The following is a 55,446-nucleotide window of genomic DNA, read 5'->3' as shown; positions in this document are numbered from 1 at the left end:
TGCGGCGGGGGGCCAGCGGGCCGTCGCCCTCCAGCACCGGGAGCGCGGTGCCGCCCCGGCCGTCGGCGCAAGCCTCGATCCGGGCGCGGGCGCTGACGCCGGCCGCGGTCACGCCGTCCACGCGGCGAGCCGCCCGCGCACCCAGCCCGCCACCTCGCCGACCCCGTTCTCGACGCGCAAGGTCTGGAACACCACGGGGAGTTCGGCCCGCTGCGCCTTGGCGTCGGCGGCCATCCGGGCGAGGTCGGAGCCGACGTAGGGGGCGAGATCGGTCTTGTTGACCACGAGCAGGTCGGCGGTGGTGACGCCGGGGCCGCCCTTGCGCGGGATGTCGTCGCCGCCGGCCACGTCGATCACGAAGATCTGGGCGTCCACCAGCCCCTTGGAGAAGGTCGCGGTGAGGTTGTCGCCGCCGGACTCCACCAGGATCAGGTCGAGCGGGCCGACGGCGTCCTCCAGGTCCTCCACCGCCTCGAGGTTGGCGGAGATGTCGTCGCGGATCGCGGTGTGCGGGCAGGCACCGGTCTCCACCGCCGTGATCCGCTCGGGCGGCAGCACGGCCTCGCGCAGCAGGAACTCGGCGTCCTCGCGGGTGTAGATGTCGTTGGTGACGACGGCGAGGGAGAGTTCGTCGCGCAGCGCCCGGCACAGCGCGGCGACGGTCGCGGTCTTCCCCGAGCCGACCGGGCCGCCGAGCCCGATGCGCAGGGCGCGCCGCTTGCCGTCGGGGCGGTGCGCGTCGGCGCTGACGGTTTCCGGGCCGGTGTGGGTGTGGTCGAGATGCATGTGCGGCTCCAAGTGCGTTTCGTCGGGGCCTCTAGGGTCTTTCGTTTGGATCAGGCCAGACCCCGCGAGCCCGGCAAGATCCAAACGAGAGGCCCTAGGAGGCGAAGAGGCGGACCGGCCAGGCGGCGTGCGCCTGTGCGCCGATCTCCAGCAGGGGCGCGGACGCGGCGGGCAGCGCGTCCACTCCCTCGGTCAGTGCGCGCCGGGCGCCCTCCACGGCACGGTCCGCCACCCGGTCCAGCTCGGGTGCCAGCCGGGCGAGGACGCCGGTGGCGTCGAACGGGTCGAGGCCGAGCAGCCGTACGGTGGCGGTCGCGGGGCCGCTCACGCTCTCGTACAGCGCGCAGTACGCGGCGTCCAGGGGCTCCAGGCCGGCCGCGCGGGCGGTGAGGCCCAGAACCACGGGCTGATGGGCACCCTTGGGGAACTCCTGTGCCAGCGCGTCCAGTTCGGGTGACGGCCAGGTGGCGCGGGCCGCCCGTACCAGCTGACGGCCCAGCCGCCGGGCGGTGGCTCGCAGGGCGGGTGACGGGGTGCGGGCGTCGGCGGCGGCGTCCAACTCCCGCACGGGGAAGTCGAGTACGGCCGCCGCCGCGAGGGCGGCGGCGACCAGGCCGGTGGTGTGCAGGCGTCCCCGGCAGAAGCGCTCCAGGGTCGCGGCGTCGGTGATGCGCCCCGCCTTGACGGCGGCCTCCGCCCCGCCGGAGTGGGCGTGCCCTCCGGCGGGGAAGCGGCCGTCGGCCAGGATGAGCAGCGCGGCTCTTGACATCAGCGGCATCAGAAGAGGAAGTAGCGCTGGGCCATGGGCAGTTCGGCCGCCGGTACCGCCTCGACCAGCTCTCCGTCGATGTGCACGGCGAAGCTGTCCGGGTCGATCCGTACGTCCGGCATGGCGTCGTTCTCACGCAGGTCGGCCTTGGTGACCGCGCGGGTGGAGCGGATCGCCACGAACTCCTTGCCCAGCCCCAGCCGTTCGGGCAGGCCGTCCTCGATCGCCAGCTGCGAGACGAAGTTGACGGAGTTGGCGGCCGGGGCCCGGCCGATCGCGCCGAACATCGGGCGGGGCAGGATCGGCTGGGGGGTGGGGATGGAGGCGTTGGCATCGCCCATCTGCGCGTAGGCGATCTGGCCGCCCTTCAGCACGAGCAGTGGCTTCACCCCGAAGAACGCGGGCTCCCACAGCACCAGGTCGGCCAGCTTGCCGGTCTCCACCGACCCGATCTCGGCGGCGAGGCCCTGCGCGAGCGCCGGGTTGATCGTGTACTTGGCGACATAGCGCCGCACGCGGTGGTTGTCGGCGCGGCCGTCGCCGGGCAGGGCGCCCCGGCGGCCCTTCATCACGTGGGCGGTCTGCCAGGTGCGCAGGATGACCTCGCCGACGCGGCCCATGGCCTGGGAGTCGGAGGAGATGATCGAGATCGCGCCGAGGTCGTGGAGGATGTCCTCCGCGCCGATGGTGGACGGCCGGATGCGGGACTCGGCGAAGGCGAGGTCCTCTGGGACGGCCGCGTTGAGGTGGTGGCAGACCATCAGCATGTCGAGGTGTTCCTCGGCGGTGTTGACGGTGAACGGCCGGGTCGGATTGGTCGAGCTGGGCAGCACGTTGGGCTGGGAGACGACCGTCATGATGTCCGGCGCGTGCCCGCCCCCGGCACCCTCGGTGTGGTACGAGTGGATGCCCCGTCCGGCGATGGCGGCGAGGGTGTCGCCCACGAAACCGGCCTCGTTGAGGGTGTCGGTGTGGATGGCGACCTGGATGCCGGTGCGGTCGGCGACGGTGAGGGCCGCGTCGATGACGGCCGGGGTCGAGCCCCAGTCCTCGTGCAGCTTCAGCCCGACGGCGCCGCCCCGGATCTGGGACAGCATCGCCTCCTGCGAGACGGTGTTGCCCTTGCCCAGGAAGCCGACGTTGACCGGGTACGCCTCCATCGCCTCCAGCATCCGGGCGAGGTGCCAGGGGCCCGGTGTGACGGTGGTGGCCTTGGAGCCCTCGGCCGGGCCGGTGCCGCCGCCGACCAGGGTGGTGACCCCGGAGGAGAGCGCCTCGTCGGCGATCTGCGGGCAGATGAAGTGCACATGGGCGTCGATCGCGCCCGCGGTGAGGATGCGCCCGTTGCCCGCGATGACCTCGGTCTCGGGGCCGATGACGAGGTCGGGGTGGACGCCGTCCATGGTGTCGGGATTGCCGGCCTTGCCGATGCCGGTGATCCGGCCGTCCCGGATGCCGATGTCGGCCTTGATCACGCCCCAGTGGTCCACGACGACCGCACCGGTGATCACGGTGTCGGGGGTGCCCTCGGCGCGGGTGGCGCGGGACTGGCCCATGGACTCGCGGATGACCTTGCCGCCGCCGAACACCGCCTCGTCGCCGGAGGCGCCGGGGCCGCCGGATCGGTCCTCCTCGATCTCGATGAGCAGGTCGGTGTCGGCGAGCCGGATGCGGTCGCCGGTGGTGGGGCCGAACAGGTCGGCGTAGGCGGCGCGGGAGATCTCAGGCATCGAGGGCACCCCCGGTCTCGCCACGCAGTCCGGGCACGATCCGGGCGCCGCCGAGGGGGACGAGTTCGACCTCGACGGGGATGCCGGGCTCGAAGCGGACGGCCGTGCCCGCGGCGATGTTCAGCCGCCTGCCGTGCGCGGCGGACCGGTCGAAGTCCAGGCCGGGGTTGGCCTCGGCGAAGTGGTAGTGCGAGCCGACCTGGACGGGCCGGTCGGCGGAGTTGAGGACGGTGAGCCGGGTGGACTCGCGCCCCTCGTTGCAGACGACCGGGCCGTCCGCGAAGAGCACCTCTCCGGGAATCATCGCGGGCCCCTTCAGACGATCGGGTCGTGGACGGTGACCAGCTTGGTGCCGTCCGGGAAGGTGGCCTCCACCTGGACGTCGTGGATCATCTCGGGGATGCCCTCCATCACGTCGTCCCGGGTGAGGACCTTGCGGCCGGAGGACATCAGCTCGGCGACGGTCCGGCCGTCGCGGGCGCCCTCCAGGACGTGCGCCGTGATGAGCGCGACCGCCTCCGGGTGGTTGAGCTTCACACCGCGGGCCCGGCGCCGCTCGGCCACGTCGGCCGCCACATGGATCAGCAGTCGCTCTTGCTCGTGCGGGGTCAGTTGCACGTCCCACCTCACAGTCCTCGCTCCGGACCGTGCGGGGCCCGGTTGCCGCAGCCACGGCTCGGGGCCGGCTCGTGAAGAAACCCCTGGTGGCGTGGGAGCGAAGGCTAGTTCGCCGGCGTTTCGGCGACGTTAACCGGCGAGCTCTCGGCGCGCCTTGGCCGTCAGGTGGTGCCGGGGCGGCGGTGCTCGGCCGCGATGCCGAAGCGCTGCCGCTCCTGCGGCGGGGAGGCGGAGACCTCACGGATGCCGGAGACGGAGCTGATCACCTGCTCGTCCGGCTCCGCCGCCTGCGCGTCGAGCGCGTCGAGCGCTTCGAGACGCTCCAGGTCGGCGGCGGAGACGAGGGCGACGAGCGGTTTGCCGTGCCGGGTCACCACGACCCGCTCGCTGCCGTAGACCACCCGGTTGATCAGGTCGGCGAGCTCAGCCCTGGCTTGCGTCACCGGAATCTCGTAGGCCATGACCCCATTCTAACGTCACGTACGTCCTGTACATTTTTTACAGAAGCGGGATCGCCAGTGGTCCCGCCGCTCAGGAGGGGTGTGCCATGAGCCGACCGAACGCCCGACATGTCCTGCCCGAGTTCACCGAGCGCGACGGAGGGGTCCGCCGCACGCTCGATCCCTACGCCAAGCTGTTCGAGCACCGGATCGTGCTGCTGGGCACGCCGCTGGACGACACGGCGGCCACGGATGTGATCGCCCAGCTCATGCAGCTCGAACACGCCGCCCCGGACCGGGACATCGCGCTGTACCTGAACTGCCCCGGCGGCGACTTCCCCGCCATGACCGCGGTGTACGACACGATGCGTTACATCGGCTGCGACGTGGAGACGTACTGCCTGGGCCAGGCCGTCTCGGTGGCGGCCGGTGCTGCTCGCGGCCGGGGCGCCCGGCAAGCGGTTCGCACTGCCCGGCTCGCGGGTGGTGCTGCGCCAGCCGGAGCTGGCCGCGCCGGTGCAGGGGCAGCCCAGCGATCTGGAGATCAAGGCGGCGGAACTGGTCCGGGCGCGGGAGCTGATGGAGAAGCTGCTCGTCCGGCACACCGGCCGGGACGCCGCCGCCGTCCACGCCGGGCTGGAGCGCGAGCGGGTGCTGGACGCCGCCGGCGCCCTGGAGCACGGCCTGGTCGACGGGGTCGTGGGCGCCCGTGAGAACGTGCCCGGCGGCCGGTGAGCCGCCCGTGCCGCCGAAGGAGCCGCCGCCGCTGCCCGCGCTGACCCGGGCCGAGGGCGAGCTGATCGACCGTTACCTGGAGGCCGCGGACCTGCTGGGCCGGATCAACCCGGCCCGGCACGGGGACACGTACCGGGCGCTGAGGGCGGCGCAGGCGCTGGTGCGCACGGCGGCCGCGCTCCGCGACGCGCTCGCGCTGATGCACCGTCGGGGCGAACGGGAGCTCTGCGGGGGCACGCTGGCACAGGCGCTGCGGGTGCTGGACGGCGAACGCCGGACCGCGCGCGTCGCGCTCCCGCCGGATGCCGCCGGCTGACCCGGACACCGCGGTCGGCCGTACGGGGCCCGGCGTGTCGTCCGCCGAGCCGAAACGGGCCGAACGTGCTACCGCCGACCGGTGTATCTCCGGGCCCGTTTCCGGGCCCGCCGAGTTGCGCGCCACGCGCCCGGCGGGCCACCGCACGGCGGTCGAAGCCCAGGTCCGAGGCTGTGGAGGGGAGTTGACGGCGACTCGGACACACCCCTGTCCACCCGAACGGGTGAGTGGTGAGTAACACCACAAACCCCCGGTTCCATTGGGATTTTCGGACAGGAGTGGGCCAAGATCCCTGACTGACGACAAGACCCCGCCACAACGGCGGGGCGCATCCGGGCGGACGCCGAGTCCTGCCGCCACCCGGATGACCGGTCGACAGAAGTGCATCGGCAGGAGTGGAGGACCCGAGCAAGCCGGGTCGCCGGGACGGATGTCCGCGAGCAGCGGACGATCGTGCCGAGCAACCCTTGGGGTGAAGCCGTGGTGACACGGCCGGGCAACTTCGCCAGCCCGAATCCGACAGGTCATCCTTCACAGGCGGCTGACGAAGGGTTGCGCATGACTGCGCTCAATCGTGTCCCGTCGCTGATGGCTCGGGCCGGCACCGCCTCGGCCCTCACCCTGGCCGCCGTGGGCGGCTCCATCATGGTGCCGGGGCTGGCCACCGACGCCTCCGCCGCGACCACCGCGTCGAAGGCACTGAAGGTCGCGGCGTCCAAGAAGGGCGCCCCCTACCGCTACGGAGCCACCGGGCCGGGCCGGTTCGACTGCTCGGGTCTGACGCTGTACTCGTTCAAGAAGGCCGGCAAGAAGCTGCCGCGCACGGCCGCGCAGCAGTACAACAAGACGCACCACATCTCCTCGGGCCACCGCAAGGCCGGTGACCTGGTCTTCTTCCACTCGGGGTCGAGCGTCTACCACGTCGGCATCTACGCCGGTAAGGGCAAGATCTGGCACGCGCCGAAGACCGGGGACGTGGTGCGGCTCCAGAAGATCTGGACCAAGAGCGTCTGGTACGGCCGGGTCAACTAGCGAGGACGGCCGGGAGCGGTCTCCGCGGGCGCGTCCACGCCCCCGAGGCCGTTCCCGGGGTCAGCGGGCCGGAGAGGGCTCCGGACGGGCCGTGGCGGGCCGTGGCTGGCTCGGCACGCACCAGGGCAGCTCGACGAAGACCGTCTTGCCGCCCTCGCGGGTGGGGCGGACGCGCAGCTTTCCGCCGCACTCGACGGTGAGACACCGGATGATGGCCATGCCGCGCCCGTTGTCCTGGGCGACGGCGGCCGGGAGTCTCTTCGGCAGCCTCGGATGGCTGTCCGTCACGCCGATGAGCAGCAGCTCGTCGCGGGCCAGTACGACGTCCACGGTGAAGGTGGGCGACTGGCCCAGGGTGTGCTGGACGGCGTTGGTGGCCAGCTCGGAGACGATGAGGCGCACGGTGTCGGTGACCTCGTCGTCCGCGGGGAGCCCCCAGCTCGCCAGGGTCCCCACCACGTAGGACCTGGCCGCGCGGACCGAGGCGGGATCGCTCGGCAGAGTGACGGATGCTTCCAGATGGTCTGCCATGGCGAAGTAGTCCCTTTCCCACGGGCGGCCCGCCGACCTCCCCCGCGCCGCGCGGCGACGCGGGGGCGGAGAGTTCGGGCCCGGTCCCGCTCTGGTGCCTGCACGCCAGCCTGCCATTACGGAAGCGGTCCGGTGGACCAACCCCCCAGATACGCGGACATCTGTCGCTCAACGGGGTGAACTCTGCGACGCGAGACCGTATTTGACGGGGTTTTTCCCGCCCTCACCAGGGCCGAACGGCGGTGATGACCCTTACGGCCCGTTCGATGTCGGCCTCCGACAGGTCCGCGCGGGCGGTCAGCCGCAGCCGGGAGACGCCGTCCGGGACGGACGGCGGGCGGAAGCAGCCGACCGACAGGCCCTCGGTGCGGCAGTCGGCGGCCCAGCGCACGGCGGCGTCGGGGGACGGCGCCCGTACGGAGACCACGGCCGCGTCCGGGCGTACCGCCGCGAGGCCCTCGGCGGTGAGCCGGGCGTGCAGTTCGGCGGCGACCGCGCGGACGCGCGCCGGGCGCTCCGGTTCGCGCCGGAGCAGGCGCAGCGCGGCGAGCGCGGCTCCGGCGGCCGCGGGGGCGAGGCCGGTGTCGAAGATGAACGTCCGCGCGGTGTTGACCAGATGGCCGATCACCCGCGCCGGCCCCAGCACCACCCCGCCCTGGCTGCCCAGCGACTTGGACAGCGTGGCCGTGGCCACCACGTCGGCCGCACCCGCGAGCCCGGCCGCGTGGGCCGAGCCCCGGCCGCCCTCCCCCAAGACGCCGAGGCCGTGGGCGTCGTCCAGGACCAGTCCGGCGCCGTGTTCCCGGCAGACGTCGGCCAGCGGGCCGAGGGGGGCGGCGTCCCCGTCGACGGAGAACACGGTGTCGCAGAGGGCGATCGCCTCCCCCTGATGGGTCGCCAGGGCCTTGGCCACGGCCTCCGGGTCGGAGTGCGCGACGACCTGGGTGGTGGCGCGCGCGAGGCGGCAGCCGTCGATGAGGGAGGCGTGGTTGCCCGCGTCGGAGACGATCAGTGAGCCGTGCGGGCCGAGCGCGGTCACGGCGGCCAGGTTCGCCGCGTAGCCGGAGGACAGCACGAGGGCCGCCTCGAAGCCGCAGAACTCGGCGAGTTCGGTCTCCAGGCGGGCGTGCAGCTCGGTGGTGCCGGTGACCAGCCGGGAGCCGGTGGCCCCGCCGCCCCAGGTCCGGGCCGCCGCGGCGGCGCCCTCGACGACCTCGCCGTGGCGGGCCAGGCCCAGGTAGTCGTTGCTCGCCAGGTCCAGCAGCGGCGAGTCGGCGGGGCGGGGGCGCAGGGTCCGCAGGAGTCCGGCGCGGCGGCGCGCCTCGGCCTGCTCGTCGATCCAGCCGAACGCCATGGCTCCTCCGGGGGCTTGCTCTGGTGGGCGCTTTTGTAGACAACAGACAGACACTAGCGGCGCGGAGAGCCGCCCATGATGTGGCAATACCCACACGGTGAACCTCGGTCGTTGTGCGAAGTCTCCTTGGCCCCGAGCGGTCGGGTAGGACAGGATCAGGCCTCATGGACCTGCTGAACACGCTGGTGGACAAGGGACTGCGGCGCGAGACGCCGACGCGCGAGGAAGCGCTCGCCGTGCTCGCCACCTCCGACGACGACCTGCTCGATGTGGTGACCGCGGCCGGCAAGGTGCGGCGGCACTGGTTCGGCCGCAGGGTGAAACTCAACTATCTGGTCAACCTCAAGTCGGGCCTGTGCCCGGAGGACTGCTCCTACTGCTCGCAGCGGCTGGGCTCCACGGCGGGCATCCTCAAGTACACCTGGCTCAAGCCCGACCAGGCGTCCGAGGCGGCGGCCGCCGGGCTCGTCGGGGGCGCCAAGCGGGTGTGCCTGGTGGCCTCCGGGCGCGGGCCCACCGACCGGGACGTGGACCGGGTCTCCGACACCATCAAGGCCATCAAGGAGCGACACGAGGGCGTCGAGGTGTGCGCCTGCCTCGGCCTGCTCTCCGACGGCCAGGCGGAGCGGCTGCGCGCGGCGGGCGCCGACGCCTACAACCACAACCTCAACACCTCCGAGGCGACCTACGGCGACATCACCACCACCCACACCTACGCCGACCGGGTGGACACGGTGCACAAGGCGCACGCGGCCGGGCTGTCCGCCTGCTCGGGTCTGATCGCGGGCATGGGCGAGCGCGACGAGGACCTGGTGGACGTGGTGTTCTCGCTGCGCGAGCTGGACCCGGACTCCGTTCCGGTGAACTTCCTGATCCCGTTCGAGGGCACCCCGCTGGCCAAGGAGTGGAACCTCACCCCGCAGCGCTGTCTGCGCATCCTGGCGATGGTCCGCTTCGTCTGCCCGGACGTGGAGGTGCGGATCGCGGGCGGCCGTGAGGTGCACCTGCGCTCGCTCCAGCCGCTCGCGCTGCACCTGGCCAACTCGATCTTCCTCGGGGACTACCTGACCAGCGAGGGCCAGGCGGGCAAGGCCGACCTGGAGATGATCGCGGACGCCGGGTTCGAGGTGGAGGGCGCGGACGAGGTGACCCTGCCGGAGCACCGGGCGGCGGCCGGAGGCGGCTGCGGGCCGGGCGCGGAGCAGACCGGGTGCGGGTCGCACGCCGGGGGCGGCGTCTGCGGTACGGCCCCGGTCGCGGCGGACGCGTCCGCCCCGGCCGGGCCGCGTACCGATCTGGTCGCCGTGCGCCGCCGGGGCGCCGGGACGGACCTCGCGCCCAATGCCTGACCGGGGTACGGCCGGACTGCTGGAGCTGGACCGGCGGCATGTGTGGCATCCGTACGGTCCGATGCCGGGCCGGGGCGAACCGCTCGTCGTGGAGTCGGCGAGCGGGGTCCGGCTGCGGCTGGCCGACGGTGCGGAGCTGGTGGACGGGATGTCGTCCTGGTGGTCGGCGATCCACGGGTACCGGCATCCGGTACTGGACGAGGCGGCGCGCGAGCAGCTGGGGCGGATGAGCCATGTGATGTTCGGCGGGCTCACCCACGAGCCCGCCGTACGGCTGGCGAAGCTCCTCGTCGACATCTCGCCCGAGGGACTCGAGCACGTCTTCCTCGCGGACTCCGGGTCGGTGTCCGTCGAGGTGGCCGTCAAGATGTGCCTCCAGTACTGGCGTTCGCTCGGCCGTCCCGGCAAGCGGCGCCTGCTGACCTGGCGCGGCGGCTACCACGGCGACACCTGGCACCCCATGTCGGTGTGCGACCCGGAGGGCGGCATGCACGGGCTGTGGTCCGGCGCGCTGCCCCGGCAGGTCTTCGCGGACGCGCCGCCCGCCGGGTACGAGGAGTCGTACGCGGAGCGTCTGCGGTCCGTGATCGAGCGGCACGCGGACGAACTGGCCGCGGTGATCGTGGAGCCGGTGGTGCAGGGCGCCGGCGGGATGCGGTTCCACTCCCCCGCGTATCTGCGGGTGCTGCGCGAGGCGTGCGACGCGCACGACGTGCTGCTGGTGTTCGACGAGATCGCCACCGGCTTCGGGCGTACGGGCGCGCTGTTCGCGGCGGAGCACGCGGCGGTCGCACCCGATGTGATGTGCGTGGGCAAGGCCCTGACCGGTGGTTATCTCACACTGGCCGCGACCTTGTGCACCGCGCGGGTGGCCGACGGCATCTCGCGCGGCGAGGTGCCGGTGCTCGCGCACGGGCCGACCTTCATGGGCAACCCGCTGGCCGCCAACGTGGCCCGCGCGTCGGTCGAGCTGCTGCTCGGGCAGGACTGGCGGGGCGAGGTCAAGCGGATCGAGGCCGGTCTGCGGGAGGGGCTCGCCGGGGCCGCGGAGCTGCCCGGTGTCCGGGACGTGCGCGTGCTGGGCGCCATCGGTGTGGTCCAGCTCGATCACGAGGTGGACATGGCGGCCGCGACGCGGGCCGCCGTGCGGGAGGGCGTGTGGCTGCGCCCCTTCCGCGACCTGGTCTACACGATGCCGCCGTACGTCACGGACGACGCGGACGTGGCACGGATCGCGCGCGCGGTGTGCGCCGCGGCGCGGGAGGGATGACATGCCGGTACTGATGATCACGGGCACGGGCACGGAGATCGGCAAGACGATGGTGACGGCCGCCGTGGCGGCCGCCGCCCTCGCGGCCGGCCGCTCGGTGGCCGTCCTGAAGCCCGCGCAGACGGGCGTGCGGCCGGACGAGCGAGGTGACGCCGACGAGGCGGCCCGTCTCGCGGGGCCGGTCACGTCCCGTGAACTGGCCCGCTATCCGGACCCGTTGGCCCCCGCCACGGCCGCCCGCCGCTCCGGCCTCCCCCCGGTCCGCCCCCAGGACGTGGCGGAGGCCGCCGCCAAGCTCGCCACCGACCACGACCTGGTCCTGGTGGAGGGCGCCGGCGGCCTGCTGGTCCGCTTCGACCCCTCGGGCGGCACCCTGGCCGACGCCGCGTCCCTCTTGAACGCCCCGGTCCTCCTGGTGGCCCCGGCCGGCCTGGGCACGCTGAACACGACGGAACTGACGGCCCGCGAACTGAAGCGCCGCGAACTGGAGTTGACCGGCGTGGTGATCGGCTCCTGGCCCAGTGACCCGGACCTCGCCACCCGCTGCAACGTCACCGACCTCCCCGAGGTCGCCGGAGCCCCTCTCCTCGGCGCCCTTCCCCCGGGCGCGGGCAGCCTGCCCCCGGCGGACTTCCGCCACCGGGCGCCGGCCTGGCTGTCCCCCCGCCTGTGGGGGACGTGGGACGCGGACGGGTTCCGGGAACGGGAGGGGACGGCGTAGGAACGTACGGATTCCTCCCCTCCTGCATCCGCCGCTCCACCGATTGCCGAACACCGTTTCAGGTGTGGTTCGGATCACACTAGGCTCGGGCCCTGGCCGTTGAGTCGGGATGTCGAGGCGATGGGGAGTGCATCTTGTTCACATCTGCTGCTCAGGACGCGCCGGGCGCGGTGCCGGGCCGGGAGACGGTGGCGCGGGCGCGGGGGCTGACCAAGGCGTACGGCACCGGGGAGACGGCCGTGGTCGCCCTGGACTCGGTGGACGTGGACATCGCGCGCGGGCGGTTCACCGCCGTGATGGGGCCCTCCGGTTCGGGGAAGTCGACGCTGATGCACTGCCTGGCCGGGCTGGACACGGTCTCGGCCGGGCAGGTGTGGCTCGGGGAGACCGAGATCACGGGGCTGAAGGACGGCGAACTGACCAGGCTGCGCCGGGACCGGATCGGGTTCGTCTTCCAGTCGTTCAACCTGATCCCCACCCTGACGGCGGCGGAGAACATCACCCTGCCGATGGACATCGCGGGTCGCAGGCCCGAGCCCGGCTGGGTGGACCAGGTGATCGACAGCCTGGGGCTGCGGGACCGCCTCGGGCACCGCCCGGCCCAGTTGTCCGGCGGTCAGCAGCAGCGCGTCGCGTGTGCGCGGGCGCTGGCCTCGCGGCCGGAGCTGATCTTCGCGGACGAGCCCACCGGCAACCTGGACTCCCGCTCGGGTCTGGAGGTGCTGGGCTTCCTGCGCGGCGCGGTGGACGACCTCGGGCAGAGCGTGGTCATGGTGACCCACGACCCGGGCGCCGCCGCCCACTCCGACCTGGTGCTCTTCCTGGGCGACGGCCGGATCGTGGACCGTATGGAGCGGCCCACGGCGGACACCGTGCTGGAGCGGATGAAGGCGTTCGACGTGGTCCGGGGCCGGCTCGGCGACGACGCCGTGGCACGGGAGGACTGAACCGCCGTGCTCAAGGCGACCCTGCGGAGTTTTCTCGCGCACAAGGGGCGGCTGGCGCTCTCCGCGCTGGCCGTCGTGCTGTCCGTGGCCTTCGTGTCGGGAAGCCTGATCTTCTCCGACACGGTGACCCGCACCTTCGACCGGCTGTTCGCCTCCACGGCGGCGGACGTGACGGTCGGCCCGAAGCAGGACCTCCGCTCCCCGGTGCCGGGCGGCGCGACGCAGACGGTGCCCGCCGGTCTCGCCGGCCGGGTGGCGAAGGTCCCCGGTGTCGCCTCGGCGCACGCCGACGTGTCGGTGCAGAACGTCACGGTGATCGACAGCCGCGACCGGTCCGTCGGCCCGACCACCGGCGCCCCGACGATCGCCACCTCCTGGCACCTGACCGACCGCAGCCCGGTGGAGCTGACCTCGGGTCACGCCCCGCGCGGCGCGGACCAGGCGCTGCTGGACGCGGACACCGCGGACAAGAAGCACGTCGGCATCGGCGACACGCTGACCGTGCAGGCCCAGCCGGGCACGTTCCGGGTACGGGTCGTGGGCATCGCCACCTTCCGCACCACCAACCCCGGCGCCGCGCTGGTCTTCCTGGACCAGGCCACGGCCGGGAAGCAGCTGCTGGGCTCGGCGGCCAAGGCCACCTCCATCTCGGTGGAGGCGGCACCGGGCGTCACCGACCCGGAGCTGAAGAACCGGGTCGCCGCCGTGATCGGCGGCGGTGGCTACGAGCTGCGGACCGCCGCCGAACAGGCCAAGTCGGCGGCGGCGAACCTCGGCGGGTTCCTCGACGTGATCAAGTACGTGATGCTGGGCTTCGCCGGTATCGCGGTGCTCGTCGGCATCTTCCTGATCGTCAACACCTTCTCCATGCTGATCGCCCAGCGCACCCGTGAACTCGGCCTGTTGCGGGCGCTGGGCGCGGACCGGCGTCAGGTGCGGCGCTCGGTGCTGCTGGAGGCGCTGCTGCTCGGCGTGGTGGGCTCCACGCTGGGCCTCGCGGCCGGGATCGGCATGGCGTACGGGCTGATCCGGCTGATGAGCCTGTTCGGGATGAACCTGAAGGCCACCGAGATGGCGATCGGCTGGGGCACGCCGGTGGCGGCGTACGTGGTCGGGGTGGGCGTCACCTTCGTCGCCGCGTACCTCCCCGCACGGCGGGCGGCGACGGTGTCGCCGATGGCGGCGCTGTCGGACGCGGAGATCGCCGGGGTGGACAAGCCGCTGACCGGCCGGGCCGTGGCGGGTCTGGTCATGGGCGTGGCCGGGGCGGCGGCGCTGGCCGGGTGCGTGGCGGCGACGAAGGCGGCTCCGGCGGCCGCACTGCTCGGGCTGGGCGTCGTGCTGACGCTGATCGCCATGGTGATCGCCGGGCCGCTGCTGGTGCGGCCGGTGATCCGGGTGCTGGGCGGCGCCTTCCCCGCGCTGTTCGGTTCGGTGGGCCGGATGAGCCAGCGCAACGCGCTGCGCAACCCGCGCCGTACGGGTGCCACGGCGGCGGCGCTCATGGTGGGCCTCGCGCTGGTCGGCGGGATGTCGGTGGCGAGCGCCTCGATGTCGGCCTCGTTCGACTGGCAGATCGACCGCACTTTGGGCGCGGACTTCATCGTGCAGAGCGCCAACTTCACCCCGTTCAACGCCGACGTGCGGCGCACGGTGCAAGGGACGGAGGGCGTCGGGCTGGTCGTACCGCAGCGGATCACGCCGCTCGCGGTGCGGATGCCGGACGGCAGACGGGTGCGGACGACCGCCTCCGCCTACGGTCCGCGCCTCGACGACGTCGTGCACCTCACCTACGCGAGCGGCGGCACCGGGGCCGCCCTGGCGGACGGACGGCTCGCGATGGACGCCAAGTTCGCCCAGGGTCACGGGGCGCGGCTGGGTAGCACGCTGCCCGTGGAGTTCCCCGGCGGCAAGGTGGCCCGGCTGACGGTCGGCGCGCTCACCAACCTGGAGTCGCCGGAGGGCTTCGGCACGCAGGGCGGCATCTTCATGGGCCTCGCCACGGTGGACAAGTACGTCCCCGGCGGCCAGGACTCGGTGCTCTACGTCAACGCCGCGCCCGGCACGGACGCGGCCGGCCTGCGGGCGGCCCTGACATCGGCGCTGAAGCCGTATCCGCAGCTCCAGGTCCGTGACCAGGCCGACTACAAGAAGCTGGTGCACGACCAGATCTCGGTGCTGCTGTACCTGGTGTACGCGCTGCTCGGGCTGGCGATCGTCATCGCGGTGCTCGGTGTGGTCAACACCCTGGCCCTGTCGGTGGTGGAGCGCACCCGCGAGATCGGGCTGCTGCGGGCGATCGGGCTGAGCCGGCGGCAGTTGCGCCGGATGATCCGGCTGGAGTCGGTGGTGATCGCGGTGTTCGGCGCGGTCCTCGGGCTCGCGCTGGGGCTCGTGTGGGGCGTGTGCGGTCAGCAGGTGCTGGCGCTGCGCGGCATGAAGGAGCTCCAGGTGCCCTGGGGCACCCTCGTCGCCGTGATGATCGCTTCGGCGGTGGTGGGCGTGGTGGCGGCCCTGTTCCCGGCGCTGCGGGCGTCGCGGATGAACGTACTGGCCGCCATCGCCCACGAGTGAGGGCGGCGGTCAGGTGGCGGGTTTCTCCCCGGCACGGCACGGTATAGATGGTCCGTACCGCGTGAACTGCAAGGGGGCGCGTCCCGGCGCGGACTTCGGGCTCGCTCGCGGGCCCGCGCGTCTTCGAGGCCCGGCCGGCCACCCAGATACCGCGTCCCCCAGCCGGAAAAGGGATGCGCCATGACGACCAACACCAGCGACGGGCAGGTCGGCTTCGCCGATCTCGCCCTGGCCCCCGAGATCCAGCGGGCGCTGACCGCGCTCGGCTACGAGGAGCCCACCCCGATCCAGCAGGAGGCCATCCCGCCCCTGCTGGAGGGCAACGACCTGCTGGGGCAGGCGGCCACCGGCACCGGCAAGACCGCCGCGTTCGCGCTGCCGGTGATCCAGCGCATCGCCACCGAGGGCAAGGGCAAGGGGCCCCGCGCCCTGGTGCTGGTGCCGACCCGCGAGCTGGCCATCCAAGTGTCGGAGGCCGTGCACCGCTACGGCACCGACCTCGGCGTCCGTGTGCTGCCGGTCTACGGCGGCCAGCCCATCGGCCGCCAGCTCCGCGAACTCCAGCGCGGGGTGGACGTGGTGGTGGCGACGCCGGGCCGCGCGCTGGACCACATCGCGCGCGGCACGCTGCCCCTCGGCGGCCTGCGCACGGTCGTGCTGGACGAGGCCGACGAGATGCTGGACATGGGGTTCGCGGAGGACATCGACTCGATCCTGGAGAACGTCCCGCAGGAGCGGCAGACGGTGCTGTTCTCGGCGACGATGCCCGCGCGGATCGACTCCATGGCGCGCAAGCACCTCAACGACCCGGTGCGGGTGCGCATCGAGCGGGAGGCCCCGGCGCCGGGTGAGGCGCCGCGCGTCCGGGAGTCGGCGTACATCGTGGGGCGGGCGCAGAAGGCGGCCGCGCTGGGGCGGCTGCTGGACGTGGAGTCCCCGGAGGCGGCGATCGTGTTCTGCCGCACCCGTGACCAGGTCGACCAGCTCTCCGAGACCCTCAACGGCCGCGGCTACCGCGCCGAGGCGCTGCACGGCGGGCTGAGCCAGGAGCAGCGGGACCGGGTGATGGGCAGGCTGCGCGGCGGCACGGCGGACCTGCTGGTCGCCACCGACGTCGCGGCGCGCGGCATCGACGTCGAGCACCTCACACATGTGATCAATTACGACGTGCCCTCGGCGCCGGAGTCGTACGTGCACCGCATCGGCCGGGTCGGGCGCGCGGGCCGCGAGGGCGTGGCGATCACGCTCGCGGAGCCCCGCGAGTCCCGGATGCTGAAGGCGATCGAGCGGGCGACCGGCCGCAAGGTCCCGCTGGAGAAGGTGCCCTCGGTGGCGGACCTGCGGGCCAGGCGGCTGGAGCTGACGCGGGCCGCGCTGCACGAGAGCCTGCTGGAGGACGAGGACCTGGACCGGTTCCGGGTGGTGGTGGAGACGCTCGGGGACGAGTTCGACGTGATGGACGTGGCGCTGGCGGCGGTGAAGCTGGCCCACGAGTCGGGCGGCGCGGCCTTCGACGAGGAGGAGATCCCGGAACTGGCGCCCAGGGACCGCGACCGCGGCGACCGGGGCCGGGGCGGCGACCGCGACCGGGGCCAGCGCGGACGGCCGCGCGGCCGGACCTCGCCGGGCATGACCCGCCTGTTCGTCGGCGCCGGACGCAGCGCGGGCGTACGGCCGCAGGACCTCGTCGGCGCCATCGCCGGCGAGACCCGCCTGAGCGGCCGGGACATCGGCGCCATCGAGATCGCGGACCGCTTCTCCCTGGTGGAGGTCCCCGAGGAGGCGGCGGACGACGTGGTACGCGCCATGCGCGGCGCCAACGTCAAGGGCCGCAAGGCCCAGGTGCGCCGGGAGCGGGAACAGTCCCGCTGAGGGGGAGTCCGGCCGCCGGGTCTCGCATGCCGGAAACTCCCTGGCCCGGCGGTCGGACGCTCTGCTTGGCTCGGATCATGAGCGATCCGAGCATCCGTCACGCCCTGCCCGCCGACATCGACGCCGTCCTGGCGTTCTGGAGCGTGGCCGCCGAGGGGACGAGCGTCAGCGACGACCACGCCGGCGTGGCCCGGCTGATCGACCGGGACCCGGAGGCCCTGCTCCTGGCGGAGCTGGACGGAGTGCTGGCCGGCACGGTCATCGCGGGCTTCGACGGCTGGCGGTGCTCGGTCTACCGCCTCGCCGTGCACCCCGGCCACCGCCGCCAGGGCATCTCGCGGGCGCTGCTCGCCGCGGCCGAGGAACGGTTCGCCGCGCTCGGCGGGCGCCGGGTGGACGCGATGGTGCTGGTGCGCAACGAGAGGGCGCACCATGCCTGGAGCGCGGCGGGGTACAGGCCGCAGGAGAACTGGCGTCGCTGGGTCAAGCCGCTGACCGGGTGAACCCGTCGAGGCCGCTTTGCCGATCCTTTACCATTGAGGCAGTACCTCGGCACTCGATGAAAGGTTGTGAGCGTCCACCCATGGGCGACCCTTCCGGTCCGCGTCACCGACATCGCGCGGTCCTCCCCGTCCTGACCGATCCTGGGACGGAGGTGACCCGATGACCGAAGTGCTCCTCCTGCTGGTGGCGATCCTGTTGTCACTCGCCTGCGGCGTCTTCGTGGCCGCCGAGTTCTCGCTGACCACGGTCGAGCGGGGCGAGCTGGAGCGGGCCGCGGCGAACGGTGAGACAGGCGCCCAGGGCGCGCTGAAGGCCGCGCGTCAGCTCACCTTCCAGCTCTCCGGCGCACAGCTCGGCATCACCGTGACCAACCTGGTCGTCGGCATGCTGGCCGAGCCGTCCATCGCGGCGCTGCTCTCCGGGCCGTTCCGGGCGATGGGCCTCTCCGAGGCGTCGGCCCGCACGGCCGCGCTGGTACTGGGCACCGCCCTGTCGACGGTGTTCCTGATGGTCGTCGGCGAGCTGGTGCCGAAGAACTGGGCGATCTCCTCGCCGCTGGCCGTGGCCAAGCGGGTGGGCACCCCGCAGCGCTGGTTCAGCCTGGCCTTCCGCCCCTTCATCACCCACCTCAACAACACCGCCAACCGGGTCGTACGCCGCTTCGGCCTGGAGCCCGCCGAGGAACTGGCCTCCGCGCGCGGCCCGCAGGAACTGGTGGCGCTCGCCCGGCACTCCGCCAAGGCGGGCGCGCTGGAGCCGGACACCGCCGAACTGTTCGTGCGCACCCTGAACCTGGCGGACCTGTCGGCGGAGAACGTGATGACCCCCAGGGTCCAGGTCGTCGCCCTCGACACCCTGGCCACCTGCGAGGACGTGGCGAACGCGACGCGGGCCACCGGCCTGTCCCGCTTCCCGGTCTACCAGGGCAACCTGGACTCGGTCGTCGGCGTCGCCCACATCAAGGACGTGGTGGCGCTGCCCGCGGAGGACCGGCCGATCCGCTCGGTCACCCAGATCATGCGCGAACCCCTGCTGGTCCCGGAGTCCCTGACCGTGGACCGGCTGCTGGACCGGCTCTCCGGCAAGCGCACCATGGCCGTCGTCATAGACGAGTACGGGGGCACGGCGGGCGTGGCCACGCTGGAGGACATCGTGGAGGAGGTCGTCGGCGAGGTCCGCGACGAGCACGACCCGCACGAGACCCCCGACCTGGCCCCGGCCGGCACCGACGACCAGGGCCGCGCCCTGTACTCGGCGGACGGCGCGGCCCGCACCGACCAACTGGCGCGGGTGGGCCTGAGGGTGCCCGACGGCCCGTACGAGACGCTCGCCGGGCTGATCGCCACCGAGCTGGGCCGTATCCCGGAGGCCGGCGACAGCGTGCACGTCGACGGCTGGCGCCTCGACGTCGTGGACGCCTCCGGGCACCGGGCCGCGCGGGTGCTGCTGCACGCGCCGGTGAAGGAATCGGACGGCACGCACGCCGACAAGTCGACGGGGAGGGCGCGATGACCGCCGTACAGATCCTGATCGGTCTGGCGACCCTGGTCGTCAACGCCTTCTTCGTGGGCGCCGAGTTCGCGCTGATCTCGGTGCGCCGCTCACAGGTGGAGCCGCTGGCCGTGGAGGGCGACAAGCGGGCCCGGCGGGTGCTGTGGGGGCTGGAGCACGTGTCGGCGCTGCTGGCGGCCGCGCAGCTCGGCATCACCCTGTGCACGCTGGTCCTCGGTGTCGTCGCGGAGCCGGCCATCGCGCATCTGCTGGAGCCGGTGTTCGACGCGGTCGGGGTGGCGCCGGGGGCCGGGCACGCGGTGTCGTTCGTGATCGCGCTGACCCTGGCCACCTATCTGCACATGCTGCTGGGCGAGATGGTGCCGAAGAACGTCGCGCTGGCCGAGCCGGTGCGCACCGCGCTGCTGCTCGGTCCGCCGCTGGTGGCGCTGGCCCGTGCGCTGCGGCCGGTGATCTTCGCCATCAACGCCTTCGCCAACGGCCTGCTGAAGCTGCTGCGGGTGGAGGCCAAGGACGAGGTGTCCGCGACCTTCACCGACACCCAGCTGGCCGAGATCGTCAAGGACGCCACCGAGGCGGGCCTGATCGACGACCGGGCGCAGGAGCGGCTGCGCGACGCGCTGGAGCTCGGCAGCCGCCCGGTCCGGGACGTGGTGGTGCCGCTGGAGCGGGTGGTCTACACGAGCGTCGGGGTCACCCCGGAGCAGTTGGAGCGGCTGTCGGCGGAGTCGGGGTTCTCCCGGTTCCCGGTGGTCGACGTGGGGCGCCGGATCGTGGGCTACCTGCATGTGAAGGACGCGCTGGACGCCTCGCCGCGCGACGTGCCGTTCCGGCTGCGCGACATGCGGCCGATCGCGCGGGTGCGGGAGTCGTCCCCACTGGACGACGTGCTCACCGCGATGCGCGGCAGCCGTACGCATGTGGCGGCGGTGACCGGCGCGGACGGCAAGCTGGCCGGGCTGGTGACCATGGAGGACGTGCTGCGCGAGCTGTTCGGGCAGCCCGCCTGAGCGGTGCCGGGGGCGGGGACGGGGGGACCGACCGACGGGTATGGCGCCGGGATACCATCTCTTTCGCCATGCAGACGAATCCCACACCTCCCGCGTACACCAGCCTCGTCGCCGTCGGCGACTCCTTCACCGAGGGCATGTCGGACCTGCTGCCCGACGGCTCCTACCGGGGCTGGGCGGACCTCCTGGCGGCCCGGATGGCCGCCCGCACGCCCGGCTTCCGGTACGCCAACCTGGCGGTACGCGGCAAGCTGATCCAGCAGATCGTGGACGAGCAGGTACCGCTCGCGGCCGCGATGCGCCCCGACGTGATCACCCTGGTCGGCGGGCTCAACGACACCCTGCGCCCCAAGTGCGACATGGTCCGGGTGCGGGACCTGCTGACCGAGGCCGTGGAGGGGCTGGCGCCGAACTGCGAGCGGCTGGTGCTGATGCGCAGCCCCGGCCGCCAGGGCCCGGTGCTGGACCGGTTCCGGCCGCGCATGGAGGAGCTGTTCGCCTGCGTGGACGAGCTGGCCGCCAAGCACGACGCGGTGGTGGTCGACCTGTACGGGGCGCCCTCGCTGGGCGATCCGCGCCTGTGGGACGTGGACCGGCTGCACCTCACCCACGAGGGGCACCGCCGGGTGGCCGAGGCGGTCTGGCAGACGCTCGGCCACGACGCCGAGGACGCGGAGTGGCACACCCCCATGGCGGCCACCCCGCCCCCCGGCTGGGGGGCCCGCCGGGTCGCGGACGTCCGCTTCACCCGCCAGTACCTGCTCCCCTGGATAGCCCGCCGCCTCACCGGCCGCTCCTCCGGCGACGGCCTCCCGGCCAAGCGCCCGGACCTGCTCCCCTACGAGCTCACGCACGAGGACCGGGCGTAGCACCGGTCACCCGACGCGGGAGTCGGCACCCTCCGGGGACACCCCGAGCCGGCCGGCGACGGCGGTGAGCGCCGGGCCCAGGGGCAGGGCGACCCGCGCCTCGGCGTGGACGTCACCCCGGGTGGGGGCCAGGTTGACGACGAGGACCGGCTTGCCGGCCTCGGCCGCCTGGCGGACGAAGCGGAGGCCGGACATCACCGTCAGCGAGGAGCCCAGGACCAGCAGCGTGGCCGCCTCGCGGACCAGGGCGCGGCAGTGCGCGACCCGGGCGGGCGGGACGGCCTCGCCGAAGAAGACCACGTCCGGCTTGAGGATGCCGCCGCAGACCGCGCAGGGCACCACGCGGAAGTCCCCGACCTGGTCGTCGGTGAGGTCGGCGTCGCCGTCCGGGTTGATGCCGGCGGCCACCGGGTCGAAACCCGGATTCGCCTCCTCCAGGCGCTCGGCGAGTACGCGGCGGGCGCTGACGTCGCCGCAGGAGAGGCAGACGACCCGGTCGAGGCTGCCGTGGAGTTCCACGACGTCCTCGCTCCCGGCCGCCTGGTGCAGGCCGTCGACGTTCTGGGTGATCACGCCGGAGAGCATGCCGTGCCGCCCGAACGCGGCCACCGCCCGGTGCCCCGCGTTGGGCCGGGCGCGGCCGAAGGTGCGCCAGCCGAGGTGGCTGCGGGCCCAGTACCGGCGCCGGGCCTGGGCCGCGGCGGTGAAGTCCTGGTAGGTCATCGGGGTGTGCCGGCTCAGGCTGCCGCCCTCGCCCCGGTAGTCGGGGATGCCGGACTCGGTGGAGATGCCCGCCCCGCTGAGTACGAGCACCCCGCCCGCGCTCAGCGCCTCGGCGACCGGCTCCGGGTCGGTGATGGCCGGCGGCAGATCTCCGCTCGGGGTCCAGCTCAACGTAGGACGCATGCGCATACTGCAAGAGTAGGGAATCCGCCCTCCGTGCCCGCTCGGCGCCCCTTGTAGCTTCCTCTGAGTCACCCCACGGCGCTGGCCTGCACGAATCGCCAGTACAATCCGTACACGTGACTTCAGCGCCCGCCAAGCCCCGCATCCCCAACGTCCTCGCCGGACGGTACGCCTCCGCCGAGCTCGCCACGCTCTGGTCCCCCGAGCAGAAGGTGAGGCTGGAGCGGCAGCTCTGGCTCGCCGTGCTGCGCGCCCAGAAGGACCTGGGCATCGAGGTGCCGGACGAGGCGATCGCCGACTACGAGCGCGTCCTGGACACCGTGGACCTGGCCTCCATCGCCGAACGCGAGAAGGTCACCCGGCACGACGTGAAGGCGCGGATCGAGGAGTTCAACGACCTCGCCGGGCACGAACACGTCCACAAGGGCATGACCTCGCGCGACCTCACCGAGAACGTCGAGCAGCTCCAGATCCGGCTCTCCCTGGAGCTGGTCCGCGACCGCACGGTCGCCGTGCTGGCCCGCCTCGGCAGGTTGTCCGGCGAGTACGCCGAGCTGGTCATGGCCGGGCGCTCGCACAACGTGGCCGCGCAGGCCACCACCCTGGGCAAGCGCTTCGCCACCGCCGCCGACGAGCTGCTGGTGGCCTACGGCCGGGTGGACGAACTGCTCGGCCGCTACCCGCTGCGCGGCATCAAGGGCCCGGTCGGCACCGCGCAGGACATGCTGGACCTGCTGGGCGGGGACGCGGCCAAGCTGGCCGAACTGGAGCAGCGCATCGCCCACCACCTGGGCTTCGGCCAGGCGTTCACCTCGGTCGGGCAGGTCTATCCGCGCTCGCTGGACTACGAGGTCGTCACCGCGCTGGTGCAGCTGGCGGCGGCGCCCTCCTCGCTGGCCAAGACGGTCCGGCTGATGGCCGGGCACGAGCTGGTCACCGAGGGCTTCAAGCCGGGCCAGGTCGGCTCGTCCGCGATGCCGCACAAGATGAACACCCGCTCCTGCGAGCGCGTCAACGGCCTGATGGTGATCCTGCGCGGCTACGCCTCGATGACCGGCGAACTGGCGGGCGACCAGTGGAACGAGGGCGACGTGTCCTGCTCGGTGGTGCGCCGGGTCGCGCTGCCGGACGCGTTCTTCGCGCTGGACGGCCTGCTGGAGACGTTCCTGACCGTGCTGGACGAGTTCGGCGCCTTCCCGGCCGTCGTCGCCCGTGAGCTGGACCGCTACCTGCCGTTCCTCGCCACCACCAAGGTGCTGATGGGCGCGGTGCGCGCGGGCGTGGGCCGCGAGGTCGCGCACGAGGCGATCAAGGAGAACGCGGTGGCCACCGCCCTCGCCATGCGCGAGCAGGGCGCCGAGCGCAACGACCTGCTGGACAAGCTGGCCGCCGACGACCGGCTGCCGCTGGACCGCGAGCAGCTGGCCGCGCTGATGGCCGACAAGCTGTCCTTCACCGGTGCGGCCGCCGACCAGGTCGGTGTGGTCGTGGGCCGGATCGAGGAGATCGCCAAGCAGCGTCCGGAGGCGGCCGGTTACACGCCCGGAGCGATCCTCTGAGCCCCCTGACCCAGGCGGAACTGGAGGCCGCCCGCGACCGTCTCGTGCCCGACGTGATCGCGGACGGCCTCCATGTCCTGTTCTGCGGCATCAACCCGGGCCTGATGTCGGCGGCCACCGGCCACCACTTCGCCCGTCCCGGCAACCGCTTCTGGCCGGTGCTGCACCGCTCCGGCTTCACCCCCCGCCTGCTCGGGCCCGCCGAGGAGCGCGAGCTGCTCTCCTACGGCCTCGGCATCACCAACGTGGTGGCCAGGGCGTCGGCCCGCGCGGACGAGCTGTCGCCCGAGGAGTACGTCGAGGGCGGCCGGGTGCTGGCGGCCAAGGTGGAGCGGTACGCGCCCCGCTGGCTGGCCGTGGTCGGCGTGACCGCGTACCGGGCGGCCTTCGGCGACCGCAAGGCCCAAGTGGGCCCGCAGGACCGCACCTTCGGCGACACCCGCGTCTGGGTGCTGCCCAACCCGAGCGGCCTGAACGCCCACTGGACGCCGGCGGGCATGGCGGAGGAGTTCGGGCGGCTGCGCGAGGCGGCCGGGGGCCAGGGGGTGTCTCCCCGATCCACGAAGACCAGGGAGACACCCCCTAGGGCGGGGGCGTAGAGGTGACCGTGGCGAGGAGGCGTGTCCCGTCCGCCTCGTCCCGGTCGGCCACGCCGACGGCCAGCCACACGCCCTCCGCCTGCCAGACGTCGAGTTCGTCGGTGCGCAGGCAGAGGGTGGCCCAGGGTTCGGGTATCTCCTCGCCGCGGGCGAGCCGGAGGCGGAGGGTGAGCTGGCCCCAGGGGGGTGCTTCGCCCCAGCGGGCGCCGAGGTGCTGGGCTATCGCCTCGCGGAGGGCATGGCAGTCGTCCGCCGCAGCCGCTCTCGGCCCGTGGCCGGTCTCCAGTTCCACGGTGTGGTGGCCGGCCCCGCCCGCCGGGAGGTCCCGCGTGCGGAGCCGGTCGATGGCGGCGAGATGCCGTGCGACGACGTCCATGTGTTCCAGTAAAGCCGTCGCCACTGACAATTGGCGGTGTGTCAGGCGTCCCGCTGCCGCACGCACCAGGCGCCCGCGCCCAGTGCCGCCGCCACCCACAGGGCGGTCACGGCGAGCCCGGTCCAGGGGCCGAGCGGGCCCTTCGAGGTACTGTGCAGGGCGAGTTGACCCGCCCGGTCGGGCAGGAGGTCGGCGGCTCCGGAGTCCAGGTCGCCGACGACGAAGGACACGATCAGCAGGAACGGGATCAGCAGCCCCAGCGTGCCGACACCGCTGCGCAGCACGGCCGCGAGTCCCGCGGCGAGGAGCGCCATCAGCGTCAGGTACAGCGCGCAGCCGACCGCCCCGCGCAGCCCTTCGCCCCAGCCCGGCGCCGACTCCCCCCGCAGCGCCCGGCCCACGGCGAGCGTCAGCAGTCCGGTGAGCAACCCCACCGCGAGCACCGGCAGCGCGACGGCGACAGCCTTCGCGGCGAACCAGCGCGTCCGGTCCGGCACCGCCGCGAGCGTCAGCCGCAGCGCGCCGCCCCGGTACTCACCGGACACCGCCAGCGCGCCGAAGACCACGGCGGCGATCTGGCCGAGGCCGACGCCGAAGAACACCGCGTACAGCGGGTCGGAGTCGTCCGACCGGGCGGCGGTGACCGACGAGAAGGCCACGGTGGCGAGGAGCACCGCGCTCAGGGCGCCGAGCAGCGACCGCAGCGTACGGATCTTGATCCACTCGGCGTGCAGTACGGGGACGAACGGCATGGTCAGACCTCCTGCGGCTGTGCGGTGAACTCGGCCTCCTCGGCCGTGAGATCGAGGTACGCCTCTTCCAGGCCGGCTTCCTGGGTGGCGAGTTCGAGTACGGGCAGCCCCGCCTCGGCCAGGAGGCGCCCGAGGTCGTCCCCGCGCGTGTGCCGTACGGTCCAGGTGCCGTCCGCCGCCCGCTCCCCCTCGTGCCCGTGCCGGGCGAGGAGCGCGCCGAGCGCGTCGGCGTCGGTGCTGCGGACCCGGACCCGGGGGTGCACGCGGGCGTCGATGAAGTCGCGTACCGGGGTGTCGGCGAGGAGGCGGCCCCGGCCGAGGATGAGGAGGTGGTCCGCGAACACGGCGGTCTCGCCCATCAGATGGCTGGAGACCAGGACCGTACGGCCTTCCGCGGCGAGCCCGCGCAGCAGGGTGCGGACCCACACGATGCCCTCGGGGTCGAGGCCGTTGGCGGGTTCGTCGAGCAGGATCACCTCGGGGTCGCCGAGCAGGGCGGCGGCGATGCCGAGCCGCTGGCGCATGCCCAGGGAGAAGGTGCGCACCCGGCGCCGGGCCACGGAGGCGAGGCCGGTCCGCTCCAGCACGTCGCCGACGCGGGCGACGGGAAGGCGGTTGCTCACGGCGAGGGCCAGCAGGTGGTCGTGGGCGGTGCGGGAGCCGTGCGCGGCGTTCGCGTCGAGCAGGGCGCCCACCCGGCGCAGTGGGTCGCGGAGCCCGGCGTAGGGGTGACCGTCGAGGGTGGCGGTGCCGGAGGTGGGGCGGTCGAGGCCGAGGACGAGGCGCATGGTGGTGGACTTGCCCGCGCCGTTGGGGCCTAGGAAGCCGGTGACCCGGCCCGGGCGGACGGTGAGGGTCAGGTGGTCGACGGCGCGTCTGCCGCCGTACTCCTTGGTGAGGTCGCGGAGTTCGATGCTGGTCATGGCACGAGCCTCGCCGGGCGCGGGGACGCGCGCCTCCCCCGCGGGCGGGGACCCGCTCCCCCGTGCGGGGGAGGCCGCTCGCGGGGCGCGGCTGCCAGGATGGCCGCATGGTCCGCTTCCTGCGCCCGCTGCTGCGCGGGACGACGTACACGCGGCTGCTGCATCTGTGGCTGCCCATGCTGAGCGTGGCGTTCTGGATGTTCATCGACCCACGCACCCCGTGGGCTCCCGCGCTGTTCCTCGTGCCCCTCGCCCTGGTTCCGGCCGTACGGCGGGGCGAGGGCGTACAGGCGAGGCTGTTGCTGACGCCCGGCGAGGTGGAGCCGGGCATCTCCGAGGAACCCGCGCGGAGTTGGCGGGACCGGGGGCGCACGCTGCTCTGGCTGGAGCTGCGGATGCTGCTCGGCGCGGTCGCCATGTTCGCCACCGTGCGGCTGCCGGTCCTCACCGTGGAGCTGACGCAGTGCGCGTGGGGTCCGCCGCCCGCCTACCTGGACGGTCTCGCGCCGCACCGGGCCTACGCCCTGCTGGCCCCGCTCCCCCTGCTCGCGCTGTACGGCGTGGTGCTCGGACTCGGCGCGCTGACCACCCGGTGTGCGCGGTGGCTGCTGGGGCCGTCGGCGGCCGAGCGGCTGGCCGCGCTGGAGGAGCGGACCGAGCAGCTCCTCGAACGGACCCGGATCGCGCGGGAGTTGCACGACTCGATCGGGCACGCGCTGACCGTGGCCGTGGTGCAGGCGGGGGCCGCGCGGGCGGCCGGCGATCCGGAGTTCACCGGGCGGGCGCTGGCCGCCATCGAGGAGACGGGCCGGGCCGCGCTGGAGGATCTGGAACGGGTGCTCGGGGTCCTGCGGGAGGCGCGGCGGCCGGTGAGCGCCCGTCCGACGCTGGCGGACGCGGACCGCCTGCTGGAGTCGGCGCGTGCCTCGGGCGCGAAGGTGGACTTCGGGGTGACGGGCGCGGTGGATTCGCTGCCGGGCCCGGTGTCCCGCGAGGGCTACCGCATCCTCCAGGAGGCACTGACGAACGTCCTGCGGCACGCGGGCGCCGTCCCGGTACGGGTACGGGTGCGGGTCGACGGACGCGAACTCGCCCTGGAGATAAGCAATCCGCTCCCGACGGGCCTCTCCTCCGCCCGGGGCGGCCGCGGGCTGCGCGGGATACGGGAGCGGGCCGCCCTGCTCGGCGGCACCGCCCGCACGGGTCCGGAGGCGGGCGATTGGCTGGTGCGGGCCGAGCTTCCCTTGAGCTGATCTACGCTGGCCGGATGCCGGTCACCGTACTCCTCGTCGACGACGAACCCCTGGTCCGCGCCGGTCTGCGGGCCGTCCTCGGGGCGCAGAGCGACATCGAGGTGGTCGGCGAGGCGGCCGACGGGGCGGCCGTGATCCCGCTGGTGCGCTCCCTGCGCCCGGACGTGGTGGCGATGGATGTCCGGATGCCGCTGCTGGACGGCATCGAGGCGACCCGCGCGGTACTGCGCACGGTGCCCGATCCCCCGAAGATCCTGGTGATCACCACCTTCGAGGACGACGAGTACGTCTACGAGGCGCTGCGCGCGGGCGCGGACGGGTTCCTGCTGAAGCGGTCACGCCCGGAGGAGATCGTGCACGCGGTACGGCTGGTCGCGGCGGGCGACTCCCTGCTGTTCCCGGCGTCGGTACGGCAGTTGGCGGCCCGGTACGGCGCGGGCCGGGCGGACGCCGAACCGCTGGCGAAGGCGCGGCTGACCGAGCGCGAGGCGGAGGTGCTGCGGCTGATGGCGCGCGGGCTGACCAACGCGGAGATCGCCGCCGGGCTGGTCGTCGGGGCGGAGACGGTGAAGTCGCATGTGAGCGCCGTACTCGCCAAGTTGGGTGCGCGCGACCGCACCCAGGCGGTGATCGCCGCCTACGAGTCGGGCTTCGTCGCGCCCCGGTGACCGCCCGGCCCTCGCCGGGGTGGTCGGGGCCGAGTACGATCCGCCCCACACACGCCCGCGAGCTGGGAGGACGGACCGTGGGGCAGTTGACCGGTGGCGATCCCTCGCTGCTGCGGAGGATCAACTCCGCGGTGGTGCTGCGCGCGCTGCGCGACACCGACTGCGCGACGCTCACGGAGATCACCCGGGCCACCGGGCTGTCCCGGCCGACCGTCGAGGGGGTCGTGGAGGGGCTGGCCGAGGCGGGTCTGGTGGTGGAGCGGGCGGCCGAGGAGGGTACCGCCCGCCGTCAGGGCCGGCCCGCGCGCCGGTTCCGGTTCCGGGCCGAGGCGGGGCATCTGCTGGGGCTGGAGATCGGCGCGCACCGGGTGGTGGCGGTCGTCTCCGACCTGGACGGGCGGGTGCTGGGCACGCAGACCCGCGACGTCGGCGAGAAGGCCCCGGCCGACGAGCGGCTGGAGAGGCTGCGCGGCACGGTCGCCGAGTTGCTGCGCCGCACCGGCGTCCCGCGGGGCTCGCTGCGCGCGGTGGGCGTCGGCACTCCCGGCATCGTGGAGGCAGACGGAACGGTTCGCCTGGGCACCGCGCTGCCCCAGTGGACCGGGCTCCACCTGGGCGAGCGGCTCAGCCGCTCCTTCCGGTGCCCGGTGCTGGTGGAGAACGACGCCAACGTGGCCGCCGTGGCGGAGCACTGGCAGGGCGCGGCGAAGGACACCGACGACGTGGTGTTCGTGCTGGCCGGGCTGAGTCCGGGCGCGGGCTCGCTGATCGGCGGCCGGCTGCACCGGGGGCACGGCGGGGCGGCCGGGGAGATCGGCGCGCTGCATCTGCTGGGCCGGGAGGCGACCCCGGAGGCCCTGCTGTCCACCACCGACGAGCCGCTGCCGCCGCTGGACGAGCAGGCGGTCACCGAGGTCTTCGCGCTGGCGCGGGAGGGTGACGGCTCGGCGCTGGCCGCGGTGGAACGTTTCATCCAGCGGCTGGTGCACGACGTGGCCGCGCTGGTGCTGGCGCTCGACCCGGAGCTGGTGGTGGTCGGCGGCTGGGCGGCCGGCCTGGACGGGGTCCTCGACCCGCTCCGCCGGGAGCTGGCCCGCTACTGTCTGCGGCCCCCGGCCGTGGCGCTGTCCCTGCTGGGCGAGGCGGTGGTGGCCACCGGCGCGCTGCGGCTGGCGCTGGACCATGTGGAGCGGCAGCTGTTCGCGGTCGAGGGCGCCGTGGGGGCGTGAGGCGACAACGCCGCGCCCCCTCGGGGGACGCGGGGCCGGCGAGGGCGCGGCCGTCGCCAGGCGGATTCGGCGCGCGCGGCCCGCATGCCGCCGCGCCCCGGTGGGGTTCCGGGGCGCGGCGGGATGTGCGGTGCGGGTGCCGCTGCTCTCAGGAGGCGCGTCGCTCGGGGTCGTGGTGTATCTCGACGTCCGGGGTGTCGCCGAAGGTGAGGCGGCAGGTGTCCGCGCGGTAGGTGGCCACGCCGAGCGCGGCGGTACGGCCCTCGGCCGTGAACCGGGTGGTGACGACGAGGACGGGCGAGCCGGGCAGCCGGTCGAGTTCCCTCGCGTCCTCCGCGCCGGCCGAGCCCAGCTCCACCGCGCGGTCCTGGCGGTCCAGTTCGAGCCGCTGGAGTTCGCGCAGCACCGCACGGGCGCGGGCCGGTCCGGAGGGCGCGTCGATCGCGCTCAGGTCGGGCACCGAGGCGGCCGGGATGTACAGCAGCTCGGTGGCGACGCGTCGGCCCTGCGACATCCGGAACCGGCGTACGAGGTGCACCTCCTCGGCACCGGTGTCCAGGGCGGCCACGACCGGGGCGGGCGGTACGGCCCGCTCGCAGTCCATCGGCTGCCAGGCGTCGTCACCGGTGCCGGGCCACGTCTGCCGCCCGGTGCCGAGGGCGACGCCGACGCGCGGCGGCGCGACGGTCGTACCGACCCCCCGGCGGCGCTGCAGCCGTCCCTCCAGCTCGAGTTGCTCCAGCGCCTGCCGGAGCGTGGCGCGGGCGACGCCGAACCGGGCGGCGAGATCGCGCTCGTTCGGCAGGATCTCGCCCACCGAGAACTCGGAGTCCAGTGCCTCGCTCAGTACGGTCTTGAGGTGCAAGTACTTCGGCTCCGGCACCGTCTCCAGTTGCGTGGTCCCCACCCTGTCCTCCGCAAGTGCCGTGCTCCGGCGATTTTGGCGCCCTTGTTTATTAAAGGTTGTTGCAGTTCTTTGCGACCATAGGGCGGCCCTGATGCTTGGTCAAGACCAATTGTCCCATCCCTGCCCACTCGCCCGGTGCCCGGGTGACGAAGCGTTCACATGGAGTTCGCACCGCCAGGGGGTCCGTCCCCGGCGAGGACGCGCAGCTTGTCGGGGTTGCGGATGATGTAGACGGCGCTGATCGCACCGTCGGTGATGCCGAGCTGGAACAGGGTGTCCGGCCTGCCCTCGGACAGCACGAGCACCGCGACACCGCCGTTCACCTCGATGAACCGGTGGGTCATGTCGGGCAGCAGGTTCTTCGAGGACACCCCGGCCAGGAAGCGCCCCACCTTGTCGGCGGTGAACAGCACCCGTACCGGAGCCTTGGCCTTGCCGCCGCTGTCGCCGACCAGGCGGGCGTCGGGAGCGAGCAGGGACATCAGTCCGTCGAGGTCACCCTCCGTGGCCGCCGCGAGGAACCGCTCGGTCAGCCTCCGGCGCTGGGCGGGGTCCACGTCGTAGCGCGGCCGGCGCTCCTCCACGTGTCTGCGGGCCCGCGCGGCCAGCTGCCGTACGGCGGGCTCGCCCCGGTCCAGCAACTCCGCGATCTCGGCGTACGGGTAGCCGAACGCCTCCCGCAGCACGAACACCGCGCGCTCCAGCGGGGAGAGCGACTCCAGTACGACGAGGACGGCCACGGAGACGGAGTCGGCGAGCAGCGCCCGGTCGGCGGTGTCCGGGACGGCGTCGCCGAAATCGGTGGTGTACGGCTCGGGCAGCCAGGGGCCGACGTACGCCTCGCCGCGCGACTTGACCTGCCGGAGCCGGTCCAGGGCCAGCCGGGTGGTCACGCGGACCAGGTAGGCACGGGGTTCGCGGACCTCGGCGCGATCGGCGCGGGACCAGCGCAGCCAGGCGTCCTGCACCACGTCCTCGGCGTCCGCGACGCGGCCCAGCATGCGGTAGGCGACGCCGGTCAGCAGCGGCCGGTTCTCCTCGAAGACATCGATCGCGGTCTCGGTCGTCACGGTTCCCATCCCATCCTGGCGCACCCGCCGGTGTCCAGACGAATTCGGTCGTTCCTGACGCGTCGCGGAGCCCGGCGTCGCGGGGCGGGGCGGCGCCGGGCGGGGCGGGCGAAGCTCTGAGATCATCCGCTCGTACGCCGTCGATCAGGGGGAAGCCGTGAGCATCCGGGACGCCGTCGTCACCGCCGCGGGTGACCGCATCCGCTGGGTGGAACTGCCGGGGAGCGACGCGCCCCGCGTCTTCCTGCACGGTCTGGGTGCCACGGCGGTCGCCCACTTCGCCGAGGCGGCCACCCATCCGCTGATCGCCGGGCATCGCACGCTGCTGGTCGACCTGCTGGGACACGGGCTGAGCGACCGCCCGCACGACTTCGACTACAGCCTCGAGTCGCACGCCGGGGCACTGGCCGCCGCGCTCACCGACGCCGGGGTGGCGGGGGCCGAGGTGGTCGCGCACAGCATGGGCGGTGCCGTCGCGATCGTGCTGGCCGACCGGCACCCGGAGCTGGTGTCCCGGCTGGTGCTGGTCGACGCCGGCCTGGACCCGGTCGAGCCCGCCAGGGGCGCGCCCGGCAGCGCCGGTATCGCGGCCTACTCGGAGGCGGAGTTCGCGGACGGCGGCTGGACGGAGGTCCGGGACCGGGCCGGCGCGTTCCGGTGGGCCACCATGCGGCTGACCGACCGTACGGCCCTGCACCGCAGCGCCGCCGGGCTCGCCCGTGGCACGGTCCCGACCCTGCGGGAGCTGCTGGCGCGCCTGGACGTTCCGCGCACCTTCCTCCACCCCGAGACCGACGGACCGCCGCGCGGCGAGGACGGGCTGCGGGAGGCGGGGGTGTCCGTGGTCGCGGTCGCGGACTGCGGGCACGACATCATGCTGGACGCCCCCGAGACCTTCGCCAGCCTGGTCGCGGCGGCGCTCGCGGCCTGAGATCCGCGGAGTTCCGCGACACGACGCGAAGGGCTACCCGCCGGTAGCGATTGCTGACAAGCTGTCTACGGCGTCCGTCAGCAGCCGTACCGAGGAGCTTCGTATGTCCGCCACCGTCTCCTTCAAGGTTCCCGTCCCGGCCGGGACGAAGGATGTGACCGTTTCCTACCAGCGGGTGGGGCGGGGTGATCCGCTGGTGCTGCTGCACGGCATCGGGCACCACCGGCAGGCGTGGGACCCGGTGGTGGACATCCTGGCGACCGAGCGCGAGGTGATCGCCGTGGACCTGCCCGGCTTCGGCGCCTCGCCGGACCTGCCCGACGGCCTCGCCCACGATCTGCCGACCATCAGCTCCGTGCTGGGCGCGCTGTTCGAGGCGCTGGACCTGGACCGCCCGCACGTGGCCGGGAACTCCCTCGGCGGGCTGCTGGCGCTGGAGCTGGGCCGGGAGAGGACCGTACGGTCCGTCACCGCGCTGGCTCCGGCCGGGTTCTGGACCGAGACCGAGCGGCGGTACGCCTTCGGGGTGCTGCTCACCATGCGGGGGCTTGCCCAGCGGCTGCCGCTGCCGGTGGTGCGGCGGATGTCCCGCAGCGCGGCCGGCCGCACCGCGCTGACCAGCACGATCTACCGTCGTCCCGCGCGCCGGGCCCCCGAGGCGGTGGTCGCGGAGACGCTGGCGCTGGCCGGGGCCACCGCGTTCGGGGCGACGCTGCGCACCGGCGCCACCGTGCGGTTCACCGACCCGCTGCCCGGCGTTCCGGTCACCGTGGCCTGGGGCGCGCACGACCGGATCCTGCTGCGCCGCCAGGGTGTGCGGGCCAAGCGGATCATCCCGCACGCCCGGCTGGTCCGGCTGCCCGGCTGCGGACACGTCCCGATGAACGACGACCCGGCGCTCGTCGCCCGCGTCATCCTCGACGGCAGCAGCCGAGCGGCCGGGGCCTGACGTCCCGTACCCTCGGAGGCGTGTCGCGCACCGGCGTCATCCCCCGGAGCGCGGCACGCCAACTGCTGCGCGGAGCAGGCACTTTGACGGGGCGTCCACCGATGGTGGAAAGTGCGACGAACTCGGGCACAACGATGCTTAACCCATCGGTCACAGAGCGTTCGTGATCACGCAACACCATTCCTGCACAGTGGCCGCATGACTGCGGACCTCTCCCGAACGAACCGGAAACCGACGCCGAGCACGATCCGGACCCGGCACGGACGTCCCGTGCACCACTGGCGGCGGGACCTCGTCGAACTCGCGGCCCTGTTCACCGCCGTCGCGGTGGCCGACGCGGTGGCGAACCTGATCGGGCACGGCCCCGACGGTCCCGTCCTGCTGCTGATCTCGGCGCTCGCCCTGGCCGCGACGGCCGGGTTCCACACCTGGTGGGCCCGGCGCCATGTGCACGCACCGCCCACCGGTGACACCAGTGATACCGGCGCCCGGCCGAGCGCGTCCGCGCACCCGGCCGGGCCGTCCGCGCGAGCGGGCGCCGGCGCCCTGTGGCGCATGCGGACGACCGTACGGGACGAACCAGGCTCGCTGGCCGCGCTCTGCACGGCGCTGGCCACGCACCGGGTCGACATCCTGAGCCTCCAGACGCATCCGCTGCCCGACGGCACGGTGGACGAGTTCCTGCTGCGGGCCCCGGACGCCCTGGCGGCGTCCGAACTGACCCGTGTGATCGCTGAGTCGGGCGGCAGTTCCACCTGGATCGAGCGGGCCGACGCCCACGATCTGGTCGACGCCCCCACCCGCGTCCTGAGCCTCGCCACCCGCACCGCGCTGGACGCGGCCGAACTTCCGCTGGCCCTGCGTCAGCTGCTCGGCCGGTGCACGATCCGCTCGGTGCCCGCCGGCACGGGCGGCGAGCCGGTGCCCGCCGAAGGGGTGCTGGAGGACACCGTGCTCCGGCTGCGGGCGCCGGGCGGAGGCGTACTGAGCGTGGAGCGGCCGTATCTGCCCTTCACCCCGACCGAATTCGCGCGGGCGCGGGCGCTGGTGGAGCTGGACAGCCGCCTCGGCCCGCGCATCCCGCGAGCGCACGACGTGCTGACGCTGCCCGAGGGCAACGCGATCACCGTGCGCCGGGTCGACACCGGTGACCTGGACGCGGCCCGGGCGATGCACGAGCGCTGCTCGGACCGCACCCTCGACCTGCGCTACCACGGGCCGGTGCGCGACGCCGACCGCTATCTGAACCACCTGCTCAGCCCGCGCTTCGGCCGCACCCTTGCCGCGCAGACCGCCTCGGGCCGCCTGGTCGGCCTCGGGCATCTGCTGTGGGACGGCGAGGAGACCGAGGTCGCCCTGCTGGTCGAGGACGACTGGCAGCGGCGCGGGGTCGGCACCGAGCTGCTGGACCGGCTGGTGCGGATGGCGGTGGAGGCGGGCTGCGCGAGTGTGTACGCGGTGACCCGCTCCGCCAACACCGGCATGGTCGCGGCGATGCGCGGACTCGGGCTGCCCCTGGACTACCAGGTCGAGGAGGGCACCCTCGTGATCACCGCCCGGCTGGACGCGGCCCGCACCGACGCCCCTTCGAGGAGCGGAGACGAGCAGCTCCGGCTCTGACCTCCGGGTACGGCGGACGGCCCGGCGGTGACCAGCCGCCGGGCCGTCGTCATGGGAACTCCCGCTGCCATGAACTCAGTTGACGGCCTCGAACAGCGGTACCGGCGCCGGGACCCGCTCCCCCAGCGCGCCGGACAGGTCGGCCCACAGGTCCTCGGTGTCCTCCAGGCCGACCGAGAGCCGCAGCAGCCGGTCGCCCACCCCGGCATCATGCCGGTCGGCGGTGTCCACGATGCGGTGGCTGATGGACGCCGGGTGCTGGATGAGGGTGTCGACGCTGCCCAGGCTGACCGCCGGGGTGATCAGCCGGACGCGGGCGATCACCTCGTGCGGGTCGCCGTGCACCTCGAAGGCGACCATCGCGCCGCCCAGCCTCGGGTAGTGGACGCGGGCCACGCGCGGGTCGGCGGCGAGCCTGCGGGCCAGCTCGGCGGCGGTCGCGGAGGCCGCGCGGACCCGGACCGGCAGGGTGGCGAGACCGCGCAGCAGCAGATAGCCGGCCAGCGGGTGCAGCACGCCGCCGGTGGCGAACCGTATCCGCCGCAGCTGCCCGGCGAACTCCTCGTCGCAGGCGACCACTCCGGCCATCACGTCGCCGTGCCCGCCGAGGTACTTGGTGGCGCTGTGCAGCACCAGCCGCGCGCCGTGCTCGGCCGGGCGTTGCAGCACGGGCGTGGCGAAGGTGTTGTCGACGAGCAGCGGTACGGTCCCGCAGGAGTGGGCGACGGCCCGGATGTCGACCTCGGCGAGCGTGGGGTTGGCCGGGGACTCGACCAGCACCAGACCGGTGTCGGGGCGCAGCGCCTCCGTGATCCCGGCCGGGTCGGTCCAGGTGACCTCGGTCCCCAGCAGCCCGGCGGTCAGCAGGTGGTCGCTGCATCCGTACAGCGGCCGGACCGCCACCACATGGCGCAGGCCGGCGGCCGAGCGGGCGAGCAGCACGGCGCTGAGCGCGGCCATGCCGCTGGCGAACGCGACGGCGGAGGCGGTGCCTTCGAGACGGGCGAGGCCGGTCTCGAAGCGGGCCACGGTCGGGTTGCCGAGCCGGGCGTAGACGGGCGGCCCGTCGGGGAGGACGCCCTCCGCCGCGAAGGCGTCGATGCGGGCGGCCTCGTCCCGGCTGTCGCGGGAGGGGTAGGTGGTGGAGAGGTCGATGGGCGGGGTGTGCAGGCCCTGTGCGGTCAGGTCCTCCCGCCCGGCGTGCACGGCCTCGGTGGCCAGTGCCCTGCGTACGGTGTCGGCGGCGCCGTTGCTGCTCGATTCCATGACCGAAGGGTGAACACCCGACGGGTTCAGGGGGCTGTGAGCCGTGTTACGTTCGGCCGATGGACGCCTCCGTCGTACTGGATTCGGTGGATCTGCATCTGCTCCGGCTGCTGCAGAACGACGCCCGGACCACGTACCGCGACCTCGCCGCCCAGGTCGGGGTGGCGCCGTCCACCTGTCTGGACCGGGTGGCCCGGCTGCGCCGGTCGGGCGTGATCCTCGGCCATCGGCTCCGGCTGGACCCGGCGAAGCTGGGCCGGGGCCTGCAGGCACTGCTGTCGGTGCAGGTCAGGCCGCACCGGCGGGAGCTGGTCGGGCCGTTCGTGGAGCGGGTGCGGGCGCTGCCGGAAGCGCGGACGGTGTTCCATCTCACCGGCCCGGACGACTATCTGGTGCATGTGGCGGTCGCCGACATGGCCGACCTCCAGCGGCTGGTGCTGGACGAGTTCACCTCGCGGCGTGAAGTGGCGCGGGTCGAGACCCGGTTGATCTTCCAGCAGTGGGAGTGCGGCCCGCTGCTGCCGCCGGGTCATGCCGAGAGCTGAAATCACCGGTGCACGGGTGACGCGGACGCGCCTGTGGCATCAGGATGGGCGCCATGTCCGACACCAAGAGCTTGCTGCCCCGTCAGGTCGCCGACGCCTATGTGGACGACCTTCTAGCCCTCGACCCGGTCACCGGCACGTACCTCGGTGTGCGGGAGAGTTCCCGCCGGCTGCCCGACTACTCCCCCGCCGGCCAGGAGGCCCTGGCCGACCTGGCGCGCACGACGCTCGCCCGGCTGGACGAGGCCGAGCGCCTGCCCGGCGCGGACAGTGACGCCGAGCGCCGCTGCGGGCGGCTGCTGCGGGAGCGGCTGACCGCCGAGCTGGCCATGCACGACGCGCACGAACACCTGCGCGCGGTGGGCAACATGCACACCCCGGGCCACTCGGTGCGGGACATCTTCACCGTGACCCCGCAGGAGACCGAGGAGGACTGGGCGGCCCTCGTCGAGCGGCTCCGCGCGGTCCCCGCGGCCTACGAGGGATACCGTGCCTCCCTCACCCTCGGTCTGGAGCGCGGCCTGTACGCGGCACCCCGGCCGACGGCCACCTTCGTCGAGCAGCTCACCGAGTGGGCGGACACCGGCGAGGGGCGCGGCTGGTTCGAGGACTTCGCTGCGGCCGGTCCCGAGGCGCTGCGCGCGGAGCTGGACGAGGCGGCCCGCGCGGCGACGGCCTCGGTGGTCTCCCTGCGCGACTGGATGCGGGACGTGTACGCCCCGGCCGTCGCGGACGCCCCGAACACGGTGGGCCGTGAGCGGTACGCCCGCTGCGCCCGCTACTTCAACGGCACCGACCTGGATCTGGACGAGGCGTACGCCTACGGCTGGTCGGAATTCCACCGGCTGCTCGGCGAGATGGAGAAGGAGGCGCAGAAGGTGCTGCCGGGCGCCGGGACGCCGTGGGTGGCGCTGGCGCACCTGGACGAGCACGGCCGGCACATCGACGGCGTGGACGAGGTCCGGGAGTGGCTGCAGGGCCTGATGGACCGGGCGATCGCCGATCTGGACGGCACCCACTTCGAACTCGCCGAACGGGTACGGCGGGTGGAGTCCCGTATCGCCCCGCCGGGCGGCGCGGCGGCCCCGTACTACACGGGTCCCTCCGAGGACTTCTCCCGGCCGGGCCGGACCTGGCTGCCGACGATGGGCGAGACCCGGTTCCCGGTGTACGACCTGGTGTCCACCTGGTACCACGAGGGCGTGCCCGGCCACCACCTGCAGATCGCGCAGTGGGCGCATGTGGCGGCGGACCTGTCCCGCTACCAGGCCACGGTGGGCATGGTCAGCGCGAACGCCGAGGGCTGGGCGCTGTACGCGGAGCGGCTGATGGACGAGCTGGGCTATCTCACGGACGCGGAGGAGCGGCTCGGTTACCTGGACGCGCAGATGATGCGCGCGGTCCGGGTGATCATCGACATCGGTATGCACCTGGAGCTGGAGATCCCGGCGGACTCGCCCTTCCACCCCGGTGAGCGGTGGACGCCGGAGCTGGCGGAGGAGTTCTTCCGGGCGCACAGCAGCCGTCCGGCGGACTTCGTGGTGAGCGAGCTGACCCGCTATCTGACGATGCCGGGCCAGGCGATCGGCTACAAGCTGGGCGAGCGGGCCTGGCTGCTCGGCCGGGAGCGGGCGCGGGAGCGGCACGGCGACTCCTTCGACCCGAAGGCGTGGCACATGGCCGCCCTGTCCCAGGGTTCGCTCGGTCTGGACGACCTGGTGGACGAGCTGTCCCGGCTCTGACTCGCCCGTACGGCCCTGCCCGGGTGGCGTGGCCCCCGTACCGGCCTCTTGCTGGTGCGGGGGCCGTCGCACGAGGGAGGTGGGCCGCTCATGCAGCGCAACGGGCCGGGCCGGCGGGCGTTGGAGACGCCCCGGGCGGCCGGGCTGGCCGGGGTGGTGTTCGCGCTGCTGCTGACGGCGACGATCGTGCTGATGCGGCTCGGCATCCCCGAGGGGGCCGGCGCGGCCGGCGCCGGGGGGTTCACGGACACCACCCGGCGGAACGCGGTACGAGCGGCGCTGGCACTGGTCCCGTTCGCCGGCATCTTCTTCCTGTGGTTCCTGGGCGCGGTGCGCGCGCACGTGGGGGATGTGGAGGACCGGTTCCTGGCGACCGTGCTGCTGGGCAGCGGACTGGTCTTCACCGCCACCCTGTTCGGCGCGGCCGCCTCCGCCGGCGCGGTGCTGACGGTGGCCCACCCCACCGGCAGTGCGCCCTCGCTCACCACCTGGGACTTCGGCCGGCATCTCGCGTACACGCTGATGATGGACTACGGGATGCGGATGGCGGCCGTCTTCGTGTCGTCGATGTCGGTGATCGGCACGCGGATGGGGGTGCTGCCGCGCTGGCTGACGGCGGTGGGCGCCGTGACGGCGCTGGTGCTGCTCTTCGTCTCCTCCAGCGTGCCCTGGTCGGAGCTGGTCTTCCCCGCCTGGTCGCTGCTGCTGAGCGCGCACATCCTGCTGGTCGGCGGGCGGCGGCGGCGCGTGACCCTGACCTGACCGGCTCACCCGATCGGCGCGTCCCGGCGCGCGGTCGGGGCACCGGCACGCCGATGCTTGCGCTCGGGGGACGGCCTGAGCGGACCACCGGAAAGGGCGCAGCGTCGATGCGGATCGTCGTCGATCTCAACAAGTGCCAGGGATACGCCCAGTGCGCGTTCCTCGCTCCCGACGTGTTCACCATGCACGGCGAGGAGGCGCTGCTCTACAACCCGCTCGCCGCCGAGGAGGAGCGGGACGCGGTCGCCCGCGCGGCCGCCGCCTGCCCGGTGCAGGCGATCACGGTGGAGGGTCTGCACGAGGGCGCGCCCGTCGAGCCCGTGCGGGTCCGCTCCGGTGCCCCCTGGGAGCCGCGCGATGGCCGCTGACTACGTGGACTGGCTGCGCCGCGAGGGCCGCATCGTGATCGTCGGCGCCTCGCTGGCCGGGCTGCGGGCGGCCGAGACGCTGCGCGCGGAGGGCTTCACCGGTTCCCTCGCCCTGATCGGCGACGAACCCTACGAGCCGTACGACCGGCCGCCGCTGTCCAAGGCGGTGCTGCTGGGCAAGGCATCCCCGCGCCACACCGAACTGCCCCGGCGCCGCCACCTGGACGCCGAGTGGCGGCTCGGGGTCCCGGCGGCCGGGCTGGACCTGACGGGCAAGCGGGTACTCCTCGCGGACGGCGAGGAGGTGGAGTACGACCGGCTGCTGATCGCCACCGGGGTGCGCGCCCGCCCCTGGCCGGTGGCGGAGGAGGCCGAGCTGGACGGCGTCTTCGTGCTCCGCACCCGTGACGACGCGGTCGCGCTCACCGAGCGGCTGCGGGCCGGGGCGAAGCGGGTCGTGGTGATCGGCGCCGGTTTCGCGGGGTCCGAAGTGGCCTCCGCTTGCCGGGAGATGGGGCTTGAGGTCACGGTCGCGGAGCGCGCGGGGGCCCCGCTGGTGGGGGCGCTCGGCGGGGTGATCGGGGCGGTCGCGGCCGACCTCCAGGTGGAGAACGGCGTCGACCTGCGCACCCATGTCACCGTGACCGCGCTGGAGGGCGACCCGATGGGCCGGGTGCGGTCGGTGCACCTGTCCGACGAGAGCGTGGTCGAGGCGGACGTCGTGGTGGTCTCGCTGGGGTCGCTGCGCAACACCGAGTGGCTGAACGGCTCGGGGCTCGGCGCGGGGCCGCGCGGCATCGCGAGCGACGCGGGGTGCCGGGCGTTCGACTTCCGGGGGATCGTCACGGACGACGTGTTCGTCGCCGGTGACGTGGCCCGCTCCCCGCACGCGCTGTTCGGCTACCAGTTCCTGTCGCTGGAGCACTGGGGCAACGCGGTGGCGCAGGCGGAGACGGCCGCACACAACATGATCTGTCCCGCCTCCGACCGGCGCCCGCACATGTGGATGCCCGCCTTCTGGTCCTCGCAGTTCGGGGTGAACATCAAGTCGGTGGGCGTGCCGCCCATGGGCGAGGAGCTGATGATCATCCAGGGGTCCACGGCCGAGCGCCGGTTCGTCGGCGTGTACGGCTACCAGGGGCGCATCGTGGCCGCCGTGACCTTCGACAACGCGCGCTGGCTGGAGTACTGCCAGCGGCAGATCGAGCAGGGCGCGCCCTTCCCGGTGGAGTACCCGACGATGGACCGGCGGCCCGAGGGACGCAAGGCGGTCCCGGCCGACTTCCCCGACCCGGCCCTGCCGACCCACGGTCCGACCGTGACCCTCAGCGGCTACTCACCGGCCGACCGCCGGCTCGTCTTCACCCCCGGCCACCACTGACCGCCGTCCGGCCCCGCCGCCCCCGACGCTCCAAGGAACTGCCATGACCGAACCCTCGCTGGTGGCACGGATCACCGACTTCGCCAACCGCGCCGACCCCTACCCGCTCTACGCCGAGCTGCGCCGGACCCCGGTACTGCACGAGGAGGAGGACGGCCCGTACGTCATCTCCTCGTACTGGGACATCGAGAGCCTGCTGCACGATCCACGGATCAGCTCGGACGCGGCGAACCTGGCGGCGGCCGGCGCGGACGAGCTGAACCAGGCGGAGGCCACCGGGCTGCCGCCGTCGTTCATCCGGCTGGACCCGCCGGAGCACGACCGGCTGCGGCGCATCGCCAACAGCGCGTTCGGGCCGCCGCACGAGCCGCGCCGGATCGACGGCATGCGGGGTGAGCTGCACGCGATCGTCGCCGAGCTGATCGACGGGCTGGCGGGCGAGACGGAGATCGACCTGGTGGACCAGTTCGCCTATCCGTTCCCGGTGACGGTGATCTGCCGGCTGCTCGGGGTGCCCCGCGAGGACGAGCCCCGGTTCCGGTCCTGGGTGGACCCGCTGGTGGCGAGCCTGGACCCGGAGACCCGGCAGGGCGCGGACCCCGACTTCGTGCGGAGGACGCAGGAGGCGCGGACCCAGCTCGGGATGTACCTGGCGGGGCTGGTGGAGGAGCGCGCCAAGGACCCGCGCGACGACATGCTGTCCGACCTGGCCGCCGGGAAGGGGCCGGACGGTGCGATGACCATGATGGAGGTGCTCAGCACGGCCGTCCTGCTGCTGATCGCCGGTCACGAGACCACCGTCAACCTGATCGCCAACGGCATGCTCACGCTGCTGCGCCACCCCGAGTACCTCCAGCGGCTGCGCGAGGAGCCGGAGCTGGCGGTCAGCATCGTGGAGGAGCTGCTGCGCTACGAGCCTCCGGTGCAGCTCGTGCCGCAGCGCACCTGCATCACCGACATCGAGGTGCGCGGGGTGACGATCCCCAAGGGCGCCCGGATCTGGCTGATGCTGGCCGCGGGCAACCGGGACCCGGAGCGCTTCAAGGACCCCGAGCGCTTCGACCCCGACCGGGACGACCTCCAGCACCTCGGGTTCGGCAGCGGCATCCACAGCTGCTTCGGGGCGCCGCTGGCCCGGCTGGAGGCGCAGATCGCGCTGGCCGAGCTGGCGCGGCGGCTGGAGAACCCCCGGCTGGTGGCGGACCCGCCGCCGTACCGGCCGAACGCCGTGCTGCGCGGGCCGCGCCATCTGCCGCTCACCATCGACGGGGTGCTGGCCTGACCCCGGTCAGATCCCGCGCGGGCGCAGCGACGACCCGGTCCGGTCCTTGACGACCTCCAACTGGGCGTGGATGCGGCGGCGCAGGTCGCCGACGTGGCTGACGATGCCGACGCTGCGGTCGCGTTCGCGCAGCGAGTCCAGCACGTCGAGGACCTCGTCGAGCGTCTGGTCGTCCAGGCTGCCGAAGCCCTCGTCGATGAAGAGGGTGTCGAGCCGGACCCCGCCCGCCTCGTCGGTGACCACGTCGGCGAGGCCCAGGGCGAGCGCGAGCGAGGCGAAGAAGGTCTCGCCGCCGGACAGGGTCGCGGTGTCCCGCTCCCGTCCGGTCCACGCGTCCACGACGTGCAGCCCGAGCCCGCTGCGCCCGCGTCCGCTGCGGTCGTCGGAGTGGACGAGGGTGTAGCGCCCGGCGGACATCAGCCTCAGGCGCGCGGTCGCGGCGGCGGCGACCTGTTCGAGGCGGGCGGCCAGGACGTACGACTCCAGGCGCATCCGGCGTTCGTTGTCCGCGCTGGTGCCGGCCGCGAGGGCGGCGAGCCGGGCCACCCGGTCGTACTCCTCGCGCAGCGGGGCGAGGCGCCGGGCGCCGTCCTCCGCGCGGGCGGAGAGCCGGTCCAGCTCGGTGGTGCGGCGGGCGGCCTCGTCACGGGCGGAGGCGGCTTCCCGCAGGCGCCGCTCGGCCTCGGCCGCGCGCTCTTCCGTCGCGAGGAGGTCGGCGGGGGCCCGCTCGGCGGCGGCCGCCGTCTCGGGCTCGGCGAGGACGGCGCGTACGGCCGACTCCTCCGACTGCCGTTCGTCCAGCCGGTGTTGGAGGGCGCGGTGGGTGGCGGGGTCCAGCAGGGCCCCGGCCGCCGCGCGGGGGGTGTCGAACCCGGCGCGATAGGCGGCGTCGGCGAGGCGGGCGTCGGCGTCCTTCAGGCGCACGGCCGCCTCCTCGGCCGTCCGGGCGGCGTCGGCGGCCTCGGTGAGCACGGCCGCGAGCCGCTCCAGTTGGGCGGCGCGGGCGGCGACGGTCTCGGCGGCTCCGCGTGCGCGCGTCAACTCGTCCTGGAGGGTGGCCTGTTCGCGGTCGAGGGTGTCGCGCCGGGTGAGCCGGGCGGCGGCCCGTACGGCGGACCGCTGGCGGGCCTGGAGCCGCTGCTCGCGCTCCGCCTCGGCCCGGCGCAGCTCCTCGTGAGCGGCGTGCAGGGCGGAGGCGTCCTGCCGCGCCTGCTCGAACTCCCGCTCCAGCTCTGCGACTTCGGCGGCGATCCGGTCGGCGGGCGTCTCCCCGGCCTCGGCGGTGACGGCGTCGAGCGCGGCATGCAGTTCGGTGCTGCGGCGCTCGTGCTCGACGTGCTCCCGCTCGGCCTCCTGGTGCGCGTCGGAGGCGTGCTGTTCGGCCTCGCGGTCGACGTGTCCGGCGTCCTTGCGGGCCGGGGCGGGGTGCTCGGTGGCCCCGCAGACGGCACAGGGGGCGCCGTCGGTGAGGTGGGCGGCCAGCTCTGCGGCGATGCCGGTCAGGCGCTGTTCCCGGAGGTCGAGCCAGTCTCCGCGCAGCTTCTGCGCGCGCTGCCCGGAGTCCAGCGCCTGGCGCTCGGCGGCCGCGGCGTCCGAGGTCAGCCGGTCGCGGCGGCGGGCCGCGTCGAGCCGCCGCCGGGCGGGGTCGCGCCGGGCGGCGAGTGACTCGGCACGGGAGGCGGCCTCCCGCGCCGCGTCGATGCGGGCCTGGAGAGCCGTGCGGGCGGCCTCCCAGCCGTCGAGCCAGGCGTCCGCCTCGCGCGCGGTGTCCTCGTCCGCGCGCTCCTCACGGTCGAGCCCGGCGCGCTCGGCGAGCAGTTCGGTGAGCCGGTGCTCGGCGCGCCGGGCGGAGGCGAGGGAGCCCAGCTCCTCGGCGGCGCGGCGGGCGGCGACCGCGAGGCCCGGGGCGCCGGAGTCGGCATGCTCCTCCGGCAGCGCGCGCCGGGCCCCCGCCTCGGCCAGGGTGGCCCTGCGGTGCGCGTTCTCCGCTTCCTCGCGCAGCTCCAGCGCGGGCGCCACGGTCTCGGCCTTGCGGCCGCGCTCCATCCGGGCCCGTGTCTCCTCGAACTCCCCCGCCCGCTCCGCGAGGCGGGCGGCGCGGTCCTGGGCCTCGGTGAACCGGTGCTGGAGGCGGGCGAGTTCGCGGGCCTCGGCCAGTTCGTCCTGGGCCCGGGTGTGGGCGGACTCGGCGGCGGTGAGGCGGCAGTGGGCGATGGTGAGGTGTTCGCGGGCGGTGCCGCGGGCCACGGCCGCGGCCGCGAGCACCGCGACGGCGAGGCCCGGATCGCCGGGCGCGAGCTCGGGCAACTCCATGGCGTCACCGGCCGCCTGCTGCATGCGGTGGGCGTCGGCGAGCAGCGCGGTGTCGCCCTCGCGCACCCGTGCCTCGGTGGCGCGCCTGCGCTCGGCGAGCCGCTTCTCCACGTCGGCGAAGCGCTGGGTGTCGAAGAGGCGGCCGAGCAGCTTGCCGCGTGACTCGGCGTCGGCGCGCAGGAAGCGGGCGAAGTCGCCCTGGGGCAACAGGACGACCTGGCAGAACTGCTCGCGGCTCATGCCGAGGAGCTGGGTGATCTCCTCGCCGATCTCCTGGTGCGAGCGGCTGAGGTCCTTCCAGGTGCCGCGCATGGCGTCGTACTCGCGCAGCCAGGTCTGGGCCTTGTCGAGGGTGGTGCCGGTGCCGCGCTTCTTGGGGCGCTCCCACGGGGGCTGCCGGGTGACCTCCAACCGGCGTCCGGCGACGGTGAGTTCGAGCCGGACCTCGGTGCGGATGGCCGGTTCGGCGTGGTCGCTGCGCAGGTGGGTGCCCTGGCCGCCCTGGCGGGCGCCGGGGACGGAGCCGTAGAGCGCGTAGCAGACGGCGTCCAGGACGGAGGTCTTCCCGGCTCCGGTCGGACCGTGCAGGAGGAAGATCCCGGCGGCGGAGAGCGCGTCGAAGTCGACGCTCTGGACGCCGCCGAAGGGCCCGAAGGCGGTGATGTCGAGCCGGTGCAGCCTCATCGGGCGACCTCCCGCGCCGCGTCGTCGGCGCGCACGGCGTCGAAGGCGTCGCGCAGCACCTCGGTCTCCCGGCCGTCGGGGGCGGCGCCGCGCACATGGGCGACGAAGTCCTCCGCGATCTGCTGGTCGCTGCGGCCCGCGAGGCGCCGGGCGTAGGACACGGCCGGGTCGTCCGGGGCGCGGTCGGGGGCGAAGACGAGGCTGAGGGTGTGCGGGAAGCGGGCGGCGATGCGGGCCATGGGGTCGGCGGGCCGGACGGCGTCGGTGAGGGTGGCCTCCACCCAGGCGTCCTCGTGGCGGCTCAGCGCGGGGTCGTCGAGCAGCTCCTCCAGCGTGCCCCGCAGGCGGGCCAGCGGGCGCGGCACCGGGCAGTCGAGGCGCTCGGCGGTCACGGCACCCCCGGCGTCCAGGTCGACGAGCCACATGCTCTTGCGGTGGTCGGCCTCGGAGAAGGAGTAGGCGAGCGGGGAGCCTGAGTAGCGGACGCGCTCACTGATCCGTTGGCAGCCGTGCAGATGGCCGAGGGCGACGTAGTCGACGCCGGCGAAGACCCCGGCGGGTACGGCGGCCACTCCGCCGACGGTGATGTCCCGTTCGCTGTCGCTGGTCTCGCCGCCGGTGACGAAGGCGTGGGCGAGGACGACGGAGCGGGTGCCCGGGGCACGGCCGGCGAGGTCGGCGCGCACCCGGTCCATGGCGGCGGCGAGCACGGTCTCGTGTCCGGCCCTCGGTACGCCGAACTCGTCTTTCACCAGGGCGGGTTCGAGGTAGGGCAACCCGTAGAAGGCGACGTCGCCGTGGGCGTCGGCGAGGACGACCGGGGTGCCGGCGGCGGCCGGGTCGGTGCGCAGGTGGATGCCCGCGCGGTCGATGAGTCCGGCGCCGACACCGAGGCGGCGGGCCGAGTCGTGGTTGCCGGAGATCATCACGGTGGGCACGCCCAGCCCGGCGAGCCGGTGCAGGGCGTCGTCGAACAGCTCGACCGCGGCCAGCGGGGGCACCGCGCGGTCGTACACGTCTCCCGACACCACGACGGCGTCCACGGCCTTCTCGCGCACGGTGGCGACGAGGTGACCGATGAACTCGGCCTGGGCGCCGAGCATGCTCACCCGGTGGAAGGCCCGGCCGAGATGCCAGTCGGAGGTGTGCAGGAGTCTCATGGACCCCGAGACTAACGGCAGGGTCGGACAACGCGCCCCGGTCGCATCGGATTTGAGTGTTATGCCCGATTGGCCCGGATCAGGCGTCCCCGTACGCCTCGCCGCCCAGCTCCAGGCCGGCCGATCCCGCCGTGGCGTCCGCGAGCCAGCCCCGGAAGGCGTCGACGTCGGCGTCCGGGAGGGCGATGTCGATGGCGACCGCCTCGCCGTAGCGGACGTCGCGGACCTCGCGGCCGGTGCCGCGCAGGTCGTTCTGCACCTTGCCCGCGCGCTGGTGGTCGACGGTCACCGTGGCCAGCCGGTAGCGGCGCCGGGTGCGGGTGCCGACGGCGTCCAGCGCCTCGCCGACCGAGCCGCCGTAGGCGCGGATCAGTCCGCCCGCGCCGAGCTTCACCCCGCCGTAGTACCGGGTGACGACGGCGACGACGAACCGCATGTCGCGGCGCAGCAGCATCTGGAGCATGGGCACACCGGCCGTGCCGCCGGGCTCGCCGTCGTCGCTGGCCTTCTGGGTGGAGGCGTCGGCGCCGATGACGTACGCCCAGCAGTTGTGCGTGGCGTCGGCGTGCTCCTTGCGGACCCCGGCGATGAACTCCTGCGCCTCCCGCTCGGTGGCGGCCGGGGCGAGCGCGCACAGGAAGCGGGAGCGGTTGATCTCGGTCTCGTGCACACCCGCGCGGGCCACTGTGCGGTACTCGTCCTGCATCGTGCCAGCCTATGCGGAGCGCCGCGTCTCCCGGCCGCCGGTGTGCGGGGGAGGATGCGGGGCAGACGCGCTCAGCGATCAGGCGGCCCGCACGGTGGGCCGCGGGTGAGGAGGCAGCAGCGTATGACCAGCGTCCCCGTGCAGCCCGCGGAGCCCGGCGGACCCGCCCCGGACTCGGTGCGGGCCCGCTTCCGAGGCTGGCTGCTGGAGGGCCTGAGCGAGCGGACCGCCCGGCACCCGGGGCCGCACCGCACCCCGCACCAGGAGCACGAGGGCCACCCCTGGTGGCGGGTGATGTGCCTGACCGGCGTCGACTACTTCTCCACCCTCGGCTACCAGCCCGGCATCGCCGCCCTCGCGGCCGGGGCCCTCTCCCCGCTGGCCACCCTGGTGCTGATCGCCCTCACCCTGTTCGGCGCGCTCCCGGTGTACCGCAGGGTGGCGCGGGAGAGCCCGCACGGCGAGGGCTCGATCGCCATGCTGGAGCGCCTGCTGTCCTGGTGGTCGGGGAAGATCCTGGTCCTGGTGCTGCTGGGGTTCGCCGCCACCGACTTCATGATCACCATGACGCTGTCCTCGGCGGACGCGGCGGCCCATGTGATGGAGAACCCGTTCGCGCCGCACTGGACCGAGGGCGCGGGTGTCTGGATCACCCTGGTCCTGCTCGGGCTGCTCGGCGCGGTCTTCCTGAAGGGCTTCCAGGAGGCCATCGGGATCGCCGTCGTCCTGGTCGCCACGTACCTTGCGCTCAATGTCGTGGTCCTCGCCGTCTGCGCCTACCAGGTCCTCACCCACCCGGTGCGGATCGAGGACTGGACGCACCTGATGACGGCGGAGCACTCCTCCCCGCTCGCCATGGTCGGCGTGGCCCTGCTGGTCTTCCCCAAGCTCGCGCTCGGCATGTCCGGCTTCGAGACCGGCGTGGCGGTGATGCCCCAGATCAAGGGCGGTGCCCAGGACACCCCCGAGAACCCGGCGGGCCGTATCCGCGGCGCCCGCAAGCTGCTCACCACCGCCGCGCTGATCATGAGCTGCCTGCTGCTGCTCTCCAGTCTGGCGACGACGATCCTGATCCCCGAGAAGGACTTCCGGACCGGGGGCCCGGCCAACGGCCGTGCCCTCGCCTACCTCGCCCACCAGTACCTCGGCGAGATCTTCGGCACGGTGTACGACCTGTCGACCATCACCATCCTGTGGTTCGCGGGCGCCTCCGCGATGGCCGGACTGCTCAACCTGGTCCCGCGCTATCTGCCGCGCTACGGCATGGCACCGGAGTGGACGCGCGCGGTGCGGCCCCTGGTGCTGGTGTTCCTGGTGGCGGCCGTGCTGATCACCCTGTGGTTCCACGCGAGCGTGGACGCGCAGAGCGGGGCGTACGCGACCGGCGTGCTGGTGCTGATGCTCTCGGCGGCCTTCGCCTCCACGGTGGCGGTGCACCGGCGCGGGCACCGGGCGGCCACCCTCGGCTTCGGCACGATCACCGTCGTCTTCGCCTACACCCTGGTCGCCAACGTGATCGAGCGGCCCGACGGCATCAAGATCGCGTCCATCTTCATCGTGCTGATCATGCTGACCTCGTTCGGCTCCCGCGTGCACCGCGCCTTCGAACTCCGCGCCACCGACGTGGTGTTCGACGAGGCCGCGCTCCGCATCATCGACGAGGCCGCCGAGCACGGCCCGCTCCAGCTCATCGCCAACGAGCCGCAGGAGCACAGCAGGCGGGAGTACCGGGAGAAGGAGCGCGAGCAGCGCCAGCACACCCGGCTGCCCAAGGGCGCCTCGGTGGTGTTCCTGGAGGTGTTCGTCCGGGACTCCTCCGACTTCACCGCCGAGATCACCGTCCACGGCGACGAGAAGCACGGCGTACGGCGGCTGCGCGCGGACGGGCCGACGGTGCCCAACACCATCGCGGCCGTCCTGCTCGCCCTGCGCGACCGCACCGGCGAGGTGCCGCACGTCTACTTCAACTGGACCGAGGGCAACCCGATCGGCCACCTGCTCCAGTTCCTGGTCTTCGGCAACGGCGAGGCGGCACCGGTCACCCGCGAGGTACTGCGCCGCGCGGAACCGGACCCGGAGCGCAGGCCCTGGGTACACGTCGGCTGAGCACTCAGCCGGGGTTGCCCAGCTCCCCCGCGAGGTCGAGGGCGAGGAGGCGGTCGGCGTAGAGGAAGGTCTCGAAGCGAGCGCCGTCGGGGAGGTCCGGGGCGCTCGCCACGTCCCGGAGCACCGCGAGGACGCCGGGCAGGTCGAGGTCGTCCTCCCAGGCCGCGCGCAGCCGGGCCCGCACCTCGTCCGGCACCGGCCGCGAGGGCTGGTTCGCCCAGCGGGCCACGCCGGTCCGCCAGGCGGCGGCGGTCCGCGCGGCCTCCTCCAGCGCGCCCGCGTCCAGTGCGGCGGGCTCGTCGCGCGGGACCGAGAGCAAGGCCAGGCGCAGGGCACCGGGGTCGGTCAGAAGTTCCTGCACGTCCTCACCGCCCCCGTCCCAGCCGGCCGCGGCGACGGCCACCACCACTCCGGCAGCGGGCGGTTCCTCGGCCGCGGCCCGCACATGCACCACCTGGGCCTCCCCCAGGCCCGACGCGACGTCCCGGCTGTCCTCGAAGGGGCGGATGCTCAACACCGTCCCCGCGGTGCCGAGTTCGGCCTGTTCACGGGGTGCGGTGAGCATGGTCCAGACGGGGGTGCCGCCCAGCTCCAGGGCGCGGACGAGGAGGTCGGCGGTGAGCAGCACCCGCAGCGCCGTCAGGTCGAGGCCGCCCGCGTGGGCCTCCACTCGGGTCAGGCCCCGGCGGGCGGGGGTGGCGGGGACGGACTCACCGGTCCGGGCGTCGAGGATGCGCAGCACGCAGCGAGCGTAGGCGCGCCGACGCCCGGACGCAGCACCTTGTGCCGATTCCGGACAGCGTGGCGGGCAAGCGGGGGAATCGGCGTGCGTCGCCCGCTGTTGTCCCCCACGGCACAGTTCCCGCGCGTGGAGGAGGCCGCCGTGTACGGCGACGAGGCGACGATCCGCACCATCCTGACCGGTCTGGGTGACACCTGGGCGGTGGTCGGCCTCTCCGACAACCGGAACCGGGCCGCCCACGGGGTCGCCGAGGTGCTGCGCCGGTACGGGAAACGGGTGGTGCCGGTGCACCCGAAGGCCGAGCCGGTCGGGGGCGAGCAGGGGTACGCGAGCCTCGCCGACATCCCGTTCGACGTGGACGTGGTCGACGTGTTCGTCAACAGCGAGCTGGCCGGCCAGATCGCCGACGAGGCGGTGGCCAAGGGCGCCCGCGCGGTCTGGTTCCAGCTCGGCGTGGTGGACGAGGCGGCGTACGAGCGGACGCGGGCGGCGGGCCTGGAGATGGTGATGGACGCCTGCCCGGCGATCGAGATCCCGCGCCTCGGCTAGACGCCCAGCCCCTCGGTCACGACCGCGCCGGGGATCTCCGCGAACGCCTTGCCCGGCACCAGGAGTTTGCCGCGCCGGCGGCCGCTGCCGACCAGGACGTAGGACAGGTCCAGCACGGCGGGGTCGACCAGCACCGGCCAGGCGGCGGGGAGTCCGAGCGGGGTGATGCCGCCGTACTCCATGCCGGTCTCGCCGGTCGCCAGGTCCATCGGGGCGAACGAGGCCTTGCGGGCGCCGAGTCGGCGGCGCACCGTGCCGTTGACGTCGACCTTGGTCCGGGACAGCACCAGGCAGGCGGCGAGCGTGGTCTCGCCGCCGCGCTTGCCCGCGACCACCACGCAGTTGGCGCTCAGGTCGGGCAGGTCGGCGCCGTAGTGCTGGACGAAGACGCCCGTGTCCGCGAGGTCCGGGTCGGTGTCGACGTACAGGATCTGCTCGGCGGGGACGGTCCCCCGCCAGTTCCGCACCGCCTCGGCGACCGGTGCGGTCAGCTCGGCCAGGGCGTCGGGGGCGGGGGTGGCGTGGTCGAAGTCTCCGATGGGGGCGCGCATGGCGGCACCGTAACAGCCGTCGCGGGGGCGGCCCTCAGCGCACCGGGGGCACCGAGACCGCCATCACCATCCGCATCGGTACGTCGCCCTCGTTGCCGTAGGTGTGCGGGGTGTCGGCCTCGAAGGTGGCGCTCGCCCCGGCCGGGACCGCGTGCCGGACCCCGTCGACCTCCAGGGTGAGCTCACCGGAGGTGACGTGGACCAGCTCCACCGTGCCGGAGGGGTGCGGGTCGGCGCTGCTGTGCTCGCCCGGCATCAGGTTCCAGTCCCACAGCTCCAGCGGGCCGGGCGCCTCGGTGCCGGCCAGCAGCCGGTTCCAACTGCCGCCCTCGGTGTGCCAGAGGCGGACCGCCTGGTCGGCCGGGACGACCCGGACGCGCGGCCCCTGCTCGTAGTCGAGCAGCGTGGTGACGCTGATCCCGAGCGCGTCGCCGATCTTGACGACGGTACCGATGCTGGGGTTGGTGCGGGCCTGCTCGATCTGGATCAGCATGCCCCGGCTGACCCCGGCGCGGGCGGCCAGCGTGTCCAGCGTGAAGCCGCGCTCGGTGCGCCAGCGGCGGACGTTGCGCGCCAGGGACCGGGTCAGCAGGTCGAGGTCCGCCACATCACGTCCATTGCAGATCGCATCGGGAGCCACCGAGGTCACGAGGGCCTCGTCGGTCACGGGAGGGAATGACCGGATCGGGTGCACGGGACGGCGGCGCGCCGCACCCGGCCGTGCACGGCACTGTACTGCGCGGTCCGGTACGGAGCACGCGCCCGCCCGCTCAGCCCTCCGCGTCCAGCTGGGCGAGCTGCTCCACCTGCTCCTCGTCCAGTGCCGCCAGCGCCCCCAGTTGCGCGCCGGTGACGCCGGCCGGGGGCGGCACCGGGGCGGGGGTGCGCAGCGGGGGCTGCCAGCCCTCCTCGGGCGTCCACCGCCGTACGACACGGGCGGGCGCCCCGGCGACCACGGCGTGGTCGGGGACCGTGCCGCGCACCACCGCGCCGGCCGCGACCACCACGTTCCGGCCGATCCGGGCGCCGGGCAGGATCACCGCGCCGGTGCCGATCCAGCAGCCGGGGCCGATCTCCACGGGCTCCATCCGGGGCCACTGGCGGCCGATGGGCTCGTGCGGGTCGTCGTAGGAGTGGTTGGTGGAGGTGACGTAGACGTACGGGCCGAAGTAGCAGTCGCGGCCGATGGTGACCGTGGTGTCCGCGATGACGTGGCTGCCCCGGCCGAGGACCACGCCGTCCCCGATGCGCAGGATCGGGTCGGGGCCGAGGTCGAGGTCGGGCATGAGACCGGCGGTGAGGGTGACCTGTTCGGCGATGATGCAGTGCGAGCCGAGGGTGATCCAGGGCTCGCCGAAGACCGTGCCGAGCGGGAAGGCGAGCCGGGTGGCCTCGCCGATGGCACCGAACCGGAAGCGGCCCGGATGCCCGGCGGTGACCGCGCCCCGGCGCTGCGCCCAGCCCCACGCGGCATGGACGGCACGCTGGGCGAGCCCCTGCCGCCAGGAGGTGAACGTGTTCTCGGGCTTCGGCACCCGCCCACGTTACTCAGCGGTCACTCACCGCGAGGCCCCGGGCGCCTGTGATCTTCACCCCATCGGGCCGGGCCCGCGATGCCCTACCGTGCGCGGGGGACCGCCCGGCGCGGTCCGGCCCGATTTTTCGCCCGGCAGAGAGACGGTGGACACGGATGACGCACAAGGCCCTGATCGTGGGCATCGGCGGCAGGGAACCGGCGATCGACCCGGAGGCGTTCGTCGCCCCCAACGCCACGGTGATCGGCGACGTGACGCTGCGGACGGGCGCGAGCGTCTGGTACGGGGCCGTGGTGCGCGGTGACGTGGAGCGGATCACCGTGGGCGCGGACGCCAACATCCAGGACAACGCCACCCTGCACGCCGACCCCGGCTTCCCGCTGACGATCGGCGAGCGCGTCTCCGTCGGCCACAACGCGGTGGTGCACGGCGCCACGGTCGAGGACGACTGCCTGATCGGCATGGGCGCGACCGTGCTGAACGGCGCGGTGATCGGCGCCGGGTCCCTGGTGGCCGCCCAGGCCCTCGTCCCGCAGGGCATGGTCGTGCCGCCCGGTTCACTGGTGGCGGGGGTCCCGGCGAAGGTCCGCCGGGAGCTGTCGGAGGAGGAGCGGCAGGGCGTCACCCTGAACGGCACGCTGTACGCGGACCTGGCGAAGACACACCGGGCCGTGCACGAGTAGGAGGGGGCCGGGGCGGGCCTCTACGCCTGGTCGGCGCCGACCGGCTCGGCCTCGGGGGCCTCGTCCGCGGACTCCTTGCGCTGCGAGCGGCGCTTCATGACCACGAAGGAGCCGAGGCCGACGACGATCGCGGCGGCCAGCGCCACCCAGGAGAACCGCTTGAGCCAGTCCTCGGCGACCATGCCGACGTAGTAGACGACGGCCGTGGTGCCGCCCGCCCAGACGACACCGCCGAGCACGTTGGCGATCAGGAACTTCCAGTACGGCATGCGCAGGACGCCCGCGAGGGGCCCGGCGAAGATGCGGAGCAGGGCGATGAAGCGGCCGAAGAAGACCGCCCACATGCCCCACTTCTCGAACGACCGCTCGGCGGTGGCGACATGCGCCTCGCCGAAGTGGCGCGGGAACTTCCGCCCCAGCCAGGTCAGCAGCGGGCGGCCGCCCTTGCGGCCGATCGCGTAGCCGATGGAGTCGCCGATCACCGCGCCGGCCGTGGCGCAGGCGCCGAGCACGAACGGGTCGACCCCGGTGTGCTGGGAGGACATCAGCGCGGCCGAGACGAGGACGATCTCGCCGGGCAGCGGGATGCCGAGGCTCTCCAGCCCGATCACCAGGCCCACCAGGGCGTAGACGGCGACGGCGGGCACCGAGTCCAGCCATTCCTGCACGTGCACCGCGGTTCCTCCCGGTCGCTGTCGTACCCCGCTGGGCGCGCCCGGTCGGCGCACCCCCTCCGGAAGGCTACCCGGTCGCCGCGCACCGCCGGCGGGCACGGCCGCTGAGCTCGTGGCGAACGGGCGCGTGGCCGCGCGGCCGGGCGCGCAGGCTGGGGGCATGGACCTGATCGAGGTACTGCCCCGTCTGCGCATGCTCCGCTTCCCGGTGGGGGCGGCCTACCTGTGGCGGGACGGTGACGGGCTGACGCTGATCGACTCCGGGACGGCGGGGGCCGCGGCGGAGATCGAGGAGGTGCTCGACGGCGAGCTGCGGCGGATCGTGCTCACGCACTGGCACGAGGACCACACCGGTTCGGCGGCCGGTCTCGCCGCCCGGTACGGGGCCGAGGTGGTGGCGCACCGGCTGGAGGCGCCGGTGATCCGGGGCGAGGCGGCCGGGGCGCCGCCGGTGCTGGAGGAGTTCGAGATCCCGATCCGGGCGGGGGTCCCGGCCCTGCCCCCGGCTCCGCCGTGCCGGGTGGACCGGGAGGTGGAGGACGGCGAGGTGCTGGAGTTCGGCGGCGGGGCGGTGGTGGTCGCGGTGCCCGGCCACACGGACGGGTCGATCGCCGTCCACCTGCCGGGACCGGGGGTGCTGTTCACCGGGGACGCGGTAGCCAACGTCGGGCGGACGACCCTGGGCGTCTTCAACACCGACCGCGCGCGGGCCGTCGAGTCGCTGCACCGGCTGGCCGCGCTGGACGCGCGGACGGCGGTCTTCGGGCACGGTGAGCCGGTCGTCCACGGCGCGGCGGCGGCCCTGCGGGCAGCGGCCGCCGCGACACGGTGAGCGGGGTCAGCCGTTCGGGCGCAGGGTCCAGACCACGGTCATCTCGCCGGAGACGGCGCCGTCCTCGCGCTGGATGGTGATGGCGACCGGGAACTCGGGGCGGCTGCCCGCGTCCAGTTCCGCGACGACCTCGGCGGCCGGGCGGCCCAGGGTGGCGGTGGCGGTCACCGGGCCGAGGGCGAGCTTCTTGTAGTCGATCTCGGCACGCACCGCGAGCGGCACGGCCCGCGAGAGCTGCTCGCCGAAGGCGGTCAGCACGATGGCCCCGCTCGCGGACTCGGCCAGCGTGAACATCGCGCCGGCGTGCGGGCCGCCCAGGTGGTTGTGGTACTCGGACTGGTCCGGCAGCCGGAGCACCGCGCGCTCGGGGGTGACCTCGATGAACTCCAGGTTCAGGGTCCGCACCATCGGCACCGCGGCGGCCAGCATGTCGCCCATGGAGGCGCTCTCAACTGTCATGACCGCGATGTTACCGACGGGTAGCGGACCTGGCCACCCCCGGTCCCACCCCTTTTCGGTACGCCCCTGACGAGGGACGGTGACCGAAACGTGTCCCGTGGCGCATTAGGGTTCAGGCCATGTGGCCAGGAGAGCAGCCGCCAGGGGGCGCGCAGAACCCGCAGGACAACCCGTATCAGCAGCCGGGTTACCAGCAGCCGAATCCGTATCAGCAGCCCGGCTACCAGCAGTACCCGCAGCCGAACCCGTACGGGCAGCAGCCCCAGTGGGGGCCGCCGACGCAGCCGCCGCACAAGCCGGGCGGGAGCAACCGGGTCAAGGTCGTCGCCATCGTGTCGGCCCTCGCGGTCGTCGTCACCGCCGGGGTGACGGGGTATCTGGTCCTCGGCTCCAAGGACGACGGACGCGACGAGGCCAAGGACGGG

At 73.8% G+C, this 55,446-nt stretch carries 56 protein-coding genes, 1 pseudogene and 1 riboswitch (2 of these 58 only partly in view); of the genes and pseudogenes, 32 read left to right on the top strand and 25 right to left on the bottom strand.

What is annotated here, in order from left to right; translation table 11 throughout:
* From EV284_RS16995 to EV284_RS16965, 7 genes are all read right to left on the bottom strand, one after another.
* Positions 1-121, bottom strand: the beginning of a protein-coding gene (locus EV284_RS16995; protein ID WP_207229059.1) for an urease accessory protein UreD. 659 nt of this gene lie to the left of the window's left edge; 121 of the gene's 780 nt are visible here — the first part of the coding sequence; its start codon is at positions 119-121; its stop codon lies off the left edge, out of view.
* A complete protein-coding gene (ureG, locus tag EV284_RS16990; protein WP_130334987.1) occupies positions 109-786 on the bottom strand; it encodes an urease accessory protein UreG in 678 nt (225 codons plus the stop codon). The genes EV284_RS16995 and ureG overlap by 13 nt, the downstream gene beginning before the upstream one ends.
* A gap of 94 nt (positions 787-880) precedes the next feature.
* A complete protein-coding gene (locus tag EV284_RS16985) occupies positions 881-1,555 on the bottom strand; it encodes an urease accessory UreF family protein (protein ID WP_130334985.1) in 675 nt (224 codons plus the stop codon).
* A gap of 8 nt (positions 1,556-1,563) precedes the next feature.
* Complete coding sequence (locus EV284_RS16980; RefSeq protein ID WP_130334982.1) at positions 1,564-3,285, bottom strand: urease subunit alpha; 1,722 nt, start codon at positions 3,283-3,285, stop codon at positions 1,564-1,566.
* Positions 3,278-3,589, bottom strand: a complete 312-nt coding sequence (locus tag EV284_RS16975; protein WP_130334980.1) for an urease subunit beta — start codon at positions 3,587-3,589, stop codon at positions 3,278-3,280. The genes EV284_RS16980 and EV284_RS16975 overlap by 8 nt, the downstream gene beginning before the upstream one ends.
* Positions 3,590-3,600: 11 nt before the next feature.
* Positions 3,601-3,903, bottom strand: a complete 303-nt coding sequence (locus EV284_RS16970; RefSeq protein ID WP_130336378.1) for an urease subunit gamma — start codon at positions 3,901-3,903, stop codon at positions 3,601-3,603.
* A gap of 161 nt (positions 3,904-4,064) precedes the next feature.
* On the bottom strand, positions 4,065-4,364 hold the full coding sequence (locus EV284_RS16965; RefSeq protein WP_130334978.1) for a type II toxin-antitoxin system Phd/YefM family antitoxin: 300 nt from the start codon (positions 4,362-4,364) through the stop codon (positions 4,065-4,067).
* Positions 4,365-4,450: 86 nt separating this feature from the next.
* Here EV284_RS16965 and EV284_RS16960 point away from each other — a divergent pair.
* From EV284_RS16960 to EV284_RS16950, 3 genes and pseudogenes are all read left to right on the top strand, one after another.
* Positions 4,451-5,078 (top strand): annotated as a pseudogene (locus tag EV284_RS16960) (ATP-dependent Clp protease proteolytic subunit).
* A gap of 7 nt (positions 5,079-5,085) precedes the next feature.
* Positions 5,086-5,394, top strand: a complete 309-nt coding sequence (locus EV284_RS16955) for a hypothetical protein (RefSeq protein ID WP_130334976.1) — start codon at positions 5,086-5,088, stop codon at positions 5,392-5,394.
* Positions 5,395-5,735: 341 nt separating this feature from the next.
* Positions 5,736-5,949: riboswitch (cyclic di-AMP (ydaO/yuaA leader) on the top strand.
* Positions 5,950-5,952: 3 nt separating this feature from the next.
* Positions 5,953-6,426 (top strand): C40 family peptidase, encoded by a 474-nt coding sequence (locus tag EV284_RS16950; protein ID WP_030808998.1) that lies wholly within the window; start codon positions 5,953-5,955, stop codon positions 6,424-6,426.
* A 60-nt stretch (positions 6,427-6,486) separates the two neighbouring features.
* On the opposite strand, the gene EV284_RS16945 is transcribed toward EV284_RS16950, so the two are convergent.
* Together EV284_RS16945 and EV284_RS16940 are read right to left on the bottom strand one after the other, a co-directional pair.
* Positions 6,487-6,957: an ATP-binding protein gene (locus EV284_RS16945; RefSeq protein ID WP_030808994.1), complete on the bottom strand. Its 471-nt coding sequence runs from the start codon at positions 6,955-6,957 to the stop codon at positions 6,487-6,489.
* Between the two features lie 223 nt (positions 6,958-7,180).
* Positions 7,181-8,311: an 8-amino-7-oxononanoate synthase gene (locus EV284_RS16940; protein ID WP_130334974.1), complete on the bottom strand. Its 1,131-nt coding sequence runs from the start codon at positions 8,309-8,311 to the stop codon at positions 7,181-7,183.
* Positions 8,312-8,475: 164 nt separating this feature from the next.
* On the opposite strand from EV284_RS16940, the gene bioB reads away from it, so the two are divergent.
* The 10 genes from bioB to EV284_RS16890 all read left to right on the top strand — a co-directional run bounded on the left by bioB (position 8,476) and on the right by EV284_RS16890 (position 20,939).
* Positions 8,476-9,660 carry a biotin synthase BioB gene (gene bioB, locus EV284_RS16935; protein ID WP_130334971.1) on the top strand — a complete coding sequence of 395 codons (1,185 nt, stop codon included), beginning with the start codon at positions 8,476-8,478 and terminating at the stop codon, positions 9,658-9,660.
* Positions 9,653-10,930, top strand: a complete 1,278-nt coding sequence (locus EV284_RS16930) for an adenosylmethionine--8-amino-7-oxononanoate transaminase (RefSeq protein WP_130334969.1) — start codon at positions 9,653-9,655, stop codon at positions 10,928-10,930. The genes bioB and EV284_RS16930 overlap by 8 nt, the downstream gene beginning before the upstream one ends.
* A gap of 1 nt (position 10,931) precedes the next feature.
* A complete protein-coding gene (gene bioD, locus EV284_RS16925; RefSeq protein ID WP_130334967.1) occupies positions 10,932-11,651 on the top strand; it encodes a dethiobiotin synthase in 720 nt (239 codons plus the stop codon).
* Positions 11,652-11,785: 134 nt separating this feature from the next.
* The gene (locus tag EV284_RS16920; protein WP_130334965.1) at positions 11,786-12,598 is read left to right on the top strand and encodes an ABC transporter ATP-binding protein; all 813 of its coding nucleotides are present in this window, start codon (positions 11,786-11,788) and stop codon (positions 12,596-12,598) included.
* A gap of 6 nt (positions 12,599-12,604) precedes the next feature.
* A complete protein-coding gene (locus EV284_RS16915) occupies positions 12,605-15,172 on the top strand; it encodes an FtsX-like permease family protein (protein ID WP_130334963.1) in 2,568 nt (855 codons plus the stop codon).
* A gap of 180 nt (positions 15,173-15,352) precedes the next feature.
* Positions 15,353-17,044: a DEAD/DEAH box helicase gene (locus EV284_RS16910; RefSeq protein WP_130334961.1), complete on the top strand. Its 1,692-nt coding sequence runs from the start codon at positions 15,353-15,355 to the stop codon at positions 17,042-17,044.
* 77 nt (positions 17,045-17,121) lie between these two features.
* Positions 17,122-17,547, top strand: coding sequence for a GNAT family N-acetyltransferase (locus EV284_RS16905; protein ID WP_130334959.1), 426 nt, complete (start codon positions 17,122-17,124; stop codon positions 17,545-17,547).
* Positions 17,548-17,707: 160 nt separating this feature from the next.
* A complete protein-coding gene (locus EV284_RS16900) occupies positions 17,708-19,060 on the top strand; it encodes a hemolysin family protein (protein WP_130334957.1) in 1,353 nt (450 codons plus the stop codon).
* The gene (locus EV284_RS16895) at positions 19,057-20,070 is read left to right on the top strand and encodes a hemolysin family protein (protein WP_130334955.1); all 1,014 of its coding nucleotides are present in this window, start codon (positions 19,057-19,059) and stop codon (positions 20,068-20,070) included. Before EV284_RS16900 ends, EV284_RS16895 begins: the two co-directional genes overlap by 4 nt.
* Positions 20,071-20,138: 68 nt before the next feature.
* Positions 20,139-20,939: an SGNH/GDSL hydrolase family protein gene (locus EV284_RS16890; protein ID WP_130334953.1), complete on the top strand. Its 801-nt coding sequence runs from the start codon at positions 20,139-20,141 to the stop codon at positions 20,937-20,939.
* Between the two features lie 6 nt (positions 20,940-20,945).
* On the opposite strand, the gene EV284_RS16885 is transcribed toward EV284_RS16890, so the two are convergent.
* A complete protein-coding gene (locus EV284_RS16885; RefSeq protein ID WP_130334951.1) occupies positions 20,946-21,851 on the bottom strand; it encodes an NAD-dependent protein deacetylase in 906 nt (301 codons plus the stop codon).
* Positions 21,852-21,961: 110 nt separating this feature from the next.
* Between EV284_RS16885 and purB the strand changes: the two genes are divergently transcribed.
* Both purB and mug read left to right on the top strand, forming a co-directional pair.
* Positions 21,962-23,404, top strand: coding sequence for an adenylosuccinate lyase (purB, locus tag EV284_RS16880; RefSeq protein WP_031181915.1), 1,443 nt, complete (start codon positions 21,962-21,964; stop codon positions 23,402-23,404).
* A gap of 44 nt (positions 23,405-23,448) precedes the next feature.
* A complete protein-coding gene (gene mug / locus EV284_RS16875) occupies positions 23,449-24,003 on the top strand; it encodes a G/U mismatch-specific DNA glycosylase (protein WP_130334949.1) in 555 nt (184 codons plus the stop codon).
* Here the strand turns inward: mug and EV284_RS16870 are convergent.
* Genes EV284_RS16870 through EV284_RS16860 form a run of 3 tightly spaced genes read right to left on the bottom strand, consistent with a single transcriptional unit; the run spans position 23,987 to position 26,054 of the window.
* Positions 23,987-24,379: a hypothetical protein gene (locus EV284_RS16870; protein ID WP_130334947.1), complete on the bottom strand. Its 393-nt coding sequence runs from the start codon at positions 24,377-24,379 to the stop codon at positions 23,987-23,989. The two genes, mug and EV284_RS16870, sit on opposite strands and share 17 nt — an antisense overlap.
* Before the next feature lie 41 nt (positions 24,380-24,420).
* Positions 24,421-25,131 carry an ABC transporter permease subunit gene (locus EV284_RS16865; RefSeq protein ID WP_130334945.1) on the bottom strand — a complete coding sequence of 237 codons (711 nt, stop codon included), beginning with the start codon at positions 25,129-25,131 and terminating at the stop codon, positions 24,421-24,423.
* A 2-nt stretch (positions 25,132-25,133) separates the two neighbouring features.
* Positions 25,134-26,054, bottom strand: coding sequence for an ATP-binding cassette domain-containing protein (locus tag EV284_RS16860; RefSeq protein WP_130334943.1), 921 nt, complete (start codon positions 26,052-26,054; stop codon positions 25,134-25,136).
* Between the two features lie 107 nt (positions 26,055-26,161).
* Here EV284_RS16860 and EV284_RS16855 point away from each other — a divergent pair, with 107 nt between their 5' ends.
* The 3 genes from EV284_RS16855 to EV284_RS16845 all read left to right on the top strand — a co-directional run bounded on the left by EV284_RS16855 (position 26,162) and on the right by EV284_RS16845 (position 29,204).
* Entirely contained in the window at positions 26,162-27,307 is a 1,146-nt protein-coding gene (locus tag EV284_RS16855) for a histidine kinase (RefSeq protein ID WP_130334941.1), read from the top strand.
* Between the two features lie 14 nt (positions 27,308-27,321).
* Entirely contained in the window at positions 27,322-27,975 is a 654-nt protein-coding gene (locus EV284_RS16850; protein WP_130334939.1) for a response regulator transcription factor, read from the top strand.
* A gap of 77 nt (positions 27,976-28,052) precedes the next feature.
* Positions 28,053-29,204 (top strand): ROK family transcriptional regulator, encoded by a 1,152-nt coding sequence (locus EV284_RS16845; RefSeq protein ID WP_130334937.1) that lies wholly within the window; start codon positions 28,053-28,055, stop codon positions 29,202-29,204.
* A 148-nt stretch (positions 29,205-29,352) separates the two neighbouring features.
* Here the strand turns inward: EV284_RS16845 and EV284_RS16840 are convergent, their stop codons facing one another.
* Positions 29,353-30,111: a GntR family transcriptional regulator gene (locus EV284_RS16840; RefSeq protein ID WP_130334935.1), complete on the bottom strand. Its 759-nt coding sequence runs from the start codon at positions 30,109-30,111 to the stop codon at positions 29,353-29,355.
* Positions 30,112-30,266: 155 nt separating this feature from the next.
* Positions 30,267-31,181, bottom strand: a complete 915-nt coding sequence (locus EV284_RS16835) for an RNA polymerase sigma-70 factor (RefSeq protein WP_130334933.1) — start codon at positions 31,179-31,181, stop codon at positions 30,267-30,269.
* Positions 31,182-31,344: 163 nt separating this feature from the next.
* Here EV284_RS16835 and EV284_RS16830 point away from each other — a divergent pair, with 163 nt between their 5' ends.
* The 3 genes from EV284_RS16830 (at position 31,345) to EV284_RS16820 (ending at position 34,681) form a co-directional block, all read left to right on the top strand.
* Positions 31,345-32,112, top strand: a complete 768-nt coding sequence (locus tag EV284_RS16830) for an alpha/beta fold hydrolase (protein ID WP_130336376.1) — start codon at positions 31,345-31,347, stop codon at positions 32,110-32,112.
* A gap of 103 nt (positions 32,113-32,215) precedes the next feature.
* Positions 32,216-33,061 (top strand): alpha/beta fold hydrolase, encoded by an 846-nt coding sequence (locus tag EV284_RS16825; RefSeq protein ID WP_130334931.1) that lies wholly within the window; start codon positions 32,216-32,218, stop codon positions 33,059-33,061.
* Positions 33,062-33,331: 270 nt separating this feature from the next.
* A complete protein-coding gene (locus tag EV284_RS16820; protein WP_130336374.1) occupies positions 33,332-34,681 on the top strand; it encodes a GNAT family N-acetyltransferase in 1,350 nt (449 codons plus the stop codon).
* Between the two features lie 75 nt (positions 34,682-34,756).
* Here the strand turns inward: EV284_RS16820 and EV284_RS16815 are convergent, their stop codons facing one another.
* Positions 34,757-35,947 (bottom strand): PLP-dependent transferase, encoded by a 1,191-nt coding sequence (locus tag EV284_RS16815; protein WP_130334929.1) that lies wholly within the window; start codon positions 35,945-35,947, stop codon positions 34,757-34,759.
* A 59-nt stretch (positions 35,948-36,006) separates the two neighbouring features.
* On the opposite strand from EV284_RS16815, the gene EV284_RS16810 reads away from it, so the two are divergent.
* The 6 genes from EV284_RS16810 to EV284_RS16785 all read left to right on the top strand — a co-directional run bounded on the left by EV284_RS16810 (position 36,007) and on the right by EV284_RS16785 (position 42,027).
* Positions 36,007-36,492, top strand: coding sequence for an Lrp/AsnC family transcriptional regulator (locus tag EV284_RS16810; RefSeq protein ID WP_130334927.1), 486 nt, complete (start codon positions 36,007-36,009; stop codon positions 36,490-36,492).
* 53 nt (positions 36,493-36,545) lie between these two features.
* A complete protein-coding gene (locus EV284_RS16805; protein WP_130334925.1) occupies positions 36,546-38,234 on the top strand; it encodes a DUF885 domain-containing protein in 1,689 nt (562 codons plus the stop codon).
* Between the two features lie 90 nt (positions 38,235-38,324).
* On the top strand, positions 38,325-38,996 hold the full coding sequence (locus tag EV284_RS16800) for a hypothetical protein (RefSeq protein ID WP_130334923.1): 672 nt from the start codon (positions 38,325-38,327) through the stop codon (positions 38,994-38,996).
* A 107-nt stretch (positions 38,997-39,103) separates the two neighbouring features.
* Positions 39,104-39,364, top strand: coding sequence for a ferredoxin (locus EV284_RS16795; protein ID WP_130334921.1), 261 nt, complete (start codon positions 39,104-39,106; stop codon positions 39,362-39,364).
* Complete coding sequence (locus EV284_RS16790) at positions 39,354-40,745, top strand: FAD-dependent oxidoreductase (protein WP_130334919.1); 1,392 nt, start codon at positions 39,354-39,356, stop codon at positions 40,743-40,745. The genes EV284_RS16795 and EV284_RS16790 overlap by 11 nt, the downstream gene beginning before the upstream one ends.
* A 43-nt stretch (positions 40,746-40,788) precedes the next feature.
* Complete coding sequence (locus EV284_RS16785; RefSeq protein ID WP_130334917.1) at positions 40,789-42,027, top strand: cytochrome P450; 1,239 nt, start codon at positions 40,789-40,791, stop codon at positions 42,025-42,027.
* A gap of 6 nt (positions 42,028-42,033) precedes the next feature.
* Here EV284_RS16785 and EV284_RS16780 read toward each other — a convergent pair whose 3' ends face one another.
* From EV284_RS16780 to EV284_RS16770, 3 genes are all read right to left on the bottom strand, one after another.
* Positions 42,034-45,024, bottom strand: a complete 2,991-nt coding sequence (locus EV284_RS16780) for an SMC family ATPase (protein ID WP_130334915.1) — start codon at positions 45,022-45,024, stop codon at positions 42,034-42,036.
* Positions 45,021-46,184: an exonuclease SbcCD subunit D gene (locus tag EV284_RS16775; protein ID WP_130334913.1), complete on the bottom strand. Its 1,164-nt coding sequence runs from the start codon at positions 46,182-46,184 to the stop codon at positions 45,021-45,023. Before EV284_RS16775 ends, EV284_RS16780 begins: the two co-directional genes overlap by 4 nt.
* Before the next feature lie 79 nt (positions 46,185-46,263).
* Positions 46,264-46,890 (bottom strand): YigZ family protein, encoded by a 627-nt coding sequence (locus EV284_RS16770; RefSeq protein WP_130334911.1) that lies wholly within the window; start codon positions 46,888-46,890, stop codon positions 46,264-46,266.
* A gap of 123 nt (positions 46,891-47,013) precedes the next feature.
* On the opposite strand from EV284_RS16770, the gene EV284_RS16765 reads away from it, so the two are divergent.
* Positions 47,014-48,996 carry an amino acid transporter gene (locus EV284_RS16765; protein WP_242625710.1) on the top strand — a complete coding sequence of 661 codons (1,983 nt, stop codon included), beginning with the start codon at positions 47,014-47,016 and terminating at the stop codon, positions 48,994-48,996.
* Positions 48,997-49,000: 4 nt separating this feature from the next.
* On the opposite strand, the gene EV284_RS16760 is transcribed toward EV284_RS16765, so the two are convergent.
* Positions 49,001-49,738 (bottom strand): hypothetical protein, encoded by a 738-nt coding sequence (locus EV284_RS16760; RefSeq protein WP_130334909.1) that lies wholly within the window; start codon positions 49,736-49,738, stop codon positions 49,001-49,003.
* A gap of 141 nt (positions 49,739-49,879) precedes the next feature.
* Here EV284_RS16760 and EV284_RS16755 point away from each other — a divergent pair, with 141 nt between their 5' ends.
* Entirely contained in the window at positions 49,880-50,287 is a 408-nt protein-coding gene (locus EV284_RS16755; protein WP_130336370.1) for a CoA-binding protein, read from the top strand.
* Here EV284_RS16755 and EV284_RS16750 read toward each other — a convergent pair.
* The 3 genes from EV284_RS16750 to EV284_RS16740 form a co-directional block, all read right to left on the bottom strand.
* Positions 50,284-50,838, bottom strand: a complete 555-nt coding sequence (locus tag EV284_RS16750) for a YbaK/EbsC family protein (RefSeq protein WP_130334907.1) — start codon at positions 50,836-50,838, stop codon at positions 50,284-50,286. The genes EV284_RS16755 and EV284_RS16750 overlap by 4 nt on opposite strands.
* A 34-nt stretch (positions 50,839-50,872) precedes the next feature.
* A complete protein-coding gene (locus tag EV284_RS16745) occupies positions 50,873-51,445 on the bottom strand; it encodes an XRE family transcriptional regulator (protein ID WP_130336368.1) in 573 nt (190 codons plus the stop codon).
* Positions 51,446-51,608: 163 nt separating this feature from the next.
* On the bottom strand, positions 51,609-52,373 hold the full coding sequence (locus EV284_RS16740) for an acyltransferase (protein WP_130334905.1): 765 nt from the start codon (positions 52,371-52,373) through the stop codon (positions 51,609-51,611).
* Positions 52,374-52,528: 155 nt separating this feature from the next.
* Between EV284_RS16740 and EV284_RS16735 the strand changes: the two genes are divergently transcribed.
* The gene (locus tag EV284_RS16735) at positions 52,529-53,056 is read left to right on the top strand and encodes a gamma carbonic anhydrase family protein (RefSeq protein ID WP_130334902.1); all 528 of its coding nucleotides are present in this window, start codon (positions 52,529-52,531) and stop codon (positions 53,054-53,056) included.
* 20 nt (positions 53,057-53,076) lie between these two features.
* Here the strand turns inward: EV284_RS16735 and EV284_RS16730 are convergent, their stop codons facing one another.
* Entirely contained in the window at positions 53,077-53,730 is a 654-nt protein-coding gene (locus tag EV284_RS16730; protein WP_130334900.1) for a DedA family protein, read from the bottom strand.
* A gap of 160 nt (positions 53,731-53,890) precedes the next feature.
* Here EV284_RS16730 and EV284_RS16725 point away from each other — a divergent pair, with 160 nt between their 5' ends.
* Entirely contained in the window at positions 53,891-54,562 is a 672-nt protein-coding gene (locus tag EV284_RS16725; protein ID WP_130334898.1) for an MBL fold metallo-hydrolase, read from the top strand.
* Positions 54,563-54,568: 6 nt separating this feature from the next.
* Here EV284_RS16725 and EV284_RS16720 read toward each other — a convergent pair whose 3' ends face one another.
* Positions 54,569-55,021 carry a DUF4442 domain-containing protein gene (locus EV284_RS16720; protein ID WP_030808882.1) on the bottom strand — a complete coding sequence of 151 codons (453 nt, stop codon included), beginning with the start codon at positions 55,019-55,021 and terminating at the stop codon, positions 54,569-54,571.
* A 119-nt stretch (positions 55,022-55,140) separates the two neighbouring features.
* Here EV284_RS16720 and EV284_RS16715 point away from each other — a divergent pair, with 119 nt between their 5' ends.
* Positions 55,141-55,446, top strand: the 5' portion of a protein-coding gene (locus EV284_RS16715) for a hypothetical protein (RefSeq protein WP_130334896.1). The gene runs 687 nt beyond the window's last position; only the first 306 of its 993 coding nucleotides appear in the window; the start codon lies at positions 55,141-55,143; its stop codon lies off the right edge, out of view.

Origin of the sequence: Streptomyces sp. BK022, assembly GCF_004217355.1 — a bacterium.
Classification (GTDB): Bacteria; Actinomycetota; Actinomycetes; order Streptomycetales; family Streptomycetaceae; genus Streptomyces; species Streptomyces griseoluteus.
This window is presented reverse-complemented; position numbering and strand designations above follow the sequence as displayed.

Excerpts from the sequence above, each read along its gene's own strand:
- EV284_RS16805 (WP_130334925.1), top strand. The coding sequence starts at position 36,546 with ATGTCCGACACCAAGAGCTTGCTGCCCCGTCAGGTCGCCGACGCCTAT.
- EV284_RS16720 (WP_030808882.1), bottom strand. The coding sequence starts at position 55,021 with ATGACAGTTGAGAGCGCCTCCATGGGCGACATGCTGGCCGCCGCGGTG.
- EV284_RS16800 (WP_130334923.1), top strand. The coding sequence starts at position 38,325 with ATGCAGCGCAACGGGCCGGGCCGGCGGGCGTTGGAGACGCCCCGGGCG.
- EV284_RS16900 (WP_130334957.1), top strand. The coding sequence starts at position 17,708 with ATGACCGAAGTGCTCCTCCTGCTGGTGGCGATCCTGTTGTCACTCGCC.
- EV284_RS16890 (WP_130334953.1), top strand. The coding sequence starts at position 20,139 with ATGCAGACGAATCCCACACCTCCCGCGTACACCAGCCTCGTCGCCGTC.
- EV284_RS16980 (WP_130334982.1), bottom strand. The coding sequence starts at position 3,285 with ATGCCTGAGATCTCCCGCGCCGCCTACGCCGACCTGTTCGGCCCCACC.
- EV284_RS16940 (WP_130334974.1), bottom strand. The coding sequence starts at position 8,311 with ATGGCGTTCGGCTGGATCGACGAGCAGGCCGAGGCGCGCCGCCGCGCC.
- bioD (WP_130334967.1), top strand. The coding sequence starts at position 10,932 with ATGCCGGTACTGATGATCACGGGCACGGGCACGGAGATCGGCAAGACG.
- EV284_RS16795 (WP_130334921.1), top strand. The coding sequence starts at position 39,104 with ATGCGGATCGTCGTCGATCTCAACAAGTGCCAGGGATACGCCCAGTGC.
- EV284_RS16855 (WP_130334941.1), top strand. The coding sequence starts at position 26,162 with ATGGTCCGCTTCCTGCGCCCGCTGCTGCGCGGGACGACGTACACGCGG.
- EV284_RS16930 (WP_130334969.1), top strand. The coding sequence starts at position 9,653 with ATGCCTGACCGGGGTACGGCCGGACTGCTGGAGCTGGACCGGCGGCAT.
- EV284_RS16850 (WP_130334939.1), top strand. The coding sequence starts at position 27,322 with ATGCCGGTCACCGTACTCCTCGTCGACGACGAACCCCTGGTCCGCGCC.
- EV284_RS16825 (WP_130334931.1), top strand. The coding sequence starts at position 32,216 with ATGTCCGCCACCGTCTCCTTCAAGGTTCCCGTCCCGGCCGGGACGAAG.
- EV284_RS16860 (WP_130334943.1), bottom strand. The coding sequence starts at position 26,054 with ATGACCAGCATCGAACTCCGCGACCTCACCAAGGAGTACGGCGGCAGA.
- EV284_RS16780 (WP_130334915.1), bottom strand. The coding sequence starts at position 45,024 with ATGAGGCTGCACCGGCTCGACATCACCGCCTTCGGGCCCTTCGGCGGC.
- EV284_RS16815 (WP_130334929.1), bottom strand. The coding sequence starts at position 35,947 with ATGGAATCGAGCAGCAACGGCGCCGCCGACACCGTACGCAGGGCACTG.
- EV284_RS16790 (WP_130334919.1), top strand. The coding sequence starts at position 39,354 with ATGGCCGCTGACTACGTGGACTGGCTGCGCCGCGAGGGCCGCATCGTG.
- bioB (WP_130334971.1), top strand. The coding sequence starts at position 8,476 with ATGGACCTGCTGAACACGCTGGTGGACAAGGGACTGCGGCGCGAGACG.
- EV284_RS16725 (WP_130334898.1), top strand. The coding sequence starts at position 53,891 with ATGGACCTGATCGAGGTACTGCCCCGTCTGCGCATGCTCCGCTTCCCG.
- EV284_RS16905 (WP_130334959.1), top strand. The coding sequence starts at position 17,122 with ATGAGCGATCCGAGCATCCGTCACGCCCTGCCCGCCGACATCGACGCC.
- EV284_RS16950 (WP_030808998.1), top strand. The coding sequence starts at position 5,953 with ATGACTGCGCTCAATCGTGTCCCGTCGCTGATGGCTCGGGCCGGCACC.
- EV284_RS16785 (WP_130334917.1), top strand. The coding sequence starts at position 40,789 with ATGACCGAACCCTCGCTGGTGGCACGGATCACCGACTTCGCCAACCGC.
- EV284_RS16810 (WP_130334927.1), top strand. The coding sequence starts at position 36,007 with ATGGACGCCTCCGTCGTACTGGATTCGGTGGATCTGCATCTGCTCCGG.
- EV284_RS16910 (WP_130334961.1), top strand. The coding sequence starts at position 15,353 with ATGACGACCAACACCAGCGACGGGCAGGTCGGCTTCGCCGATCTCGCC.
- EV284_RS16885 (WP_130334951.1), bottom strand. The coding sequence starts at position 21,851 with ATGCGCATGCGTCCTACGTTGAGCTGGACCCCGAGCGGAGATCTGCCG.
- EV284_RS16865 (WP_130334945.1), bottom strand. The coding sequence starts at position 25,131 with ATGCCGTTCGTCCCCGTACTGCACGCCGAGTGGATCAAGATCCGTACG.
- EV284_RS16870 (WP_130334947.1), bottom strand. The coding sequence starts at position 24,379 with ATGGACGTCGTCGCACGGCATCTCGCCGCCATCGACCGGCTCCGCACG.
- EV284_RS16770 (WP_130334911.1), bottom strand. The coding sequence starts at position 46,890 with ATGCAGGACGAGTACCGCACAGTGGCCCGCGCGGGTGTGCACGAGACC.
- EV284_RS16895 (WP_130334955.1), top strand. The coding sequence starts at position 19,057 with ATGACCGCCGTACAGATCCTGATCGGTCTGGCGACCCTGGTCGTCAAC.
- ureG (WP_130334987.1), bottom strand. The coding sequence starts at position 786 with ATGCATCTCGACCACACCCACACCGGCCCGGAAACCGTCAGCGCCGAC.
- EV284_RS16775 (WP_130334913.1), bottom strand. The coding sequence starts at position 46,184 with ATGAGACTCCTGCACACCTCCGACTGGCATCTCGGCCGGGCCTTCCAC.
- EV284_RS16945 (WP_030808994.1), bottom strand. The coding sequence starts at position 6,957 with ATGGCAGACCATCTGGAAGCATCCGTCACTCTGCCGAGCGATCCCGCC.
- EV284_RS16750 (WP_130334907.1), bottom strand. The coding sequence starts at position 50,838 with ATGCGCGCCCCCATCGGAGACTTCGACCACGCCACCCCCGCCCCCGAC.
- EV284_RS16765 (WP_242625710.1), top strand. The coding sequence starts at position 47,014 with ATGACCAGCGTCCCCGTGCAGCCCGCGGAGCCCGGCGGACCCGCCCCG.
- EV284_RS16965 (WP_130334978.1), bottom strand. The coding sequence starts at position 4,364 with ATGGCCTACGAGATTCCGGTGACGCAAGCCAGGGCTGAGCTCGCCGAC.
- EV284_RS16985 (WP_130334985.1), bottom strand. The coding sequence starts at position 1,555 with ATGTCAAGAGCCGCGCTGCTCATCCTGGCCGACGGCCGCTTCCCCGCC.
- EV284_RS16735 (WP_130334902.1), top strand. The coding sequence starts at position 52,529 with ATGACGCACAAGGCCCTGATCGTGGGCATCGGCGGCAGGGAACCGGCG.
- EV284_RS16975 (WP_130334980.1), bottom strand. The coding sequence starts at position 3,589 with ATGATTCCCGGAGAGGTGCTCTTCGCGGACGGCCCGGTCGTCTGCAAC.